The 57,671-nt window shown below is 50.5% G+C and carries 51 protein-coding genes, 16 tRNA genes, 1 rRNA gene and 1 pseudogene; 16 read left to right on the top strand and 53 right to left on the bottom strand.

Annotation, left to right across the window (positions count from 1 at the left end):
* Positions 1–465 precede the first annotated feature (465 nt).
* The 4 genes from ppnP to K0T92_RS17715 form a co-directional block, all read right to left on the bottom strand.
* On the bottom strand, positions 466–783 hold the full coding sequence (gene ppnP / locus K0T92_RS17730) for a pyrimidine/purine nucleoside phosphorylase (protein ID WP_219873807.1): 318 nt from the start codon (positions 781–783) through the stop codon (positions 466–468).
* 84 nt (positions 784–867) lie between these two features.
* A complete protein-coding gene (gene tkt / locus K0T92_RS17725) occupies positions 868–2,886 on the bottom strand; it encodes a transketolase (protein WP_219873806.1) in 2,019 nt (672 codons plus the stop codon).
* Between the two features lie 236 nt (positions 2,887–3,122).
* Positions 3,123–4,022, bottom strand: coding sequence for a formyltetrahydrofolate deformylase (purU, locus tag K0T92_RS17720; protein WP_219873805.1), 900 nt, complete (start codon positions 4,020–4,022; stop codon positions 3,123–3,125).
* A gap of 45 nt (positions 4,023–4,067) precedes the next feature.
* The gene (locus tag K0T92_RS17715; RefSeq protein WP_219873804.1) at positions 4,068–5,195 is read right to left on the bottom strand and encodes a deoxyribonuclease IV; all 1,128 of its coding nucleotides are present in this window, start codon (positions 5,193–5,195) and stop codon (positions 4,068–4,070) included.
* A 266-nt stretch (positions 5,196–5,461) separates the two neighbouring features.
* Here K0T92_RS17715 and K0T92_RS17710 point away from each other — a divergent pair, with 266 nt between their 5' ends.
* The 3 genes from K0T92_RS17710 (at position 5,462) to K0T92_RS17700 (ending at position 7,371) form a co-directional block, all read left to right on the top strand.
* Complete coding sequence (locus tag K0T92_RS17710; protein ID WP_219873803.1) at positions 5,462–5,899, top strand: DUF2621 family protein; 438 nt, start codon at positions 5,462–5,464, stop codon at positions 5,897–5,899.
* 111 nt (positions 5,900–6,010) lie between these two features.
* A complete protein-coding gene (locus K0T92_RS17705) occupies positions 6,011–6,442 on the top strand; it encodes a hypothetical protein (RefSeq protein ID WP_219873802.1) in 432 nt (143 codons plus the stop codon).
* 23 nt (positions 6,443–6,465) lie between these two features.
* Positions 6,466–7,371, top strand: a complete 906-nt coding sequence (locus tag K0T92_RS17700) for a TIGR01777 family oxidoreductase (RefSeq protein WP_219873801.1) — start codon at positions 6,466–6,468, stop codon at positions 7,369–7,371.
* A 32-nt stretch (positions 7,372–7,403) separates the two neighbouring features.
* On the opposite strand, the gene K0T92_RS17695 is transcribed toward K0T92_RS17700, so the two are convergent.
* The 10 genes from K0T92_RS17695 to K0T92_RS17650 form a co-directional block, all read right to left on the bottom strand.
* Complete coding sequence (locus K0T92_RS17695; RefSeq protein WP_219873800.1) at positions 7,404–8,951, bottom strand: DUF6382 domain-containing protein; 1,548 nt, start codon at positions 8,949–8,951, stop codon at positions 7,404–7,406.
* 17 nt (positions 8,952–8,968) lie between these two features.
* Positions 8,969–9,451, bottom strand: coding sequence for an A24 family peptidase (locus K0T92_RS17690; protein WP_219873799.1), 483 nt, complete (start codon positions 9,449–9,451; stop codon positions 8,969–8,971).
* Positions 9,452–9,543: 92 nt separating this feature from the next.
* Entirely contained in the window at positions 9,544–10,518 is a 975-nt protein-coding gene (locus tag K0T92_RS17685) for a TadE/TadG family type IV pilus assembly protein (protein WP_219873798.1), read from the bottom strand.
* Complete coding sequence (locus K0T92_RS17680) at positions 10,481–12,670, bottom strand: hypothetical protein (RefSeq protein ID WP_219873797.1); 2,190 nt, start codon at positions 12,668–12,670, stop codon at positions 10,481–10,483. The genes K0T92_RS17685 and K0T92_RS17680 overlap by 38 nt, the downstream gene beginning before the upstream one ends.
* A gap of 94 nt (positions 12,671–12,764) precedes the next feature.
* Positions 12,765–13,472, bottom strand: a complete 708-nt coding sequence (locus tag K0T92_RS17675; protein ID WP_219873796.1) for a pilus assembly protein — start codon at positions 13,470–13,472, stop codon at positions 12,765–12,767.
* Positions 13,465–13,674, bottom strand: a complete 210-nt coding sequence (locus K0T92_RS17670) for a Flp1 family type IVb pilin (RefSeq protein WP_246628245.1) — start codon at positions 13,672–13,674, stop codon at positions 13,465–13,467. Before K0T92_RS17670 ends, K0T92_RS17675 begins: the two co-directional genes overlap by 8 nt.
* Positions 13,675–13,731: 57 nt before the next feature.
* Positions 13,732–14,607, bottom strand: a complete 876-nt coding sequence (locus tag K0T92_RS17665; RefSeq protein WP_219873795.1) for a type II secretion system F family protein — start codon at positions 14,605–14,607, stop codon at positions 13,732–13,734.
* A 14-nt stretch (positions 14,608–14,621) separates the two neighbouring features.
* Positions 14,622–15,461 (bottom strand): type II secretion system F family protein, encoded by an 840-nt coding sequence (locus tag K0T92_RS17660; protein WP_219873794.1) that lies wholly within the window; start codon positions 15,459–15,461, stop codon positions 14,622–14,624.
* Positions 15,458–16,693 carry a TadA family conjugal transfer-associated ATPase gene (locus tag K0T92_RS17655; RefSeq protein ID WP_219873872.1) on the bottom strand — a complete coding sequence of 412 codons (1,236 nt, stop codon included), beginning with the start codon at positions 16,691–16,693 and terminating at the stop codon, positions 15,458–15,460. Before K0T92_RS17655 ends, K0T92_RS17660 begins: the two co-directional genes overlap by 4 nt.
* Positions 16,650–17,801: a P-loop NTPase family protein gene (locus tag K0T92_RS17650; RefSeq protein WP_219873793.1), complete on the bottom strand. Its 1,152-nt coding sequence runs from the start codon at positions 17,799–17,801 to the stop codon at positions 16,650–16,652. The genes K0T92_RS17655 and K0T92_RS17650 overlap by 44 nt, the downstream gene beginning before the upstream one ends.
* A 309-nt stretch (positions 17,802–18,110) precedes the next feature.
* Between K0T92_RS17650 and K0T92_RS17645 the strand changes: the two genes are divergently transcribed.
* The gene (locus tag K0T92_RS17645; RefSeq protein WP_219873792.1) at positions 18,111–18,743 is read left to right on the top strand and encodes a nitroreductase family protein; all 633 of its coding nucleotides are present in this window, start codon (positions 18,111–18,113) and stop codon (positions 18,741–18,743) included.
* 93 nt (positions 18,744–18,836) lie between these two features.
* On the opposite strand, the gene ndk is transcribed toward K0T92_RS17645, so the two are convergent.
* Entirely contained in the window at positions 18,837–19,301 is a 465-nt protein-coding gene (gene ndk / locus K0T92_RS17640) for a nucleoside-diphosphate kinase (protein WP_219873791.1), read from the bottom strand.
* 146 nt (positions 19,302–19,447) lie between these two features.
* Positions 19,448–21,247 (bottom strand): M3 family oligoendopeptidase, encoded by a 1,800-nt coding sequence (locus K0T92_RS17635; protein WP_219873790.1) that lies wholly within the window; start codon positions 21,245–21,247, stop codon positions 19,448–19,450.
* Between the two features lie 183 nt (positions 21,248–21,430).
* Here K0T92_RS17635 and K0T92_RS17630 point away from each other — a divergent pair, with 183 nt between their 5' ends.
* Complete coding sequence (locus K0T92_RS17630) at positions 21,431–21,631, top strand: YycC family protein (protein WP_219873871.1); 201 nt, start codon at positions 21,431–21,433, stop codon at positions 21,629–21,631.
* Positions 21,628–21,864: a hypothetical protein gene (locus K0T92_RS17625; protein WP_219873789.1), complete on the top strand. Its 237-nt coding sequence runs from the start codon at positions 21,628–21,630 to the stop codon at positions 21,862–21,864. Before K0T92_RS17630 ends, K0T92_RS17625 begins: the two co-directional genes overlap by 4 nt.
* A 63-nt stretch (positions 21,865–21,927) precedes the next feature.
* Here K0T92_RS17625 and K0T92_RS17620 read toward each other — a convergent pair whose 3' ends face one another.
* The gene (locus K0T92_RS17620; RefSeq protein ID WP_219873788.1) at positions 21,928–22,635 is read right to left on the bottom strand and encodes a DUF2225 domain-containing protein; all 708 of its coding nucleotides are present in this window, start codon (positions 22,633–22,635) and stop codon (positions 21,928–21,930) included.
* 3 nt (positions 22,636–22,638) lie between these two features.
* Positions 22,639–23,028 carry a globin domain-containing protein gene (locus K0T92_RS17615; RefSeq protein ID WP_219873787.1) on the bottom strand — a complete coding sequence of 130 codons (390 nt, stop codon included), beginning with the start codon at positions 23,026–23,028 and terminating at the stop codon, positions 22,639–22,641.
* 428 nt (positions 23,029–23,456) lie between these two features.
* On the opposite strand from K0T92_RS17615, the gene ylbJ reads away from it, so the two are divergent.
* The gene (ylbJ, locus tag K0T92_RS17610; RefSeq protein WP_425517663.1) at positions 23,457–24,548 is read left to right on the top strand and encodes a sporulation integral membrane protein YlbJ; all 1,092 of its coding nucleotides are present in this window, start codon (positions 23,457–23,459) and stop codon (positions 24,546–24,548) included.
* A 65-nt stretch (positions 24,549–24,613) separates the two neighbouring features.
* Complete coding sequence (locus K0T92_RS17605; RefSeq protein ID WP_219873786.1) at positions 24,614–25,411, top strand: NAD kinase; 798 nt, start codon at positions 24,614–24,616, stop codon at positions 25,409–25,411.
* 83 nt (positions 25,412–25,494) lie between these two features.
* On the opposite strand, the gene K0T92_RS17600 is transcribed toward K0T92_RS17605, so the two are convergent.
* On the bottom strand, positions 25,495–26,235 hold the full coding sequence (locus tag K0T92_RS17600) for a YutD family protein (RefSeq protein WP_219873785.1): 741 nt from the start codon (positions 26,233–26,235) through the stop codon (positions 25,495–25,497).
* Between the two features lie 19 nt (positions 26,236–26,254).
* Positions 26,255–27,160, bottom strand: a pseudogene (gene lipA / locus K0T92_RS17595) (lipoyl synthase); the annotation flags it as partial.
* 151 nt (positions 27,161–27,311) lie between these two features.
* Here lipA and K0T92_RS17590 point away from each other — a divergent pair.
* On the top strand, positions 27,312–28,331 hold the full coding sequence (locus tag K0T92_RS17590; protein WP_219873869.1) for a M23 family metallopeptidase: 1,020 nt from the start codon (positions 27,312–27,314) through the stop codon (positions 28,329–28,331).
* A gap of 105 nt (positions 28,332–28,436) precedes the next feature.
* Here K0T92_RS17590 and yunB read toward each other — a convergent pair whose 3' ends face one another.
* The 3 genes from yunB to K0T92_RS17575 all read right to left on the bottom strand — a co-directional run bounded on the left by yunB (position 28,437) and on the right by K0T92_RS17575 (position 30,932).
* Positions 28,437–29,294 carry a sporulation protein YunB gene (gene yunB, locus K0T92_RS17585; protein WP_219873783.1) on the bottom strand — a complete coding sequence of 286 codons (858 nt, stop codon included), beginning with the start codon at positions 29,292–29,294 and terminating at the stop codon, positions 28,437–28,439.
* A gap of 155 nt (positions 29,295–29,449) precedes the next feature.
* Positions 29,450–30,250 (bottom strand): TrmH family RNA methyltransferase, encoded by an 801-nt coding sequence (locus K0T92_RS17580; RefSeq protein ID WP_425517662.1) that lies wholly within the window; start codon positions 30,248–30,250, stop codon positions 29,450–29,452.
* A gap of 7 nt (positions 30,251–30,257) precedes the next feature.
* Positions 30,258–30,932 carry a potassium channel family protein gene (locus tag K0T92_RS17575; RefSeq protein WP_343223734.1) on the bottom strand — a complete coding sequence of 225 codons (675 nt, stop codon included), beginning with the start codon at positions 30,930–30,932 and terminating at the stop codon, positions 30,258–30,260.
* Positions 30,933–31,065: 133 nt separating this feature from the next.
* On the opposite strand from K0T92_RS17575, the gene sspI reads away from it, so the two are divergent.
* Positions 31,066–31,302 (top strand): small acid-soluble spore protein SspI, encoded by a 237-nt coding sequence (sspI, locus tag K0T92_RS17570; protein WP_219873781.1) that lies wholly within the window; start codon positions 31,066–31,068, stop codon positions 31,300–31,302.
* Positions 31,303–31,407: 105 nt separating this feature from the next.
* On the opposite strand, the gene K0T92_RS17565 is transcribed toward sspI, so the two are convergent.
* Positions 31,408–32,571: a Gfo/Idh/MocA family protein gene (locus tag K0T92_RS17565; RefSeq protein ID WP_219873780.1), complete on the bottom strand. Its 1,164-nt coding sequence runs from the start codon at positions 32,569–32,571 to the stop codon at positions 31,408–31,410.
* 253 nt (positions 32,572–32,824) lie between these two features.
* Here K0T92_RS17565 and K0T92_RS17560 point away from each other — a divergent pair, with 253 nt between their 5' ends.
* Together K0T92_RS17560 and K0T92_RS17555 are read left to right on the top strand one after the other, a co-directional pair.
* Entirely contained in the window at positions 32,825–33,172 is a 348-nt protein-coding gene (locus tag K0T92_RS17560) for a TM2 domain-containing protein (RefSeq protein ID WP_219873779.1), read from the top strand.
* A gap of 16 nt (positions 33,173–33,188) precedes the next feature.
* A complete protein-coding gene (locus K0T92_RS17555) occupies positions 33,189–33,635 on the top strand; it encodes an NINE protein (protein ID WP_219873778.1) in 447 nt (148 codons plus the stop codon).
* A 62-nt stretch (positions 33,636–33,697) separates the two neighbouring features.
* Here the strand turns inward: K0T92_RS17555 and K0T92_RS17550 are convergent, their stop codons facing one another.
* The 4 genes from K0T92_RS17550 to K0T92_RS17535 all read right to left on the bottom strand — a co-directional run bounded on the left by K0T92_RS17550 (position 33,698) and on the right by K0T92_RS17535 (position 38,593).
* A complete protein-coding gene (locus tag K0T92_RS17550) occupies positions 33,698–35,284 on the bottom strand; it encodes a peptide chain release factor 3 (protein WP_219873777.1) in 1,587 nt (528 codons plus the stop codon).
* A 19-nt stretch (positions 35,285–35,303) separates the two neighbouring features.
* Positions 35,304–35,933 carry a cyclase family protein gene (locus K0T92_RS17545; protein WP_219873776.1) on the bottom strand — a complete coding sequence of 210 codons (630 nt, stop codon included), beginning with the start codon at positions 35,931–35,933 and terminating at the stop codon, positions 35,304–35,306.
* Between the two features lie 178 nt (positions 35,934–36,111).
* Positions 36,112–37,659, bottom strand: coding sequence for a glucose-6-phosphate dehydrogenase (zwf, locus tag K0T92_RS17540; protein ID WP_219873775.1), 1,548 nt, complete (start codon positions 37,657–37,659; stop codon positions 36,112–36,114).
* Between the two features lie 136 nt (positions 37,660–37,795).
* Entirely contained in the window at positions 37,796–38,593 is a 798-nt protein-coding gene (locus tag K0T92_RS17535) for a YwmB family TATA-box binding protein (RefSeq protein WP_219873774.1), read from the bottom strand.
* A 106-nt stretch (positions 38,594–38,699) separates the two neighbouring features.
* Here K0T92_RS17535 and K0T92_RS17530 point away from each other — a divergent pair, with 106 nt between their 5' ends.
* A complete protein-coding gene (locus K0T92_RS17530) occupies positions 38,700–39,095 on the top strand; it encodes a hypothetical protein (protein WP_219873773.1) in 396 nt (131 codons plus the stop codon).
* Between the two features lie 535 nt (positions 39,096–39,630).
* Here the strand turns inward: K0T92_RS17530 and K0T92_RS25105 are convergent.
* Positions 39,631–41,151 (bottom strand): molybdopterin molybdotransferase MoeA, encoded by a 1,521-nt coding sequence (locus K0T92_RS25105; protein WP_343223733.1) that lies wholly within the window; start codon positions 41,149–41,151, stop codon positions 39,631–39,633.
* 418 nt (positions 41,152–41,569) lie between these two features.
* Between K0T92_RS25105 and mobB the strand changes: the two genes are divergently transcribed.
* Complete coding sequence (gene mobB / locus K0T92_RS17515; RefSeq protein WP_219873772.1) at positions 41,570–42,115, top strand: molybdopterin-guanine dinucleotide biosynthesis protein B; 546 nt, start codon at positions 41,570–41,572, stop codon at positions 42,113–42,115.
* Positions 42,116–42,231: 116 nt separating this feature from the next.
* On the opposite strand, the gene K0T92_RS17510 is transcribed toward mobB, so the two are convergent.
* From K0T92_RS17510 to K0T92_RS17485, 6 genes are all read right to left on the bottom strand, one after another.
* Entirely contained in the window at positions 42,232–42,891 is a 660-nt protein-coding gene (locus K0T92_RS17510) for a response regulator transcription factor (RefSeq protein ID WP_246628243.1), read from the bottom strand.
* Positions 42,866–44,002, bottom strand: coding sequence for a sensor histidine kinase (locus K0T92_RS17505; protein ID WP_219873770.1), 1,137 nt, complete (start codon positions 44,000–44,002; stop codon positions 42,866–42,868). Before K0T92_RS17505 ends, K0T92_RS17510 begins: the two co-directional genes overlap by 26 nt.
* 147 nt (positions 44,003–44,149) lie before the next feature.
* Entirely contained in the window at positions 44,150–44,863 is a 714-nt protein-coding gene (locus K0T92_RS17500; RefSeq protein ID WP_219873769.1) for a PspA/IM30 family protein, read from the bottom strand.
* A gap of 1 nt (position 44,864) precedes the next feature.
* The gene (locus K0T92_RS17495; protein WP_219873768.1) at positions 44,865–45,335 is read right to left on the bottom strand and encodes a PspC domain-containing protein; all 471 of its coding nucleotides are present in this window, start codon (positions 45,333–45,335) and stop codon (positions 44,865–44,867) included.
* Positions 45,332–46,030, bottom strand: coding sequence for a PspA/IM30 family protein (locus K0T92_RS17490; RefSeq protein ID WP_219873767.1), 699 nt, complete (start codon positions 46,028–46,030; stop codon positions 45,332–45,334). The genes K0T92_RS17495 and K0T92_RS17490 overlap by 4 nt, the downstream gene beginning before the upstream one ends.
* A gap of 56 nt (positions 46,031–46,086) precedes the next feature.
* Positions 46,087–46,377, bottom strand: coding sequence for a LiaF transmembrane domain-containing protein (locus tag K0T92_RS17485; protein ID WP_219873766.1), 291 nt, complete (start codon positions 46,375–46,377; stop codon positions 46,087–46,089).
* 246 nt (positions 46,378–46,623) lie between these two features.
* On the opposite strand from K0T92_RS17485, the gene K0T92_RS17480 reads away from it, so the two are divergent.
* Together K0T92_RS17480 and K0T92_RS17475 are read left to right on the top strand one after the other, a co-directional pair.
* Entirely contained in the window at positions 46,624–47,187 is a 564-nt protein-coding gene (locus K0T92_RS17480; protein WP_246628242.1) for a C40 family peptidase, read from the top strand.
* Positions 47,188–47,378: 191 nt separating this feature from the next.
* Complete coding sequence (locus tag K0T92_RS17475; RefSeq protein WP_219873765.1) at positions 47,379–48,290, top strand: SDR family oxidoreductase; 912 nt, start codon at positions 47,379–47,381, stop codon at positions 48,288–48,290.
* 59 nt (positions 48,291–48,349) lie between these two features.
* Here K0T92_RS17475 and K0T92_RS17470 read toward each other — a convergent pair whose 3' ends face one another.
* From K0T92_RS17470 to K0T92_RS17385, 18 genes are all read right to left on the bottom strand, one after another.
* A complete protein-coding gene (locus K0T92_RS17470) occupies positions 48,350–55,453 on the bottom strand; it encodes an S-layer homology domain-containing protein (RefSeq protein ID WP_219873764.1) in 7,104 nt (2,367 codons plus the stop codon).
* Positions 55,454–55,884: 431 nt separating this feature from the next.
* Positions 55,885–55,966, bottom strand: a tRNA-Leu gene (locus tag K0T92_RS17465).
* Between the two features lie 8 nt (positions 55,967–55,974).
* Positions 55,975–56,051 (bottom strand) — tRNA-Arg (locus K0T92_RS17460).
* 14 nt (positions 56,052–56,065) lie between these two features.
* Positions 56,066–56,139, bottom strand: a tRNA-Cys gene (locus K0T92_RS17455).
* A 12-nt stretch (positions 56,140–56,151) separates the two neighbouring features.
* Positions 56,152–56,226: transfer RNA gene (locus K0T92_RS17450), tRNA-Gly, on the bottom strand.
* A gap of 6 nt (positions 56,227–56,232) precedes the next feature.
* Positions 56,233–56,308 (bottom strand) — tRNA-Gln (locus K0T92_RS17445).
* A 22-nt stretch (positions 56,309–56,330) separates the two neighbouring features.
* Positions 56,331–56,406 (bottom strand) — tRNA-His (locus K0T92_RS17440).
* A gap of 13 nt (positions 56,407–56,419) precedes the next feature.
* A tRNA-Trp gene (locus tag K0T92_RS17435) sits at positions 56,420–56,493 on the bottom strand.
* 21 nt (positions 56,494–56,514) lie between these two features.
* Positions 56,515–56,600, bottom strand: a tRNA-Tyr gene (locus K0T92_RS17430).
* A 5-nt stretch (positions 56,601–56,605) separates the two neighbouring features.
* Positions 56,606–56,681: transfer RNA gene (locus tag K0T92_RS17425), tRNA-Thr, on the bottom strand.
* 30 nt (positions 56,682–56,711) lie between these two features.
* Positions 56,712–56,787: transfer RNA gene (locus K0T92_RS17420), tRNA-Phe, on the bottom strand.
* A 12-nt stretch (positions 56,788–56,799) separates the two neighbouring features.
* Positions 56,800–56,876 (bottom strand) — tRNA-Asp (locus K0T92_RS17415).
* Between the two features lie 35 nt (positions 56,877–56,911).
* A tRNA-Met gene (locus K0T92_RS17410) sits at positions 56,912–56,988 on the bottom strand.
* Between the two features lie 27 nt (positions 56,989–57,015).
* Positions 57,016–57,091 (bottom strand) — tRNA-Val (locus tag K0T92_RS17405).
* Positions 57,092–57,159: 68 nt separating this feature from the next.
* A tRNA-Glu gene (locus K0T92_RS17400) sits at positions 57,160–57,234 on the bottom strand.
* A gap of 67 nt (positions 57,235–57,301) precedes the next feature.
* Positions 57,302–57,392 (bottom strand) — tRNA-Ser (locus K0T92_RS17395).
* A gap of 3 nt (positions 57,393–57,395) precedes the next feature.
* Positions 57,396–57,471: transfer RNA gene (locus tag K0T92_RS17390), tRNA-Asn, on the bottom strand.
* Positions 57,472–57,544: 73 nt separating this feature from the next.
* A 23S ribosomal RNA gene (locus K0T92_RS17385) occupies positions 57,545–57,671 on the bottom strand; the annotation flags it as partial.

The following is a 57,671-nucleotide window of genomic DNA, read 5'->3' as shown; positions in this document are numbered from 1 at the left end:
GAGGCGAGAGGCTAGCAAAGCTAGGCGAAACATGCGAAACGGCATTTGTTTGCTCGTTTCCGGCCCCATGAAGGTGAAATGCCTGCCAGCGTGCAGGTATTTCACCTTCGTTTCCCCTTATCAGCCGATTTTTGCTCAAATGCATGCTTGATCGCAGGAATTTAGCCATTATGGCGTCTTGCAACCGAAATTCATGCACATTCGCAGGCTTCTTGCTCCGTCACGCTGCCTTCAAAACAGTTGGAGAAGGAGTAGTCCATAAAGTTGTTGGATGATTTCAGACAGAGTCCCCCTGTCCCCCTATACAATAAAAAAGATGCTTCCATTCCCACTTTTCAGTGGGTTGGAGGCATCTTTTCACATCATTGGGGATTGACTCATTGCATATTGGACTTTTCGGTCAGCCTTATTTGTATCCCCTGCGGCAATTGCAGCGCGCCACGGAGCACATGGGCTGTGTAATCTTTACTCAGCAATATAGGAGCAGCAGTAGTCCGTTACTGTTGCCACTTGAAGCTTGAACTTCGCATTAGCAGGAACGATAAATTCCCCTTGACCGGAGATCGTAATCCACTCGGAATCGCCTGGAAGAAGCACTTTCAACTCTCCCGCGAGAATTTCCATAACTTCCTTTACATCGGTACCGAATTCATATTCGCCTGGCATCATAATACCGAGCGTTTTTTTCGTACCATCGCTGAATACGACTGTGCGGCTCGTTACTTTGCCGTCGAAGTAGACATTAGCTTGCTTAACCACTGTTACATTCTCAAATTGGGACATTGTTATTATAGCTCCTCGTTCGTGTAATGATGCGGGGCCGGCTGCAAGTATGCGGCCAGCCCCGCGTATTCATGTAGCGGTATTCTACAGCAGCGCCTTCACTTTGCTTACAACGTTCTCCACCGTGAAGCCATACTCTTCAATAACTTTATTACCAGGCGCCGATGCGCCGAATGTGTTGATGCCAAGAACAGCTCCCTTGTCGCCTACATAGCGCTCCCAACCGAATGGCGATGCCATCTCGATTGCAAGGCGTGCTTTGACTTCAGGCAGCAGAACGGAATCCTTGTAGGATTGCGGCTGCTGTTCGAACAGATCCCAGCTTGGCATACTGATGACACGCACTTCAATTCCTTCAGCTGCGAGTGCTTGCTGGGCCGCAACAGCCAATTGCACTTCAGAACCGGTCGCAATAATTTGCGCTTGCGGCTTGCCGTTTGCAGCATCAGAAACGACATATGCGCCCTTCGTAATGCCTTCACGCGCATTGACATTCGTATCTTTCAGAATCGGCAGATTCTGACGAGTCAGGACAAGCGCTACCGGCTTGCTGCCATCTTCCAGAGCATACGCCCATGCCGCAGACGTTTCATTCGCATCTGCAGGACGGATAACAGTCAGATCCGGTATGATGCGAAGCGAAGCAAGCTGCTCGATCGGCTCATGTGTTGGACCATCTTCACCAACCGCGATGCTGTCATGCGTCAATACGTATACGACAGGCAGCTTCATCAGCGCGGACAAACGAACTGCAGGACGCAGGTAGTCGGTGAATACGAAGAACGTTGCTCCGTACACTTTCAGACCGCCATGCAGGCCAATTCCGTTCATTGCCGCTGCCATTGCAAATTCACGTACGCCGAAGTAGATGTTGCGGCCATCGTAGTTGCCTGCTTTGTAGACCGGCAAGCCTTTAAGATGTGTCATTGTCGAGCTCTCAAGGTCAGCAGAGCCGCCTACGAGATTCGGTACATTCTTCGCCAGTCCATTCAGCGCGTTGCCGGAAGCGACACGCGTTGATACAGCTTTGTCTTCATTGCTGTAGAACGGCAAATCTTTATCCCAGCCCTGCGGCAGCTTGCCGCTGATTGCGGTCTCGAACTGAGCTGCAAGCTCAGGATGAGCAGCTTTGTAGGACGCGAACAGCTTGTCCCAAGCTGCGTTGGCTTTCTCGCCGTTTGCTTTCACTTCTGCAAAGTGGGAGCGAACCTCTGCCGGTACATGGAATGCCTCTTCCTCGCTCCATGCATAGAACTGCTTCGTCAGCTTCGTCTCTTCAGCGCCGAGCGGCGATCCGTGAGGACCTGCATGTCCGCCTTTTCCGCCTTTGTTCGGGCTGCCGTATCCGATTACCGTCTTCACTTCGATCAGTGTCGGTTTGCCTGCCTCTGCTTGTGCAGCTGCAACAGCTGCCGCAAGAGCGTTCAGATCATTGCCGTCCTCAACACGGATTACTTGCCATCCGTATGCTTCAAAGCGGCCTTGAACATTCTCAGAGAACGACAGGTTGAGCTCGCCGTCAAGCGATATATCATTGGAATCGTACAATACGACCAATTTGCCAAGCTTCAGATGAGCTGCGAGAGAAGCCGCTTCACTTGCTACGCCTTCCATCAGATCGCCGTCGCCGCAAATCGCATACGTAAAGTGATCGACAACATTGAAGCCTTCTTTATTATAAGTCGCGCCAAGCTGAGTTTCCGCAAGCGCCATACCTACTGCCATCGCTACACCTTGACCAAGCGGGCCAGTCGTAGCATCAACGCCAGCTGTATGTCCGAATTCCGGGTGGCCTGGAGTTTTGGAGCCCCATTGACGGAAGTTTTTGATCTCTTCCAGCGGCAGATCGTAGCCCGACAAGTGAAGCAGGCTATAGAGCAGCATGGAGCCGTGGCCAGCCGACAGTACGAAACGGTCGCGGTTAATCCAGCTCGGATTCGATGGATTATGGTTCATATTTTTAGCGAATAATTGGTAACCCATCGGTGCAGCACCCATAGGCATACCCGGATGACCGGAATTTGCCTTTTCGATCGCATCAATTGCGAGCGTGCGGATCGTGTCAATGGAAAGCTGGTCGATAGACTTCTGTGTAACTGTCATTGCTTAATTCCTCCCAGAACGTTTTGCGGAGCGAGTCACCTCACCGTTATGCGTAAGGTTTGCTGCCGTTCAAATCCATCTTGTTATTTTTATTGCGCGTTTTTCACGCACTAGCTGTGAAACATTGTACCATTAGACGTCAGCCTTTTCCATCCCAAAAAAGCTGTGCAAGAAAAAAGCTAAGCCGCCTCTCAGCGACCCAGCTCGTCCGTGCCTTAGCCGATCCATCTGCAGCTCTAGTTGAATACGACCGTCTTATTCTTATGAACCAGCACACGGTCCTCTATATGCCATTTTACCGCGCGCGCTAATACGACACGCTCAATCGTCCGGCCAATCCGCTTCAGATCCTCTACATTATCACGGTGGCTCACGCGCTGGACGTCCTGCTCAATAATGGGGCCGCCGTCGAGCTCCTCCGTCACATAATGCGCGGTTGCCCCGATGATTTTCACACCGCGCTCATAAGCCTGCGAGTAGGGCTTGCCGCCAACGAAGGCCGGCAGGAAGGAATGATGAATGTTAATAATCCGATTCGGAAACTGCTCGATAAATTTGGGAGATATAATCTGCATATATCGCGCCAGCACAATGAGATCCGCTTTGTCGGCGACTGCTTCCAGCTGCTGCTTCTCCGCTTCCGCCTTGGTATCAGCCGTCACCGGAATATGATGGTATGGAATACCGAACGACTCCACAAGCCCCCTCATATCAGGGTGATTGCTGATGACCATCGCAATATCAGCATCCAGATCGCCGGCCTGCCACTGCCAGAGCAGCTCCAGCAGACAATGATCCTCCTTGGATACAAAGACAGCGAGACGCTTCTTGCGGCTGTCGCGGAACGTATGCCATTTCATATCGAAGCGGTCAGCTACACGGGAAAAATCCTCCTGCAGAACCGGCAGCTCCTTGTCCAGATCATTGAGATCAAATTCAAAGCGGATAAAGAACATCCCGCCTCCAGGGTCCATCGAATATTGATCCGATTGAACAATGTTCGCTCCGTGCTCATATAAAAAATGTGAAACAGCTGCTACAATTCCCGGACGATCCGGGCAAGAAATCAGCATTCTCGCACGGTTCCGCTTGTCCGGCCGCTGTGCGTGCTGCTGATGTTGATACGTATTAGTCATTAGGCTACTGTCTTCCTTCCCTATACAATTCTTATGCTGCCCGCCCTACGCATTAACCAGCAGCGATTTGCCTGCAAACCAGGCCGTTATCCGTTGGTTGACCGCTTCTTCCGACAATTCAGGCAGGACGCGATGCTCGATTACAAGATCGTACAAACGGTCCATTGGCTCGCGCGGATCGGCTTTTTTCGCCTTAGCATCATTTTTGAGCACATCCCAAACAGCCAGCACATAAGCGCGATGGTCAATTTCCTGTTTATTGAAGAAATGATGCAGCCGCTCCACATGGTCGAAGAACTCTCCGCCGAACCTGGTCATCGCATCGCCGCGAAGCAGCGCAATTTCCGCCTCATACATCGGACGCTCCTTCTTGTCCACTTGTCCGATCCATGGCGTCTCCAGAATAAACGGACGGCCCTTCAAGCCCTCATGATGGACAATATTGCGAATCGCTTCATGTCCCAGCCAGCCAGCGCCAATAGGCGCATGGCGGTCTTTGCCCGCTCCGCGCGGATTTTTGCTGTCGTTCACATGTACGACGGCTACGCGATCAAGTCCAACGATCCGGTCGAACTCGGCCAGCACGCCATCGAGATCATGCACGAGATCATAACCGGCATCGTGCATATGGCAGGTGTCCATACATACGGTCAGCCGGTTGTTGTCACGCACCTTGTCGATAATTTGCGCGATTTCCTCGAAGCTGCGTCCGATCTCCGTCCCTTTGCCAGCCATCGTCTCCAATGCAATGTTGACATTCGTTTCTTTGGTGCCTTCCAGCACCTCATTCAGTCCTTCAGCAATACGGGCGATACCCAACTCGGCATCCTTATCCGTATACGCGCCGGGATGCAGAACGATATTGCGAACGCCGATCCGGTCCGTCCGGCGAATCTCTTCCTGCAGAAAACGAACTGCAAGCTCAAACGTATCCTCTTTATAAGAGCCGAGGTTAATGATATATGGCGCATGCACGACGATTTCGTCGATACCTGCTTCCTTCATAGCTGCCTTGCCTTCTTCAATGTATAAATCTTCAATCGGCTTGCGCCGGGTGTTCTGCGGAGCGCCGGTATAAATCATGAATGAGCTGGAGCCGTAAGATACAGCCTCCTTAGCAGCAGTTAGCAAACCTTTGTCGGAAAAAGAAACATGAGATCCGATCTTCAACATATGATCCTTTTCGCTCCCCTCGCAAATTGCCTTTCGCCCTCGCACGGAGGGCCTTCTTGCACTAGCATGTCCTCCCTATTTTACAGGGTATGCCGAAATAAATCTAGGTTCAACAGCTCCCGCTTGCCTTCCTCTTGTTGCGAGCCCTCGGGTTCGTAGCTTATAATGAAATCAAATTTTTGATGGCGGTTTGGTGAATATTTTCAAGTGACCTTACACAGGGGCAGGAATAAGGTATAATCCGTATTAAGAGGTGAACCATCGCAATGGACAATATACCGGATTGGTTTATGTATTTTATCATGTTCTGGGCATTCGTAATGCTTGGATTTATGGCGATAGGCGGATACTTCATGTTCCGCAAATTTCTTAAAGTGCTCCCCATGCGTGACGGCAAATCAAAGCTTGACTGGCAGAATTATTGGGTGGAACGAAGCCGTGGCATGTGGCCGGAGGACTCCAAAGATTTTCTTGATCAGCTCGTCGCTCCAGTACCAGGAGCATTTCGTGATATAGCCAGACATTCCATAGCTGCCAAGATCGCGCAGGTAGCTGTCGAGAGTGGCTCCAGTGAGGTGCTGCGGAATCATTGCATCGAAGGTTATATTCGCGCTACCCCCAAGCGGGATTATCGCAGTCTGGTATCCTTTCTTGACAAACAAGGGATCGACTATACCCCTTACAAGCATTTGCTTAATAAATAATGAGCCGCCTCCATGGGCGGCTCTTCTTATCTCTCACGCTGACGCTTGCTGCGATTGCCCTGTAACATCGCAGGGTAAGCATACGTTAAAGAGTGCAGGAGGGGAATACATATGGGCAATCAGAGAGCAAAAGCAACAAGTATGATCGACAACGCTAAGTGTAGCTGTGGTCGACCGACCGCCGTCATGCAGCGAAACACCGCGCGCGGGGAGCTGCGCGCGGTGCGCAGGCTATGGATCGCTATCTGTTTGTTCCTTCTCATTCTGGCAATAGCCGGGTGCAGCAAGCCTTCTGAACCAGTTCAGTTGAAGGGCCAGGGGATTTATCAGGGCATGGCGGATACCCATTCCGTTGAAATCACAACTGAGGAAGGACCCACTGTTTTTCAAGTGGATGAGGACGTTGCGAAACAGCTGGAAGCGATCCCGGAAGGGAAAGACGGAGTAGCTGTAGCTTATGAATTTAGAGAGCAGGAAATAGATGCCGATGGGAAGATCATCAAGCAATTATGGCTGACCAGAATCAAAGCCTTAGACCATTAATTGCTTCGCAGGGGGAGTAAGAAATGAAAATTGCAGTTACTGGCGGGACAGGATTAGTTGGCAATGCCCTTGTAAAGGCGCTTCTGGAACGCGGGGATGAGGTGTGGAACATCTCCCGCTCTTCTTCATCTGCGATCAATGAGAATCCGAGGCTGCACCGCCTGACTTGGAGTGAGCTCGATGCTTCTCCAAGGATACTGGAAGGTATCGATGCTATCGTCAATCTAGCAGGCGAGTCTGTTAACCAGCGCTGGAATGAAGCCGCCAAGGGACGAATACTCCAATCAAGGCTCCAGGCGGCAGGCAGAATCGAGAAGGCGGTTGCCGCACTGATCCGCAAGCCCGAAGTCATCGTGAACGCATCCGGCATTTCTATCTATGGGGCATCGGAGAATACCGTTTTCGAGGAAGACAGCCCTGCGACCATCAACGATTTCCTCTCTTCTGTTGTTGAACAGTGGGAAGCGGCGGCAGACCGCATTGCAGTTGAACGAATTGTGAAGCTGCGGGTTAGCCTCGTGCTTGCGAATGAAGGAGGCGCGTTTCCGAAGATGGCGATGCCATACCGGTTATTCGCGGGCGGCAAGGTCGGCAGCGGAGATCAGTGGATCTCTTGGATTCATATTGATGATATAACCGGGCTCATCATATTCTGCATCGATAATCCACAGCTATCAGGTCCGGTTAATGCATCGTCACCTCATCCTGTCACAAATGATGCCTTTGGCAAAGCATTGGCAGCAGCTATGGGCAGGCCGCACTGGTTCCCTGTTCCGGCATTTCTGATGAAAGCCATATTTGGAGAGATGTCTACTCTGCTGCTGGATGGTCAACGTGTCATCCCACGCCAAGCCATGAAGAAGGGTTTCCATTTTCGTTATCCGACCATCAGAGAAGCGATGGAGCAGCTCCTTAAGCGACACATGTAGCTTGCTTACAGAAGGGGTTCGCTGTTATCGTCCTATCCGGCCCGAAATTCATATTGGGGCCCCTTGTCACCTGCCAGTTGCATAACATCTCCATTGGTTAAGCTGTAGGATTTATATGGAATCATCGTCTCGCCATTTAGCGTGCTGCCGTTTCTGGAGCCCATATCCTTAACTATCCATGATCCATTATCATCAGACAGCTCCAGATGCGCCCTCGACACACCCGGGGAGCGATCTACATAAGTCGCTCCCTCTTCAGCACGCCCGATAATATTGCGCTTCAGGAGTGCCACCCGCTCAATCGTACCGCCAACATTTCGAGCTAGCCAAGGAATCACATTACCATATCCTTGCATGTCCTTTGATTCACTTCCGAGCAGAGCGGTAGCATCACTCCCCCCATTGCGAAAGGGTACATTTTGAGAGGGGCTCATTGAAACGGGCGACTCACTAACAACCTCCTCTGTCCTGCCAAGATGCTTGTTGCTCCCATATCCTGCTCCCTCTTCTCTCCAACTATCCTCGTACTGGCTGAAATTTGCATCAAATGAAGGCGCATCCTCAACCCCCTGATCACCTGTCATTCTCCGCCAATAGAACAGAAGTCCGGCTGCAGCCATTAACGTAAGTCCAGCGCTAACATACAAGCCCGGCTGCGTCGGCGAATCCATGTACAAAAATTTCCAAATTAGCCCAACAGCAATAACCACTATCGCGCAAACTGCCTTTTTGGATCGAGAGAGAACAACACTCGATGGCCCGCTGAGAGTCTGCAACTCCGGCAGAGCATCATCCTCAGATTCAGAATTCTGAACCTTCATCAAGCGGTCATTGCTGGTGTCGGACTCCCAATCCAGACCGGTGTGACAACCATCCTCCACTCTAAGCCTGGCAACTGTTTGATCATTATCGCTGCACTGCGAAATACTTGGCACCCGATCACGCTTCTGCGAAAACGGTGTTTGCTGGTGAATACCCGGTTCTTGAGACAGAAATGAAGCATCGGCAGAGCCCAGTAAAGTTAGCAATGATTGTCTAAGCCCTCCCCACGATACACGATCCTCTCTCAAATGCTGGAATACGCTCTGCAAGCCCATTCCATCCGGCCGCGCTACATAACTGATCCAGCGCACTGCCATTGCCATAACTGCTTCACTCGGTGCAGGCACCGCTCCGCCCCCCTTCAGAGGAATATACACCAGACCGATGTCATCCCACTGCTCCCCTACAAACATGTACTGCTCATGCAGCATGAATCCCTCCTCACGCAGCAAATACTGCTCGCAATCATCTATGACTTCAATTACAGCAAGAAGAAGCGCATAGAAATCAATCATCGTTAGCTGAACCATTTGCAGTCGGTGCGACAGCATCCTCTTGCCGGAGAGCGAGTATCGGAACGTTACGGCTCCATCAATGCCGACCCACTCCATATCAAGCACTCTAGGAATGTGCTGGCTTTGCAGCATTGCGATCTCAACCTCTTCCAGCTCTTCACGCAATATGCCCGATGGTCGATCTACAACCATCTCATGCCCGCGCTTCATCGAAAAATCGATTCGAAATCCTGCTGAAATCATCAGCATCTCTCCTTTCGTTACGTGCCCGTCAGCAACCATGCAGTAACGGCCCCAGGAGCCACTGCAATCATGAATGGGAAACGCAATCCATTCTTCCCCAAGGATTGTATAATGGCACTCTTGTTCAAATAGCCTGGATTGACGAGCATAACTACCCCCGTTATAATCCGCCTGCCGAACGGCCGATAGAAGAATAACAACATCATTCCGACCGCGCCACCATACAAAATAGCATAGATAAGCACCTGCAGGACGGCAGTCGTGCCGATCCACACGCCAAGTGCAGCGAACAGCTTCACATCACCAGCGCCAATTCCTTTAAAGGCATACAGAACTAACAACGGTGCGAACCCTGATAAGGCGCCCAGCAATGAAACCCATCCGCCCTCCCAGCCACCTGCCGCTACCTGATAACAGCAGCCAGCAACAAAGAAAGATACTGTCAGCCAATTCGGAATTCGCATCGACTTTATGTCACTGATGAGAGCGATTACTAACATAACAGCGGAAACTCCTTGAGGTATCGTCAATGCCATACATCTTTACTCCCTTCAACGATTACAAGCAAGCTCAGCCGCTTTTTTTCGCTTATCTAATTTGTAATTCCTGAACTTTCGACTACAAAATGCCGTGCAACCTTCGTTCCGTCTTCCGCTGTTACAATAAGTTCCCATACACCGGGTGTCGTGTTTCCGGAAACCAGCCATGACCACTCCACGATCCCTTCACCATCCGTAGTTGCTTCGCCAAGATTCTTCGCTCGACTCTGACCGCTTTTATATTGAACCGTAAGATTAAGCTTCTGGCCTGGCTCACTCTGGACGGTTACGGCTGCTCTCCTTCCTGGCCGCAATGGATCCGGTTCGATGGAAACAATCTGTATGGATGTCCTCTCATCGGCTCCAGCGTCTCCGATACCGCCTCTTGGAGCCGGAGTTGCATCACTTACCCATACCCGCTCTACTGCTTGCTCTCTCAGTTTGACTGAATGTTTGGTAAAAGGAAGTGCGAGCCTGAACGTGTATTCAGCTTCAATGCGAATATATGGCTCCGCCCCTCCTTTTAAGTCTGGCAGTGAAAGCACGCTTAGCTTCAACTGCGTAACATCCAACACCTTGTCATCTCCTTGATGCTGAAGCAGAGGCTCGACAATGGAACGGCCGATTGCCGTAGCAGCGACGTCTTCAAGCGGCTTCCAATCACCTTTTATTGCAGCTGACATAAGAGGTCCAGCCGGTGGGGGCAGCCAGTCTGCCAGCTCTGCCGCGATTGATCTAATTTCCTGCGGGACTTCCACGGTCGGCAGCCCGCCAATATGCGAGGGCATATAACCAGCTGCTTGCTGAACGGCAAGCTCAATAGGCCTAATATTAGCTGCAGCTTGTTTAGCCGTCTGCGACACAGCGCCATGAAGCGCCATTTGCGCTGCGCATAACTGGATTAAGCAGATAAAAAATAGGATGACCATCAGTACAATCGGCATAATAAGCGAAGCTTCCAAAGCGATGCTCCCCGCATCAGATCGTTCCTTAACCGTACGACCATCCCATTGTCTTCGTCGTCTCATAACGGCTGCCCTTGACCCTTCCATTCAATAGGCCGGAATTCGTGAGGCTCTTCATTAGTCCCGGCAAAAACCAGAGATTCACTGATGCTGTCAGCTCACCCGTAAGTCCGGTTGAGGTATGTGTCAATGCCATTCCCGTATTCTGTTCTATAACAGCCATCATACGCGAGATTCGCTTCTCGCTGCTCCCGTGCAGCAGCAGAAAAATGCGCAAATAATCGAGGTAGGTCAGATCAATAGCTGCATATCGGGAGAGCGGTATGCTGCCTTTCTGGGTTAATGCGACCATATCTGCAATCGACTGCTCCAGACCATAGAGAATGGCTCCTGCCAGCACAAGCAACGGATGCCCCATAGTACGGCATTCAATCAAACCCTCCATCGTCCGTATTGCGAGTCTGAATGCGAATAACTCGCCGTAAGCAGCACCAACATTAGCGGCGGGTGTATGGAATCCATACAAAATATACTCCACCTCCTGATTGTTCAAGCTCAATGCATTAGCGAACTCCCCGCCATCCTCATTGCGCATTATTGCTCCGAATTTCTGCGGTTGGAATGAAGCGTAGCGATGAACAATATATTCATTCAAATAAAGCGCATCACGAGTTCCCTCCAATAAATCAGCCATGCCTGCAAATATGGATTCCATTGCCGTCATGGAGCTGACAGCCTCATCATGAGGATCATCCTCCATCTGACTTGATGCAGCCTCAGCTTCTTCAATGAGCCCATTGAATTGCAGGATAGACTGCAGCCGCCCCTTCACTTGATCAAACATCTTCTGATGCTCTTCCATTTGCGGAACGGAGGTAATGGCATGCAGCCATTTGCGAACCTCGCTTAATTTGGATTTGGCTGCCGTTTCCTGTTTCTTGCGTTCCTGGTCAGAGGCTTGCCGATGCTGCATCTCCCCCATTCGGGCATCGATAACAGAACCCTGCTGAATGAACTTATCCGCATACTGCATGAATGCAATTCGCATTTGTGCCGCTCCTTCGCTCAGCAAGAGAAGTGAGCCGTGATCGGATAAAGCAATCGTTACACTTGATTGAAATTGCGCCGCCTCAGAATCAAAGGACGCAAAAATAACGGTCTGCGAGGACAGCTCCTCCTTATAGTTGAGAAACCAGTCTGGTGCTAGCAGAAGCTGTTCCGCCGATTGCCCCGCCTCACGAAACTTCGAAACATCTGTGGACGGAATAGTTGAGGTTGTCCCTGCTCCCGCTTGACGTCGATTGACACGATCGAATCCGTTATCGGGATTCTCCTGCCTCATACTGTCAATGATCGCTTTCATCTCGGCATTATATCGCTCGGCTTCTGCCAGTTCCTTCAACGCTTGCATCTCCAGCTCTTGGTGACGCCGCAGTGCAGCCATGCTCTTGCTGCGCAGATTACCCGATAGCGATCTTGCTGTATCCTCATAAGAAGCAATATCCTCTCTATATTGCGGCTTCTCGTCTTTCTCCAGCCCAGCATCCTGTTCGCACCAGCTCACATAAGCCGCATAACCCGCCGCAACACTCGCTGCGGTACTTCCACTGACCGCGTCATGCAGTTGAACGGGAATTTGCGAAGCAATGCCATCGACTGCCCTCTCTGTCGATTGCCTTTGAAGGTCAAGTACTGTCTGTAGATGTCTTTCACGCTTATCGTATAAATTCCTCACCTTTGCAAGCATCTTCACAGACGCCGCCGCTTCCTTCATTGCAATAGATACCGGTGCAAGCCTGGAGGACAATTCCATCGCAAAATCAATTGGAGCCTTGTACTTCATCTCTTCCAGCACTTGCCGTATAAATACTGGCTGCGCACCCAGCACCTCATAGCTGTTCACATGGGAGGAGCCGTACTTTATCCGGAGCAGCGGGAAGGAAGGATCATTCTCCGGTCGCCAATTGTTCTTCACTATATGGGCGAACAGTTCACTGCGATTCGTACCGCCTGTACCGAATAGACCATATCGCTCAAGCAGCATCCCGTCATAAGCGGAGAGCGCTGAGCGTATTCCCGATTGGGCGGCTAATTCAATCTGCTTGTTGAATGCCGCTATTCTGGCATAATCGACAAGCAGCGTCGTGAATAACAGAATTGCCGAGGTAGCTATAATGAGAAAGACTGAGACTGCTCCACTATGATCCACTATCAAATATCGCAAACCTCTCTTACGCGGCCTACTATGATCCTTTTTCAATTTGTAAGCTACCTCCTTCCCTCTAGAACTCATTCTTTTATTTCGGAGATTATTGATTGCTTCGTTCCATTAACAGTTGCGCAGCCTGTGCGCGTTTAGGCGATGCCCCTGCTCCTTGGCCAAATTTCGCTGTATAATAGCGCACTAGCTCAACATTGCGTATAAACTCGACAGGATCAACAACAGCCGCAGAGCTTACGGTTGAAGGCTGGGCGTGTCCGAGTATGAATTCCAGCAGGGGAACAGACATTGGCTTCTGCAGCCGCGCTTGAATTCTCTTTTCAGTCCATCCATACTTATATTTCATTTGGCCCTCGATAGATTCCGGCATTCGACCAGCAACCTTGCCCAGCTTCATGCCTGGCAATGACTCTCCATACGGCTCATCATCATGATCAGCATTTCCGTTGCCTGTTCCGCCCACTGAAATGACCGTCCCACCGCCCTCGTTGCCATTGCCACTGCCAATTCCAAATAACGATTGCAGTGCCCCGTCGCTTGCCATCCGCCAGTAAAGACCATCATATTGTCCGGTCAAGCCCATACCACTTGTCATATCGCGCTTGCTGTTGTCCCATCGAAAAGCAGCCCTCTCCGCCGATATGGAAGCCATATAATAGAGGACAACATTCTGATATACATACATGCTGAACAGCAGCATGATGATCAGGGAGAGAAATACTGTCGGCAGTACCATGGAGGACTCTATAGAGAGACTGCCTTCTTCATCCTTCAGCTTGAAGCGTAATTTAGTCAAAGATGGTATTGGCTTCATCATCGGCCTTGCCCATCAGCTTTTCGATTAGTGCAATGATCCAATCCTTGAACAATAATGCCAAAATAATAATGACTGCGATGATAAGGACAATCTCCAATGTCCCTAGTCCACTCTCGGAACGCCAAAATGCTCGTGCCCGATTCCTCCAATTGTTGATCTTCATCTGCATTATCTTTTTCATTCCAATCTCTCCTTTGATATATAGGTCTGCTGGCAGGCAGCATAGTTGGCAACACAATTATGCGCCCAGCAATAGAACAGCCGGTGAAGCCACAAGCACCATCAGTATGAGGAACACGCCAACCAGCGGGAATACAAGCCTGGACGATGCCTCCTCGCCTCTGGAGCGGGCAACCGCCTTTCTCTTCTCCCATAAGGTGTAAGAAAGCTCTTTAAGCGATAGAGTGAGCTTATCTCCACCCCTGCGGTAATTCAGCAGCAGTGTTGTCGTGAAGAGAGACACCTCTTGCACAGCGCATCTCCTGCTGAACGCCTCCAGCGCAGCACTGAAGGATTCTCCATTGCGAATCGCTTCATTCGCTTTGCGCAGCTCGTCTAGCAACGGGTTCGACTCCGTGTCATATCGCCGGCCCGAGCATCGCATTAATGCTCGCTGGACAGTCTCGCCTGCTCCTAGAAGCAGCATCAGCTTGTTAAGCACTTCTGGAAGAGACATCAGAATATTCTGCCGTCGCTCTTCTACCTTTCTCCCTGTATCACGCCACTTTGCCGCAGGTACTATCAATCCGACCAGCGCGGCTAACCATAATAAATCGTCCTCTCCGCTCAGAACACTGAGCCATGCGCCTCCAGTAATAGCGGCATAGCCGCAAGCAGCAGTGAAAGCAATCGTTCCCTTGGTCGATTCAATCGTCCAGCTTGCTCCGTTCAGAACAAGAAGCTTGCCGTGCATACTTGAGACGAACGGCTGCAGCCGATCCAGCAGGCCGCTTCTTTCCACAAGCAAACGAAAAGGCTCTTCCATAAACAGCCGCTTCATTGATTCTCCCGAAGCAGCACTTCTGGATGGACTGCCGCGCGCCTCAGCCCGGCCATTCATCAGAACCAATGCGATCCATACTGCCGTTAAGATCGCCCCGATAATAACAGCCATTCCCGGTTCACTCCTTACATGCGAATATTCATTATTCTCATCATGAACCAATAGCAGACACTAAGAAGTGCCAGCGACACAGTGAGTATGATATAACCAATCCCGCTATAAAGGGGGGCCATGTAATCAGGTGCTGCAAAGCTGAGAAAAGCAAGAAAAACGAATGGAACAACCATCATAATTCGTGATTCATACCGCTTCTGGGCAATCATCACGGCAATTTCCTGCTGTACATCCAGTTTCTCTCCTATTGTCTGGGATGTCCGGCGGATCACCTCGACCAGATCGCCCCCTGTCCGTTTGCAGGTGACGAACACATCTACAAATTGTGTGATATCATCAATCTCCGCCCGACTGCTAAAGTCCGTCAGCGCCTGCTCTAGCGGTTCGCCATACGCCAATCGCGATCGAATAATCTCAAATTCGGCAATCACCTCCGTCTTGGGATCAGGATATAGCAGTCTCAAATCATCTAATGCTGTCATAAACGCATTCTCAACCGAGCGGCCCGCAGCCAGAGAAGATGTAATGGAATACAGCCCCTCCTTGAACTGCAGCGTCAATCTCATTCGCCGTCTTGCAAGCAATGAATTGCGATGGAGACGGGGGGCAAAAATTCCTGCTGTCGCAAGTATCAGTGCCGCAGCAATGGAACGATAGAACAGATAGGTCGTTATGAATACGATTCCGAAACCAATCAAGGCAGCGATGACAAATTGCTTCTTGCCTAGCTCGCAGCTCGTATAACTAGGAAGCGAGCCGCCCCTATGCCCTTCCCTTCTCTCCCTCCTAACCGTCCAGGCAAGCCAATTCAACCATCCTTCCCGTTGTTTATTCGTTCCCTTCTCTCTCATATCGCCTCCTCCCCCGTACTATGGACTCCCGCCATCTGCAGCTTCCATATCCGCTGCAGCCTCTGCCCTGTCGGCTTCAAGCTGCCAATGACCCGCCCAGCGCTCTCCCCCTCTTCTTCGAATCGGTACAACGTTTGAAGGCTGACCTCCCCGTCCTCCACGCCTGTAATCTCGCAAATTTCAGTAATACGCCTGGAGCGGTCACGCAAGCGGGATAGATGCACGATAAGATCGATTGCCGATCCGATTTGATGCCTGATAACGGAAATTGGCAGCTCCGCTCCGCTAAGAACCATCATCTCGAGCCTTGCCATCATGTCGCGTGCACTGTTGCTGTGACCGCTGGATAAACTTCCATCATGCCCTGTATTCATCGCTTGCAGCATGTCTATCGCCTCTCCGCCGCGCACCTCACCAACAATAATTCGGCTGGGGCGCATCCTGAGCGAGGCGCGAATAAGCTCCCGTATCGTGATTTCTCCCTTGCCTTCGGTGTTAGCATTTCGTGTCTCCAATGAAACCAGATTGGGTACATTCCGAATCTGCAGCTCGGCAGAATCCTCAATCGTCACAATTCGTTCATCCGCCGGAATAAATTGTGCCAAAGCATTCAGCAGAGTCGTCTTCCCCGATCCTGTACCGCCGCTAATAAAAATATTGAATTTAGCTGCGACTAGCTGTCTCAGCCATTGAGCCGCTTCTTCTGTGATCGCTCCAAGCTCTACCAGATCCTTCATATGCATCGGCTCCTCAGGAAACTTGCGGATAGTCATTGTCGGGCCTTTGAGCGCAATTGGCGGCAGTACGACATGTACCCTTGAGCCATCCCTCAATCTGGCATCTACAATCGGAGAGGACTCATTGACGACACGATTCACTCCTGCAACCACTGTCTGGATTAAATCCTCCAATCGCGCACGGCTTTCGAATGAAAGGGGAGATCGGCTCATCTGACCAGCCCTCTCAATGAAGAGCTCCTCATGGCTGTTGATCATTATTTCTGTCACTGTCGGATCATCCATCAAAGGCTGCAATAAATCCAGGCCGCGAAAAGAATGAAAGAGCCTCCTTACAAGCTGCAGCTTCTCTCCAGCCGTCAAGGGATGATCTTGGCACCAGATAAAAACAGTTCTCTCAATCCGTTCTATAAATTGCTCATCCGACATTGCACTGTCCAGATCAAGCTCTTCACGAATTCTGGCTTTGAGCCGCAGTACGATTTCCTCCGCCATCCTCCCTGCCCCTCTCCATAATTGCCAATCGATCCAGCAAAGCTGCGACTGCACCGCGATACGCGGGTGGTACCGCTCGTTCATAAGACATACTGTCCTCCTGCCATTCCTGCACGCTGGGAATAACGGCATCCAATCTGACAGGCAATGCTTCCGCGCCCAAGGCAGAACGTGTCCCAGACCTTTCTACAAATCGGATTCGGCGCTTTATTTCCTTGAATGCTGTCCCCCACTTTTGCTCACAATAACCTAGAGCCAGTTCTGTTTTCCGCTGTATAACGGCATCCCTGGCCACCATCCAAACCAAGTGGGTGCAGTGCTGGAATACAGCTTGATGAAGCGGATCCATCCTGCTGTCCAGATCAACAATGACAACATCATACTTCCCTGAATCAGCGATGGTGGAGAGCAGCAGCCTTCCTTGCTCCCCGCTGAGAGACAACCGTTCATCAGCATTGGAGCATGGTGCAAAATAATCAAACTTCATCGCAGCATGGCGCTTGCGAAGCTCCGTTAATCGATGGGCAGCTTTATCCGGTTGAGCTTGAAGTGTATAGAGCATTTGCGCCAAATCCTCCCTCCCTTCGTCGCCAAGCCAGAGGGTAGTCGCATTCCACTGCTCCAGATTCAAATAAAAAACACGGGCGCCTCGAACACCTGCCTGATGCGAAATTTGCCGAGCAAGCATTGTCTTGCCTATACCTCCGGTGGCGGAGTAGACTGCAATGACAATCGCACTCAAGGAGGAACCAGAACCTCCACCCTTCTGCTCGCCGTAAAAGTCATGCACAGCAGTAAGCTCATTCATCAATTGTGGAATGGATTGATATTGAAGCACTTCTCTATATCTCGGACACTGTCCATGGCGAGCGACCAACGCAGCTACAGAAGTTCCTGCAATATCGCCCTCCAGTTCAACGAGCAAAGACGGCTGTGCTGCAATAAGATCAATGCTGTAACCAGCCCGCACATAATGGCGAAGTGCTGCCGGATTTGTAAAAGCGGTAAGCTGCCAGCTTTCTCCGTAAGAGGAATGCTGAATATAAGATACGATCCGTTCAACATACTCCGTCTCCCTTGCGGCCAATACTAAATGCTGTTTGCTCATGGCACCTGCTCCTTCCAGTTCGCAAATAAAAAACACAAAAAAAGCACCATAAATGTGCAGTCAAGACTGCCTCATTCACGGTGCTTCCGTAATTGCTCGATTTGATTTGACCATAATTTACCACAATCAACCGGAAATAGTCAACCCATAAAATTTTAAAATCAAATCAATCTACCCAAAAATTATGATCCGTACGCTTTGAAATAATTGATTGCAATCTAATCCGTTATAAACTATACTTTAGTAAGTAATGCTACTTAAACAAGTAACTGAGCATAAAAATATCCGTTTTGAAAGGGAGAGAATGTAATGAGCCAAACAAATACCGTGTTATCCACAGAAGAGGTTATTCGTGCCCGCCACTCCGTTCGTCAATACAAACGCAACGTTACAATTCCGGATCAAACGCTTAACGAGATTCTGGAATTGGCAGCAGCAGCGCCATCCTCATGGAATCTGCAGCAATGGCGTTTTCTCGTCATTCGTGAACAAGAGCAGAAGGATCGCGTTAAAGCGATTGCCTATGGTCAACAGCAAGTATCGGATGCTTCCGTCGTTGTCGTTATCCTTGGTGATCTAGAAGCGCAAATAACAGCTAAAGAAATTTATGGCGAGAAGCTTGCTGCCGGACAAATTACGCAAGAAATCCATGACAACATGGTTAATCAGGTAAGCGGAGCTTATCAGATTGCTCAAGTAGCGCGTGATGAAGCGAATAAGAATGCTGGTCTGGCTGCCATGCAGTTGATGCTTGCTGCCAAAGCAAAAGGCTATGACACTGTGGCTATGGGCGGCTTTGATGCTGCGCAGCTAATTCAAGCGTTGAACATTCCGTCACGATTCATTCCTGTTATGCTAATACCGATAGGCGAGGCTGCTGTACCTGCGCGCGCCACTGACCGTCTGTCGCTTGACAAGCTTGTCATTAACGAATCGTTCTAAGCAACATTAGCAGAAACTAGACAACCCTCTCTCCAACCTCCTTTTTCAGGAGCCTTGGAGAGAGGGCTTTTTCAATTTTCGCGTCCATTTTAATCAATGTGCCGTAGTAATCGAAGCCCCGTCACTCGCTGCGCGGAATAATAATCCCGGCGGCTGCGCACCGTCAAAGAACAATCCGATTTCCCTCTGCGCACTCTCAAGAGAATCAGAGCCATGCACGATATTGCTGGAGATATCCAGCGCAAAGTCAGCTCTAATCGTGCCGGGCGATGCCTCAGCCGGATTGGTCGAGCCTATGAGACCGCGCGCGTTAGCTATTGCATTCGGCCCCTCCCATACCATCGCGCATACCTGCCCTGATGTCAGAAAATCGACCAGTTCACCGAAGAATGGCTTCTCCCGATGTTCCCCATAGTGACGCTCTGCAAGAGTGCGGTCAATTGACATCAGCTTCATCGCTATGAGGAGGAACCCTTTTTGCTCGAACCTGGTAACAATGGAGCCGATAAGGCCACGCTTCACCCCATCCGGCTTCACCATAACAAATGTCCGTTCCATGCTGTATTCTCCCTTCGGATGACTGGCGTTTAGAGACAAACAGCGCAGTCACAAGGCTGCGCCATTCATTTCTTATTAACTTTCCATAATTCGCCACAATTATTCATCCTACTGAGATCATCCGCACAAAGCAAAATCAAACGGTTCTATTCGGTAAGTTCAAGAAACGTATCCACATCCGCTTTCGTTAGTGCTACCGCCCCGCGCCAGAAATCCGGCTCATCCAGACGAACTCCCAAATGCTTGCTCGCCAGCTCCTCGACAGTCATTCGTCCGGTATCCCGCAGCAGCGCCACATAACGCTCCGCGAACGATGCGCCTTCCTGCTGGGCCACCGCATAGATCCCGCTGCTGAACAAATAACCAAAGGTATAAGGGAAATTGTAGAAAGGCACATCCGTTAAATAAAAATGCAGCTTGGATGCCCAGAAATGCGGATGCAGCTCATCAACCATGCCACAGAACGCTTCCTGCTGCGCCTCTTCCATCAGCTTGGACAATTCTTCATGGCTCACTACACCTTGGCGCCGCTGATCATAGAACCGGGTTTCAAACAAGAACCGGGCATGAATGTTCATAAAGAACGCCGTTGACCGCTGGATTTTATCTTCCAGCAGCGCCAGCCTTTCATTGTCATCCACAGCAGCTTGAAGCGCAGAATCGGCGACAATGAGCTCCGCGAAGGTTGAAGCCGTCTCCGCAACATTCATTGCATACTCCTGGGCAAGCGGAGGCAAATCATTCATCACATGCTGGTGGTAGGCATGCCCCAACTCATGCGCAAGCGTGGAGATGTTGGAAGCCGTGCCCGAATAAGTCATGAAAATGCGTGTTTGACCGCTCTTGGGAAACGCCGTGCAGAACCCTCCCGGACGTTTGCCCCCCCGATCTTCCGCTTCGATCCAGCCTTCACGGAATGCGACCTCCGAGAAGTCTGACAGATCCGGACTGAAGACACGGAACCGGTCAAGTATGAAGGCTGCGGCTTCATCATAAGGCACTGTCCGGCTCGCAGAACCGATTGGCGCCTCAACGTCATGCCAGTCCAGCTTGGGGACACCCAGCAGCTTTGCTTTCCGCTCCATGTACCGAACGAGATCCGATTTCCCTTCGTTCACCGCTGACCACATCGCGTGCAGCGTCGCTTCGCTCATCCGGTTCATGGCAAGCGGCTCCTTCAGCACAAAGGACCATCCCCGCCGATCATAGAGCTTCAGACGAAAGCCGGCCAGCCTGTTCAACGCTTCTCCGCAAAGCTCGGCCTGCTCGCCCCATTCGCGCTCCCACTCCTGGAAGGATGCCTCCCGTATGCTTCGATCACTACTCGAGAGACGATTGTGCATTTGTCCCGCAGAGAGCACCTTCCTGGAACCATCCGGCTCCACGGCTTCGAATCGCGCCCGCGAAACAATGGTATTGTACAAATCGCCCCAGCCGTGATAACCGTCCACAGCCAGCTCGCTGGCGAGCGCTTCTTGAGCAGGCGCCAGCTTTTCCTTTGCCCCGTCCCGTCGTTCGTTCAGTGTGAATGCTACAGGAGCAATCTCATCCCGCTTAAGCCAATCCCGCCAGACTTCATCCTCTGTCAGCAGCAGCTGCTCATCGTAGCTTGTGAGCACACCATTAAACTTTGCTGACAGTGTCTTTACCTTATCGTTTAATCCAAGCGCGGCGGTATCCTTGACCTGCTGCGCAAGCAGACAGGAAACGAACGATTCCGACTGCCGCAGACGCAGCAGGACCGATTGAACAATATTCGTCCACTCCGACAGCTTGCCGCCCCTATCTGTTCCACCCGCTTCGCTCGCTGCCGCTTCTCCCAGATCAGCAGACAGACTCTCGATGTCAGCCTCCATCGTCTGAAGCTCATTCCTGAATGCTGGCGAGCCTGAGCCCCCTTCATAGAAAACATCCAAATCCCATTTCATCGGATACGATTGACCCATCCTGATCCTCCTGACTTTCGAATGCCGGAATAATAACCCGCTCATGCTATTATCGTTGCTCGTTGCGATTTTCCCATCGACGGTGTATAACTTAATTATATCGAAAGGATCGTCCTAATTGCCAATTTTGCCTTCACTATAATCAGGCGCATGATGCGCTCCCCTATAAGGAGATGATTTATGATGTCCAAACCGTTGCAAATTTCAGCGGAAACGGCGCTCAAGCTATCCAAAGAAATGAATGTGCCGCTGGAGCACTTGATGCATATGCCCAAACATATTTTACTGCAAAAGCTGGCCGAGCTCGCAAAAACAGCCACAGCAGCGCCAGATTCTGAAACAAATCAAGGCGCCTCCCCGGACAAAGGAGCGTCTCCATCGTGATCCCATTTGAACGCGCCTGGCCTTACGATATTATTATGAAGGATATCTATGTCCAGTCCTGCCCTTTCTGCGGACAGGACAACGTCCTGCTGCCGCTTCGCCCGAAGGAGCTGCCAGATATTAAAAGCGGCAAGAAGCGTCTCCTCGTATTTCCCTGCTGCCATAATCGGGTAACGGTTCTCGATGCCGATCAGGACTACCTTCTTACAGATACCAAGCTCCGTCAAGCCTAACGGTTAACATGCAAAAAAGCCGACCGGCGATCTCCTCGGGCCCGGTCGGCTTCTTCACTTCCACTATGCATTAATCGTTGCCTGCTCATCGCCAGCAATTGTCCCGTTGCTCTCCTGCTGCTCTAGGCGAAGCAGCTGCCATTGCTCACGGCAAGCGCGTATCATCGACGCATCTACAATCTTCTTGTCATTGACGACCCGCGAGAACCATCTCACTGCCTCATGCGGCTCGCCTAGACGGCGATGCAGCTCTCCAATAAGAAACATCAGCTTCGCATTGTTAAGCGATACGCCTTCCGTCTCATAAACCCGGATATACGATTCCAGCGCAAATCGGAGAAAACGATTCTCCTGCTCCTGCTGCCCCTTATACCGATACAACCAAGCGATATGATGCAGAATGCCGGATATGATCCGATCCTTGCCGCCCACCACCTGCATACAGAGCAGTACAAGCTTATAGCATTCCAGCGCCTGCTCCAGCGTCCGCTTGCCGCCATAATCCCGCATCGTCCAGTGCACGCCCACACGATCATAATACTGCTGCTTCTGGCGCTCGTTCAGCTCATCATTGCCATTCTCTGTCGTGGCAAAGCCGCATTTCGGACATACTCGCACAACATAATAATCCGGATTAATCTCGTTCTTGTAATAAGAGCAGAAATCGCTATCCCGAGACGAAGCTTTCTTGAAGCTAGGTCTTACCCGTGAAGTCTGGAACGGACTCTCGCAGCAAATGCATGTAATGGATGTCGAGTACAGCGGCTCCATAGTTCACATCTCCCGTTCATTGGTATTTACAAAATGATGCGCAGGCCCGGATAATCGCTCCAGCACAATAGCCTTGAGATCCTCAGGCATGCCGATCTCCGTCAACGCTTCCCGCATACAACCGAGCCACGCCTCTGCCCGCTCTGGCGTAATCGGAAACGGCATATGCCGCGCCCGCATCATAGGATGCCCGTACGCATCCGAGTAGAGCGAAGGTCCTCCGAAGAACTGCGTCAGAAACATGTGCTGTTTGTCCATAACGGGCATAATATCTTCAGGAAACAGCGGTCCAATTAGAGGGTTGCGCTGCACCTCAGGATAGAATGCCTCCACAATACGCCTTATCCCCGCATCTTCTCCAACAGCTTCATAAATGGTTCTATACTTATTCATCGTCAATTCCAACTCCAATATGTAGGTCTTTTGAATTATAACACAAAACAATATCATTAATAATAAAGTCTCATGCAGAGACAAAAAAAATGCCCTTGATAGGGCATTAGGTCATGGAATAGTACGAATAAACAACTCATTATCAGCTTTCATAATCCTCTTCACCCGGAGCCATCAATGACTCCCGGATAACGTAGACAAAGGCGCAAACGAGGATGCCGGCAATTATACTCATAAGTCATCACCCCAAGCGTTCGATGTATTGCTATTGTACCACAGTTATGTCGAAAAAAATACAATGTTTTGCAAGCGTTTTCGAAATTATTTTTCTAGTCAATTTCCAACTCTCTGTGATGTTTGTCCCGCCCTTCACATATACAATATTAACCGATTATTTTATCTGGCAGGGGGATTTTCCGATCGTGCATATCATTCGTTTTCTATTCCGCCCAGCGGTCATACCCGCATGGACCGCTATGCTAATTGTCCTATTGCTCACGATATTCCCCACTGCTGCACTTGAAGCATCCATACGCGGTCTATCCATATGGTGGCAGGTGCTGTTCCCCGCATTATTCCCGTTCTTCGTCATATCGGAGCTGCTGCTTGGCTTCGGCATCGTCCACTTCATCGGGCAAATGCTTGATCCACTAATGCGGCCGCTGTTCCGTCTTCCGGGAATCGGCGGCTTCGTCGTAACGATGGGCTTCGTCTCAGGCTATCCTGTAGGGGCCCGGTTAACCTCCCAAATATGGGAACAAAGACTCATTACAAGAGCAGAGGGTGAACGTCTGGTCGCCTTCACTACTTCTTCCGATCCAATCTTTCTAATCGGTGCTGTTGCAGTCGGTTTCTTCCACAACGCCGCCCTGGCTCCCGTACTTGCTGCCGCTCATTACGGCGGCGCTTTAATCATCGGGCTTATGATGAGATTCCATGATCGCCACTCGCCCGGCTCCACGGCTTCCTCGTCAGCTCGCTGCGCCCATCAGGCTCCCCTTGATGGTCGGAGCGGCTCTCGCTTCATCGAGGCTGTCAAAGCGATGCACCGTGCGCGGATGCTCGACGGCAGGCCACTCGGCACCTTGCTGCAGGATGCCATTCAAGCCTCCCTTCGCCTCATGATCGTAGTTGGCGGACTCGTAGTCTTCTTCTCAGTCCTGATGGAAATGCTTACCCAAGCCGGAACAATTGCCGCTTTATCGAACGGAATTCAATACTTGATGGCAATGGGCGGTCTTCCTCCATCATTATCCGATGCTGTCGTAAACGGACTGTTCGAGGTAACGCTCGGCGCGAGGGAGTCAGGAACAGCCCTCCACAGCGGTCTTATACATCAGAGTGCGATTGCAGCAGCCATTCTCTCCTGGGGAGGGTTATCTGTGCATGCCCAGATCGCAAGCCTGCTCAGCCGAACCGATTTAAGATACCGGCCATTTCTAATTGCCCGTTTCGTCCACAGCTGCATCGCCTTTGCTCTTGTCTACCTGCTTTGGGGATTGCTTGGGCCTGTAGGATAACATTGTATTCGGGGACGTTTTCCGATAGAATCGAAGTATCATCGGTTCGGAAGGAGCTTGTTTCATTGAACTACGTCATAGTGGACAGAGGCGATCAACTGTCTAAGGAGCTGGCCGACCGGTTCCATATTCTGGCGGCGGCTAACGGGCTGAAGCGCAATGATGATACACCGGAGATGGTGATATCGATCGGCGGGGATGGAACGCTGCTGCAAGCCTTCCATTCGCATATCGACCGGATCGCAGATGTTGCGTTTATTGGTGTACATACCGGTCATCTTGGCTTTTTTGCCGACTGGAAGGCTGATGAGCTGGAACAGCTGGTTAACATGATGGCCAATGACGAGCCTCGCATTGTTCGTTATCCGCTTGCGCAGATCGAATTGGTTACAGATGAAGGAACTTCCTCTCACGTTGCTTTGAATGAATTTACGATCAAGGGCGTTGATGGCACACTCGTCGCGCAGATTGATATTAATGATGAGCTGTTCGAGATGTTTCGCGGCGACGGGATCGTCGTCTCGACTCCATCCGGAAGTACGGCATACAATAAGAGCTTAGGCGGGGCTGTTATACATCCGTCCATCGAGTCCCTCCAATTAGCGGAGATCGCTTCGATTAATAATCGCGTGTACCGGACACTCGGTTCATCTGTGCTGCTTCCGCAGCATCATCATTGCGACATTATTTCACGCAAAGATCAGCGCATGCAGCTTGCCTTTGACCATCTCAATATGACCAGGGACGACATTCATTCCATCCGGTGCAGTGTAGCAGACCGCAAAGTAAGCTTTGCCCGCTACAGGCCGTTTCCATTCTGGACTCGGGTACGGGAAGCCTTTCTTGGATATGATGTGAAGTAACAAGCAGCTCATGGCAAAAGGAACCTCCAGACCCACTGACGGTGGATTTGGAGGTTCCTTTTGTACATCGTATATGGGTCCAGTTACTCTTTATTCTCCTTAGGGCTCGGCGTCTCAGCAGCGGCGGCAACAGGCGCTTTGGGCGCAGTGTATGGACGCCTATTAGCACGTTCCCGGTCGCCATTCCCACGGCGCGGCCGCTCCCCATTGCTGCCTCCGCCAGAGCTCTGCTGATTATTCCGATTCGCATCTCTGTCCCGTTCCTTATCCTTATTGAAAGGCTTGCGGCTTTCTTTGGGCTGATGCTCCTTGTCGTTATCCTTGTCCTTGTCCTTGTCCTTGTCTTTGTCCCTGTCCTTATTGCGATGATGACGCTCACGGCGCGGATCGCGTTGATGGCGGGGGAGAACCCTTGCCGGCCGATCCTGCTGCTCATCCTCGGAGAGGCCCGTTAGCGAAGCAGCAGCCGCTTCTCCCTGTTCGGTACCTCCAGTCATGCTGGAATCGTCATCATCACGGCCCGCATCGCCTTCATCGCCCTGCCGTTTCATATCCGGATGCTTCTGAAGCACAAAGTAAGCACAGCCGAAGTTGCAATACTCATTAATATAATCAACGATTGAAGAAAAGGTGCTGTCGCGCGTGGCCTTGGGATGGTTATCACGAAAAAATCCCTTTAGCCGCAGCTGGCTGTAGCCCCAGTCCCCGATAACAAAATCATAACGTTCCAGCACATCACTGTATCGTTCGCGGAACGACTCCGGATTCCACGCATTCTTATGCTCGTATATTAATTCATAGGTTCTGCCGCTAATATGGATCAAAGCTGCTCCCCACTCCTTCTCACAAGGTTGCCGTCTTCGCCTCCGAAGCGGACTTCACTTGCTCGTGCGCATGGTAAGAGCTGCGAACAAGCGGTGCGGATTCCACATGGCTGAACCCGCGCTTTAGGCCCTCTTCTTTCAGCTTCGCGAACTCATCCGGATGAACATAGCGCTCAACAGCGAGATGGCTCGGCGACGGTTGCAAATATTGGCCTAACGTCAGAATATTGCAGTCTACTGCCCGCAGATCATCCATTGCCTGCAATATTTCATCCCATTCTTCACCGACACCGAGCATAATGCTTGATTTGGTCGGTATGTTCGGCTGCATCTCCTTCGCGCGCTTCAACAATTCCAGCGAGCGCGGGTATTTCGCTTTGGCCCGGACGCGATCCGACAGCCTCTCCACCGTCTCAATATTATGGTTCAATATATCCGGCTTTACATTCATGACAGTCTGCAGCGCATCCCAATTGCCCAGGAAGTCCGGAATAAGCACTTCCACGCTGCAGAAGGGCAGCTTCTTGCGGATTGCCTTGACCGTCTCTGCAAAAATCATTGCCCCGCCATCGGCCAGATCATCGCGAGCAACAGATGTAACTACGCAATGCTTCAGACCCATCTGCTCCGCCGCCTCCGCTACCCGCTCCGGTTCCTGCAGGTCAAGCTCTGTCGGCATTCCTGTATTCACGGCACAGAATCTGCAAGCCCTTGTACAAATATCGCCTAATATCATAAAGGTCGCTGTGCGATTGGCCCAGCATTCATAGATGTTCGGACATCGCGCCTCTTCACACACCGTATGCAGCGTCTTTGAACGCATCATATCTTTCAGTTCGGCATAATTGCCGCCTGTCGCTAACTTTATTCTAAGCCAGTCCGGCTTACGTTCCGGAAGTTTCTTCGTCTTCATGAGCCATACCTGCTTTCTGTAGTCTCCTGCGTCTTATTATAGCACGTTTCACATAAAAACCAATGATTTGCTAATGATAACAGGTATCCGAATAACCGTGGAGGTGGATGAGCTGAAACGCATTTGTTCCCGTCGAACTGTAATCATTAGTTGTCTGCTCGGCATGGCATTTGGAGCGGCTGGAGACATTCACTTCGCTGCCGCCGCTGAAGAGCAAAGCGCCTTGCAGCAGAGCCTCGCTCCGAAAGCGAGGCAAGCTGTCCCCCCTGTCAATCCGTCAGCCAAGCGGATGGAGCTGTATGAACAAATGAGCGCCTTCACAGGCGTTCCCTGGTATCGGCTCGCGGCAGTTGATCAATATGAGCGCACCATCACGAAAGCGCGGCCCAAAACAAGAGAGCAGCTCGGCGAATGGATCAGCATTTTTGTTACAGAATCGAGTTGGGCCGGTGAGCTGAATCCAGACAGCCACGACGAGATCCCCGCATCCATCAGATGGTTTAGCGGAGTGGGCAAGGATGGGAACGGCGACGGTGTAGCAAGCCGCAAAAACGATATTGACCTTCTCTACGCCATTGCGGGACACTTGATGAGATATGGAACCGCTGAGGAGGATTACGCAATCGGCTTGTGGCACTATTACCATAATACCAGAGCCGTGCAGCGAATCCGGCAGTTCTCCAATATCTATGCCACCTTCGGCAAGCTTGATTTGTTCGGCCATGCTTTTCCCGTACCTGTCGGAACGAACTATTCCTACAGAGGAACCTGGGGGACGCGGCGCAGTTGGGGCGGTTATCGAATCCATGAGGGAACGGACATCTTCGCCAATCATGGTGTACCCGTTCGCAGCACCTGTTATGGGATCATCGAGATAAAAGGCTGGAACCCCTATGGCGGCTGGCGGCTCGGCATTCGTGATCTGAACAACATCTACCACTACTATGCCCATTTGTCCGGCTACGACAAATCATTGCAGGTCGGTTCGGTAGTGAAACCGGGTCAAGTTGTCGGATGGGTAGGCAGCTCCGGCTACGGGAAGCCGGGGACACAGGGGAAATTCCCTCCTCATCTCCATTACGGCGTCTATCGTGACCGCGGGCTTATTGAATGGTCCTTCGATCCCTACCCGCTCCTCAAGCAATGGGAAAGCTCCGAACGCCGGCAGCTGCGTAAAGGGTGATTACAGCCGACAGCTCAATCACCATGTTTACTATGGTAAAAACCTGCAAAAAGCGGCAGTCGGTTCGCGCATCAACACGAGCCTGCTGCCGCTTCCCACAGATTGTCATTCATCAGGATTGTTCTCTTCCTCTTTTGTTTGCTCTCTTTCAAGAAGCGATTCATTGGGATTTACAGATTCATTATCATCTTGCATCGGAGAGTCGATGCTTCTGCCGGTTCCCATGGGCAGCGAAATGCTCGGAGCTCCCGGAGCCGAATCCCCGACTGGCTTGCCGTTATTGTCGTAGTAATACATCGGCACATCCCCGACAACGAGCAAATAAGAGATCGGGATTTCCGTATCGACCAGCTCTGGCTTCGTGTCAAAGGGAATAATAATGGATACCTCTGCAACGATCCGCATATACACTTCCACCAAAATCATGTTAATACCGGCATCCCTCTGCCTCGTATTCAAATCCACCTTAACCGCACCAAGCGGCTCGAATTTCACAGGAATACGCGGCCCATACGAGGCGATAAAAGCGCTGCCCATTGCTTGACCAATTGGAATATGCTCAGGAATATCGCCAATCCGGTCCAGCATCGATTGAACCGTTTCAATCGTCTGGGAGGTGATGCGCATATGCTCGGCATAATTCAGCATGAAGCCGGACACCTTCCCGCTTGAGCTCGTCTTCCAGTCAACCAGCTTGTCAAAATTCGATTGATGCGCCACCTGCTCGGATATCGCTTTATTAATTGCTTGGGTCGCCACCTGCTTGATCCGTATTTGGGCGACATGCATAAGCGGCCCCCGGAGATTTCTCTCAATATAGATAAAGGACTGCATCATAAACAAGAACATAATAAGCACAATAATGAGCAGAAACTTACGGCGGCTCAGCTTGCCCGTTCGACTCCGGCGGCGGCCGCCACGGCCGCGGCTGCTTCTCCATCCTCTGCGTCCCCACTTCGCCATCGCAGCGCCCCCTCCCGCACAAACTTGTCAGCTCTCCACTTTCAAGCTTATGCAGTTGTCCTGCAAAAAAGAATTTTGCAGTGAGGGCCGGGATGCTGCTAACAATATAAAAAAGGGGAAGAGAGCTGCCATCCCGCTCTCTTCCCTAGAAACACCTATGTATAATGCCGCTGCCGCATCGCCTCATACAGCAGCACAGTGCCGGCCATCGCTACATTAAGCGATTCCGAGCCGCCGCGCATCGGGATGATCACATGATCATCCACCAGTCGGAGCGATTCCGCCGACAATCCATTAGACTCATTGCCCAGCAGCATCCAGACCGGTCCACGCCAATCATAGCTATAGCAGGTTGACGTTGCCTGAAGACTTGTGCCAACGAGCCTTATGCCGTGGCTCTTCGCCTCTGGCAGGAGCGTGGACAGATCGCTCTCAATGATCGGCAGATGAAACAACGAGCCCATCGTTGACCGTACTGTTTTCGGATTATACAGATCCACGCAGCCTCTGCCCAAAATAACTGCATCCGCTCCCGCTGCATCCGCGCTGCGGATAATTGTTCCGACATTGCCGGGATCCCGCACACCGTCAAGGACGACAACAAACGAATTGCTCGCAAACAATGCGGACGCGTCCAAAGCAAACTTGGAGACGACGCCAAATACGGGCGGGGGCGTATCCGTCCCCGTACATTTGGCGATTACGGCATGGGTCGTCTCCACCAGCTCACAGCTGGCTTCCTGAAGCAAATCCTGCAGCTCATCAGGAATGCCGCGCTCCGAATCAAAGACAACCGTATCTACATGAGCGCCAGCTTGCAGAGCCTCCTGCAGGAGATGGACACCTTCAACGATAAACTTGCCGTTCCTGTCGCGATGCTTTTTGTCCAGCAGGCTTGCCATCATTTTGATCTTTTCATTCTGAAGTGAAGTAATGAAGCTTATATCCTTGCGCACCGTTCCATCAGCCTTCCGCGTAAGCTATTTCAAGATTGGTCAAATCATTGTTTTTCCCTACAATTACGAGCACATCTCCCTCGTGAATAATATCTTCCGCATAGGGGGAGATATTCATTTTGACACCTGTTTTGATAGCCATGACATTACATTTGAATTTCGCCCTTACATCAAGCTGCTTCAAGTTTTTACCTATGAATTGTGTCGGCGCCTTCATCTCAACAATGCTATAGTCATCAGACAGCTCAATATAATCAAGAATGTTGGGCGAGATCAGATGATGCGCTACCCGCAGCCCCATATCGCGTTCCGGGAATACGACCTTGTCAGCGCCAATTTTGCTCAGCACCTTGCCGTGAAGCTCATTTTGCGCTTTAACAATCAATCTTGGCACACCCAAATCCTTCAAGATCAAGGTCGTCAGAATGCTTGCCTGAATGTCTGCACCTATAGCTACAACAACCACATCAAAGTTGCGAATGCCGAGTGCACGAAGCGTTTCTTCATCCGTTGTATCAGCAGATACGGCATGGGTCACCGAACCGGCAATCTCTTGGATTTTCTGCTCGCTCGCATCGATGGCCAGCACCTCAAAGCCGAGTTTGGACAAAGCATCCGCTACACTCGAACCGAAACGACCCATTCCAATGACTGCAAACTGCTTCTTCGCCAAATTTCGCACTCTCCTCTTCAATATTCGCAGTCCTTATTATAACACAGTTGCAGGTTCCATCAGAAACACAGCCGCATCCAAGGATGAAACGGAGCCGGACAGGATATATTAAACGCGAAAACGAGTATGGAGGGATATCCGGTTGAACAATCTTGATTTGCGGCAGGCGATCATCCAGCGGGTACAGGATAAATCAGGTGAAGAATTGAAGGACGTCATCGAAGGCTCCATCGGCAATGACGAGCGGGCATTGCCTGGCCTCGGTGTATTATTCGAAATTATTTGGAAGCAGAGCAATGCTGCCAGCCAGAATCTGATGGTTGATACCTTGTATAATAACTTCCACACTGAAGAGACGGCAGCGCCAAGCCCAAGCTAGCAGTAAGAACTCGTTCTTGGATTAGCTTTCCCGTCCGATCGATAGTCATAACAAGTCCTTGAACTCATCCCCATTATGGATGGCTTCAAGGACTCTATTTTCCACTTATTGCAGCTCAGAAATGGCCACCCAGCGCCGTTCCTCAATCGAGCGATCGACTGCCTCCAGAACAGCCTGGCAAGCGACACCATCAACAAAGCTTGGCGATGGCTGCCTATCCTCCGCAATAGCCAGCATTAATTCATACACCTCATGCGTAAACGTATGCTCATAGCCAATCGAATGGCCAGGCGGCCACCACGCGCCGCTGTAGGCATGGGCAGAATCTGTAGCCAGCACCCGCCGGAAGCCCTGCACATCATGCGCATCATCAGTGAAATATACCTGCAGCTCATTAACCCGTTCAAAATCAAATTTCAAGCTCCCTCTGCTGCCATTAATCTCAAAGGAATTGGTACAGCGATGTCCCGCCGCGAACCGGGTCGCTTCAATGCTTCCCAGCGCGCCGCCCGCGAATCTTGCCAGAAATAAAGTCGCATCATCTACTGTGACCTGCCCCCTCGGAGCATTCTTGTCTCCCACAGTTTCTCCCCCCACCATCGAGCCCGGAAGCGGACGCTCCTTCACGAAGGTCTCGCTCATCCCGATCACCTCTTGGAACTCCCCAACCAGGAAGCGGGCCATATCAATGACATGTGCGCCAAGATCCCCGTGCGAGCCTGATCCCGCAATCTCCTTCTGCAGCCGCCATACGAGCGGAAATTCAGGGTCAACGATCCAATCCTGCAGAAATAATCCGCGATAATGGTAGATCTCTCCTATGCGTCCTTCCGCGATAAGCTTCTTCGCCAGCTGCACAGCAGGAGCGAACCGGTAGTTAAACCCGACCATATGCTTGACACCGGCTTTCTCGGCGGCACTTAGCATTTCAACCGAATCCGCCAGGTTCAGCGCGAGCGGCTTCTCACAGAAGATATGCTTGCCCGCAGCCGCAGCAGCTATCGCAATTTCTTTGTGTACATCACTAGGCGCACTAATGTCAATTAAATCTATATCATCACGGTCAACCAGCTTGCGCCAGTCCGTCTCCGCATACTCCCAGCCGAACTGCAGCCTCGCTTTCTCGACCGCCCGCTCATCGCGCCCGCATATCGCCTTCATCTCCGGCCGGATCACATTCGGAAAAAACATGGGCAGCGCACGGTAAGCATTGCTATGAGCCTTTCCCATAAACTTGTAGCCAATCATCCCTACTCGCACATCGTTCATGAATGAGTCCACCCTTCAGCATAACAGTTTTCGCAACATTCTTACTATCATTGTACACGCATACATCCTGTCACATGCTTCTTACACCGCCAATGTGGCATATTGTACATGACGTGCATATTCCCCAAGATGTATCTACCCTTAATTTCCACTCATCTATCGCTGCTACAAAATATTTCTTGTCGATTACAATGGCTTCATTTATACTTAGTTCGTTGAAAATGATCACTAAAATAAAGGGGAATACACAAACATGAGTTACAACAACATCGCTTTAAAAAGCCAGCTTGATGCTCGTGAGCTTCTAATCCTCGATCAGGAAGTCAGAAACCAAGGCAAAAATATGATGGTCGCTTATGTGCTTTGGTTTTTCCTGGGGATATTCGGCGGACACCGTTTCTACATGAAGAAGACCGGATCTGCTGTAGCCCAGCTCGTACTGACCTTGACCGTTGTCGGATACCTCGTAACTTGTATTTGGGTGATCGTCGACGCCTTCCTTCTCCATACAATGGTTAAAGAAGAGAATAAAGAAGTCGAAGATCGCATTCTGCACGCACTCTTGTCACAAAAGCATTTTGAAAATGCGATGAATCGATAGGAGCGGAGTACGCTTTATGCTGAACAGATATGATTTGACACTGAATGAGCTCATGATCTTTAATTCAGAAATGAAATCTGCCGAGAAGTCGGCAGGGATTGCCTATCTTATGCTCCTGGGCGGACATCTGGGGCTGCACCGGTTCTATTTGAAGCGTAAGGGAAGTGCATTCGGCCAGCTTGCTGTATTCGCAGTTGCAATACTGACCTATATATTTTTTGCTGTCGCAGCAGAGCTTGAATCCGATGCCTTTCTCGCTGTATCTATGGTGCTCTTCTTTTTATCCGCACTAGCCTTGTTCATTTGGGTCATTGTCGATCTATTCCTGCTGCCGGGGATGATTCAGGAGTACAATAAAGTTGTAGAACGCAATATATTAGACCAGATCGAGCATCACCGCAGAATGGAGCAGCTCTCAGGCAGAGGCGCTGTCAACCTGAACAAGCCGACTAGCTCTGAATAGAACAAAAAGACCTCCATTCGCATTCGCGTTGAGGTCTTTTTGTTATGCTGTATTTATTTGTATTAAGGCGCCATTTCCAGAAACTTGGAGGTCGGGTTTTTGTCTATCGCCGTCCGCATGGCGTATTCATTCTCGAACAAGGCGACATAATTGCCCTTCTTGTCCTTCACCAGCGTAGAGTTAATCCGGTACTTGGATGGGTCGATATGATCATCCACAATCCAACGTGCGAACTGGAAGGTCATCCGATGCAGCTGAATTTCCACACCATATTCAGCGCGCATCCGGTACTGCATGACTTCGAATTGCAGCTGGCCGACTACACCAAGTATCATCTCATCAAAGCCGCCTGTCGTGTGGAACACCTGGATCGTTCCTTCCTCCGTCAGCTGGTCGATGCCCTTCTGATATTGCTTATGCTTCAAGGCATTCTTGACTGTCACCTTGGCGAACAGCTCCGGCGAGAAGGTCGGGAGCTCGTCAAATACAATGTCGCTGCCCTGCGATAGCGAATCGCCAATCCGGAAGATTCCCGGATCGAACAAACCGATAATATCTCCAGGGAAGGCAGATTCTACAATATCCCGATCCTGAGCAAGAAACTGCTGGGGCTGCGAGAGCTTGATCTCCTTGCCTGCCCGCACATGCCGCACACTCATGCCTCTGTCGAAGCGGCCAGAGCAGATACGAAGGAATGCAATCCGGTCACGGTGAGCCGGATTCATATTCGCTTGTATTTTGAACACATAGCCTGAGAATTTCTCGTCCGTCGGCTCTATCATTCCCGTCGTACTAATGCGGGAAGTCGGTGTAGGAGCCAGCTGAAGGAAGTTCTCCAGGAAGGTCTGTACACCGAAATTGTTGACCGCACTTCCGAAGAAGACCGGAGTCAGCTCGCCGGCACGGACTTTCTCGAAGTCGAATGGATCGCCTGCAACATCGAGCAGCTCCAAATCTTGAATAAGCTGATCGTGCAAGTAATCGCCCGCCATCTCGCGAATGACCGGATCATTATAATCCGACACCGGACGTACGGCAATGGTGGAATGATCGTCTCCCTTGAAGAGCTCGACCTGATTCTTCATCCGGTCATAGACACCGCACAGCTCCCGCCCCATGCCGATTGGCCAATTCATTGGAACAGAACGGATACCGAGCACCCGCTCAATCTCCTCCATCAGATCAAAGGGACTCTGGCCTTCACGATCCAGCTTGTTAATGAACGTAAAGATCGGAATACCGCGCTTGCGGCATACCTGGAACAGCTTTACTGTCTGAGCCTCCACGCCCTTCGCTACGTCGATAAGCATAACGGCGCTATCTGCGGCAGTTAAAGTACGGAATGTATCCTCACTGAAATCCTGGTGACCAGGGGTATCCAGTATATTGACGCGGTGACCTAAGTAGTCAAATTGCATAACCGAGGATGTAACCGAGATACCACGCTGCTTCTCGATTTCCATCCAGTCGCTTGTGGCATGACGGCTTGCTTTCCTTGCCTTGACTGAACCGGCAAGCCGTATGGCCCCTCCGAACAGCAGCAGCTTCTCGGTTAAGGTCGTTTTACCGGCATCCGGGTGCGAGATGATGGCGAACGTGCGCCGTTTCTCGACTTCTTTTTTTATTTCATCGCTTAATGATTGGCTCATGATTGTATCCCTTCGTTATTTACATGCCGCCGATCAGGAGTGCGCGGGCAGGAGCAGCATCAAGGCCTGTCAGCTTCAGCGGTGCAATGACCATGAAGTAGGTTCCGGCTGCCACGTCCTTGAGACGCAAACCTTCGACGATAATAATGTTGTTGCGGAACAGAGTGCGGTGAGTCGGATACTCCGGCTGTGCCCGTTCAATTCCAAGCGCATCGGTTCCTACGCCGCGAATGCCAAGCTCGGTCAAGTAGCGCGCGCCATCTTCTCTGAGGAATACGAATTCAAAATCGAATTCTTCACTGAACGAGCTGCGTGTCTTGAACAATACCCAATCGTTGCGCTGCAGGCCAAGCGGCTCCAGATCCTCGCGGGTTATGTACTCTTTGCAGTGGGTCAGATCCACAACACGCGCATGGCCGACAAGCTGCTCCAGCCCGATTGTCTCGATCGTATCGCCGTCCTTCAGCATATGCAGCGGAGCGTCTACATGCGTGCCGCCATGGACATCAATATCAATCCGCGATTCATAGACGGCTTGCCCATTGTCGTGATTGGACATATTGCGAAAGACAGGCTTCTTCTCTTCTTTATTCTTATAGACCTGCATACCGGACTCAATCGTTGTAGAAATATCATAAATCTTGAACATGAAATTATACCTCCTGAAAAGTTATACGAAGCACGCTTCCGGGCCTGACCAAAATATAGCCGTTTCTACTGCAAAAGTACAGATAGCTCGCCAAAATGCATCCATGGAATATGGATTTGGCGATACTAACTGTACTAGTGCTGTAAGTAAGAGTTGCTGCTATTCAACTTTTTTCGCGCTATTTGGGACTTCCCGAAATCCAGATTACATTATCTTCGTCCTGGCCGTTGACCGGCCACCAGTGGAAGCCGTCGCTCGCCAACAGCTCATCAGTCTTCTCTGGTCCCCAAGATCCCGCCGGGTAGAACTGCAGGCTCTCGCTGCCCTCACGCCATGTCTCGGCAATTCGATCCACGAACGACCATGCCTGCGCTACTTCATCCCAGCGCGTAAAGTAGGTCGATTCGCCGCGTGCGGCATCATAGATAAGACGCTCATACGCTTCAGGTGTATTCAATCCGATCATGCAGCTTTGGCAGAATTCCATCGAGACAGGCTGGACAACATTGTTCTCCCCTGGCTTCTTCGCATTGATCTTGATATAGATGCCTTCCATCGGATTAACCCGAATGACCAGCAGGTTAGGCGACAGGTCGTGACGGCGGGCAAACAGCACATTATCCGGCACATTTTTGAACTCGATGACAACCTCTGTTGTTTTCACTGGAAGCCGCTTGCCTGTCCGAATGTAGAACGGCACGCCTGCCCAACGGAAATTGTCGACAAACACACGCGCTGCAAAATAAGTCTCCGTTGACGATTCGGAATTAACGGATTCTTCCTGTCTATAGCCGGTCAAGGACTTACTCTTCAACGCGCCTTCCGTATATTGCCCACGAATGACATTGCGGTTGATTTCCTCGCTGGTCGTGTAAGGACGCAGAGAGCGCAGCGCTTTTACCTTCTCATCGCGAATATCCTCCGGATGAAGACGGCTTGGCGGCTCCATCGCGATCATCGCCAGCATTTGCAGCATATGGTTCTGAACCATGTCGCGAAGTGCGCCGGACTTGTCATAATAACCGCCGCGTTCCTCAACGCCAACCGTTTCGGATAGTGTAATCTGTACATTCGCGATATGCTTGTTATTCCACAATGGCTCAAAGAACGCATTCGCAAAGCGGATAACTTCAATATTCTGAACCATTTCCTTGCCCAGGTAATGGTCGATACGGAATATCTCTTCTTCCTTGAATACTTGGCTAAGCTGTTCATTCAGCTTCTGAGCCGATTGAAGGTCGTAGCCGAACGGCTTCTCGATAACGAGACGATGCCAGCCTTTGGACCCCAGCAAGCCGCCGTCACGCAGATTGAACGATACTGGACCGAACAGATCAGGCGCCAGTGCCAGATAGAACAACCGATTGCCTGGAATGTTGAACTTGGCATCCAGCTTTTCCGTCAGATTGTTAAGCTCACGGAAGCCGTCTACATTATTAATGTCCAGCGACATATATTCGAAGTGCTCCGCAAATTTGTCCCACAACTGCTTGTCATCCGCTTTATTGCGGCTGAATTCTACGATTGATTCATACAGATCTTCACGGAATTGCTCATTGGTCCGTGGTCTTCTTGCCAGCCCGATAACGGCGAAATCTTCAGCAAGCTTGCCTTCTTTATATAAGCTGAACAGCGCAGGAAAAAGCTTCCGTCGCGCTAGGTCGCCTGTGGCGCCAAATAGATAGTACACAGCACCCGCTGCAGCGATAGAGTCATGTTTGCTCACGTCAGTATTTCCCTCATTCTCTCTTATGTATTTTTATATTTTAATTCGTATGGTCATGTTATGTAGTTTAGCATATTGAGCCAACAGATGCTATTGAGCTTCTTATAAAAAAAACTAATCAAACCGTCAATAATATCTAATCCCCCATACTATAATCCCCTGTAATAAGCGGAACACCTACGATCAGTTCCCTCTTGTCATCTGCTGCTGACGAGCGTTCGGCAATTTGCAGGTTTACTATATGCTCGCCGCTATTGACCCCCGAAAACAGCTCATCGCTATAGTAGGCAATGCTTGTCGTCTGCCCATCCTCATATTCTTCACGCCTTTCCGCCCCGGCCAAGCCGGCAAGCCGTTCCAGAGCCCCCGCTCTAACCGGCTGTCCCCGCAACGAAAAACTTCCTTTAAATTCCAGATCATTCAAAGAAACTGCCGCTTCAACCTCGCTCACTCTCCCGATCAACTGCTCAATCACGGTACCTTTTCTAACATCAAGCAACAAAACAACGTCGGCCACAGCATCTTTTATGGAAGATTTGTTTACATCATTTGCTTGAAGATTCGCCCAAATTGAGAAAACATACCCATCTGGGGCCTCACCGCTTCTTTTTCCTCTGTAAAGATGCTCCTGGCCTTCCTGCTCCAAAGGAATGTCCAATTCAGCAGCAACCTTCTTAACCTCCGAATAGGTCCAACGCCCATCCCATCGAAAGGACCACCTTCCCGCTTGCGCGCCGCCAACAAGCTCTCCATCGCTCCAAGTCCATATTTGCTGCAAATCATGGAGCAGCTCATCTGCTGGCGTCTTTGCCGGAGCCGAGCTCCATTGCCAGATCGTCCAGCTCACGGCAACCACAATGACGAGCAGCGCGGCAGCCATGCTTTTTTTCTCAGAACGTCCCGTCCCAGACCTTCCCGGTTTGACAGCAGTCATCCATTGCCTCCTTCATCGTAATAAGTTAATTTAGAGGTTAAATGGGTACATATCTATACGCATACGCCTCTAGGTGAATACGCTGTACTTAGGAAGTTCAGTGGAGGTGTTGATCAACGTAATGGAACAGATATACCCGCTTCATGAGGAGAATATCAATCAATTTTGCGGAATGCCCGTTTGTATTGTTACCACCGATGGTCAAAGGCATGTCGGCATCCTGAGCAGCTGCAACGGCGGACGTGTCTCGCTCAATGCAGGGGCAGAACAGTCACATGGTCATCATTATGGCAGTCAAGGCGCTCTCACCCATTTACAGGCCAAAGCCAAAAACAAGAAACAGCGCGGAAAAACCAAGAAAGCTGTACCGAACCCTGTCCCTGACAACAATACCGTCCAGACACAAGCATGGGGATACCCATATGGTTATGGCTTCTCTCCCTTCGGGGCTGCCTTTGCTATTGATCTGGCGCTCATCGCTTTCCTGTTCCTGCTGATTTAAGCAGCATTGCCTTTGTTTGCGCAGCATCATAATCATTTAAGCAGCCCGAACTATTGCGTAGATGCATCTCGCGAAGTGAGGGCTTTAACCTAGTCTCACCGTGTCCAAGCCCAGCTTGGCCACTATCAACCGCATACAGGATCCAAACGTGCCAGTAGGCTGCTGGCTACCACACACGCTTACTACAGCACATTTGCTACAACACACTTGCTACAACACATCCGACTGGTAGAGAGAGGGAAGCCTGCGTAAGTGCAGGAATTTCGGCTAAAAGAAGCCGTTGAAGGCAGAAAGCCTGCGGTTGTGCAGGAATATAAGCTAAAATTAGTCCACGTAAAGGAAATCCAGCAAAATTCCTGCACTTTAGCAGGCATTCGAATTTCAACACGCCGGAACGAGAAAAAGCATGCATTTTCGCAGCAATGTTGAATGTTTGCGGCTTGTTCTCTCTCAGCGGGTGTAGCTTCTAAAATAAAACAAACCCGCTCTTATGCATTGGCATGGGCGGGTTTGCTCTTGATGTCATATATTGGGATCAGTCTAGTAAAATAACGTTAACTACAGAGCCGCTTGCTGCACCGGATGGTCCGGCTGGCAAGCGGATCAAACCTTCCGCATCCGGGATGGAGGCCATCATGCTGGATTTGTTAAAGGCAAGCGGGTCGGCATACAGCTCCCCTTCGCGGGAAAACAGGCGAGTCCGTACAAAACGTTCATGAGGACTCCCCTTCTCAAAGTTGGAGGCAAGCTTGGCCGTCATCATTCTCGGCGCGCAAGCTTCCGCGGATACGCCCTGCAAACGCAATAGTGCAGGGCGAACGAACAGCTCAAAGCCGACGAAGCAGGCTCCCGGATTTCCTGACAAAGCGAAGAGCAGCTTGCCGTTAATAACAGCCGCTGAAGTCGGACTGCCTGGCCGCATGGCCACTTTATCAAATAACAAATACGGCAATGGATCGGGCTGCTGCGTATTATCTGCGGAGTACGGTGCATGTTCCATAGAATTGGGCTGCTGCGTATTATCTGCAGATTCGGAATACGGTGCATGTTCCATGGAATTGGACTGCTGCGTATTATCTGCAGATTCGGAATACGGTGCATGTTCCATGGAATTGGAATGCTGTGTATTATCTGCATAATCTAGCTGCGATGAATACCCCATAGAATCGGGCTGCCGCAACTTATCAGCAGATTCATTCTGACGAATCCCGCGTATAATAGCGGCCATCACATCAAAATCACCTACCGATACACCGCCTGTCGTGATGATAATATCTGCTTGCTGGAGCGCTGAAGCAAGAGCAGCTTCAACCGCTGCCGGATCATCCGCAAGCCTGCCGAGCAGCAGTGGTTCACCGCCGCTCTGCTCCACCATAGCGGCAATCATACTGCTGTTGCTGTCACGAATACAGCCCGCCTCAAGCGGCGCTCCCACGGGCAGCAGCTCATTGCCCGTCGCCATAATCGCGACGCGCGGGCGTGCAAACACAGGCACATCGGCATAGCCGAATGTGCCAAGCAGAGCTACGTGGCCCGGCCGAATGCGCGTGCCGGGCTCCGCCAATACGCTGCCGCGGCGAAACTCCTCGCCGGCCTGCGCAATGTTCTGGCCGGGCGCGGCGGCGCTTTTCACCCGCACCGCCGGCTCGTCGCCGGCCCCAAGGGCGTCCGCGGTCTGCTCCAGCATCACGACCGCGTCCGCCCCCTCAGGCACCGCCCCGCCTGTCATGATGCGGACGGCTGTGCCCTGCTCCAAGGGCGCGAGGGCGAGCCCGCCCGCCGCGACCGTCCCCACAACGCGCAGCAGCGCCGGGGATTCCGGCGCAGCCAGCGCTGTATCCGCGCTCCGGACGGCATATCCGTCCAGTCCCGAGCGCGGGAAGGGCGGCCAGTCGGTTGTCGCTGTCAGCGACTCCGCAAGCCATCGGCCTCCGGCCTCCCGCAGCGGCACCGTCACACGCCGCCCCGGAACGGCCGCTTCAAGCACGAGATTCAGTGCCTCACCCACTTTAATCGCACGCCGGTTGAATCTTGAAGCTCCTTGCAATTGCTGCACAATAGACCTCCTACTGGCTATTATCGTTATCGCAACGTATCATTTGCGCCTCAGAATGCTATCTTCCGTGAACACCTTCCCTCTCATTGTACCAAAAGTCATCCTCCCGCTCCACACCAGCACTTCGGCCTTCTGTTTCCTCCGTCATTTCACTTACTCCATCATTCTGATCATTCACTCACACTTACTCCATCATTCATGCCTCATTCCATTGATCATTCACTCACACTTACTCCATCATTCATACCTCATTCCATTGATCATTCACTCACACTTACTCCATCATTCATACGTCATTCCATTGATCATTCACTCACACTTGCTCCATCATTCAACCGGTGAACTTGTTCCTATTGTCACCCCTATCGTTTGTGCTACAATCAACGAGTAAGTCCGCAGTGGAGGGAGTGACTCGAACTTGTACAGCAGGAATCAGCAAGCCAGGCCAATTGTAGTCCAGATCGTTGGCTACAAGAACAGCGGTAAAACAACACTCGTCACAGAGCTGATACGCCGCTTCAAGCGGGATGGTTATACCATCGGTACGGCCAAACATGACGCGCACGACTTTGCAATAGACACACCCGGCACAGATACGTGGAAGCATCAGCAATCCGGCGCTGATATTACAGCCATTAGCTCGTCAACCCGAAGTGCAGTGCTGATGAGCAGACCAGAGACGCTGGACAGCTTGCTGATGCATATGAAGGATGTCGATCTTGTCCTGGTTGAGGGATTCAAGCAGGAGCCTTATCCTAAGCTTGTCCTGATCCGCACAATAGAGGATATCTCGCTTTTGCAAGATCTTGCCCGAGTTGTTGCCGCTGTCGTCTGGTCCCCACAGATTGCTCAAGCTATACATAGCCACCCAGCTTCCAGCAGCTTCAAGACGCTCGATCTCCACAATCCCGACAGCATCTATCAGTTTCTGCTTGCTAATATAGAAACTAGCCTTCAGCCCTAACATCACTTGCAGCATTAATTCCACCTGGTTCATCGCTGCAAAAACACCTCTATACATACACGAAAGCCGTCTTCGCATCATTGCGAAGACGGCTTTAACTTTAAGCTCATGCCCGTTTATTCAGCCAGCCCATGCTTATGCGCATATATAGCAGCCTGCGTCCGATCATCAACACCCAGCTTGGCAAAAATATTCGTCACATGGAATTTCACTGTCTTAATGCCGATGAACAGCTCATCTGCAATCTCCTGATTGGACATCCCCCGTGACACTCCAAGCAAAACATCCATCTCCCGCTCCGTCAGCTGCTCATGCGGGGGCGCAGCCACCTCGGCCTTCGGCTGTCTGAAACGGTTCATCATCTTGGCTGCGACTTGCGACTCCAGTACAGATTGACCGCGTGATGCTGCCCGAATGGCATCGGCAATCTCGTTTGCGCGTGAAGTCTTCAGCAAGTAGCTGAAAGCTCCTGCTTCAATAACAGGATACATCTTGCTATCGTCCAAATAACTGGTCAGCACAATTACTTTACAATCGGGATACAGCTCAAGCAGTTTGCCGGTCGTCTCAACACCGTCCATGCCCTCCATAACCAAATCCATCAGAACGACATCCGGCCTGTAGGCCTGAGCCAGACGAATGCCCTCCATGCCATTGCTTGCTTCACCGACAACTTCAATGCCGTCCTCCGTGTTCAATACAGCGGCCAATCCGATCCGTACCATCTCATGATCATCTACAAGCAGAACCTTAATAGGCTGATCGACTGATTCCATGCGTTGTATCGCCTCCATCCTGTCCGATATCCCTCCCCTCGTGACTGCCCAGTGGAACCCATATATCAATAATTACACCTTGACCCACTGAAGTAGTAAGCTGCAAAGAGCCGCCCAGAACGTTCACTCGTTCCTCCATAGTCAGCAGGCCGTAAGATGTCTGCTTCTTCGCTTCCAGATCGAAGCCAACACCGTTATCCTGGAACAGCAGACGCGCATGTTGGCCCACCCGCTTCAAATGAATGTCCATCTGCCCGGCCTTGGAATGCCGGAGTGTGTTGGACAGCGCCTCTTGAGCAATACGGAACAAATGATCCTCCGCCTCTGGATCCAGCTTAATATGAGCATCAACATCCAGCATAATGCTCATTGGAACCTTCTGTTTAAGCTCTTCAACCAAGCTTTGCAGCGCCTGTCCCAAATTCTTCCCGTCCAGATGGACAGGGCGCAGATGCAGCAGCAGAGCGCGCATTTCCGATTGGGCTACAGACGCCATTTCCTCAATCAACTGCACCTGCCGCTTCGCTCGTTCCCAATCCTTCTCAAGCGTACGGCTAACGGCCGTGGCCGTCATTGAGATTGCGAACAACTGCTGGCTGACCGCATCGTGGAGCTCTCTTGCAAGCCTTTGACGCTCTTCAATGACGGCGGAGAATCTCACCTTCTCCGTCCATACATCGTTCTCTTCACCGTCAGCCGAGGCCTGCCGCCCGCTCTCACCGGATGGAAGCGTGACACGCTGCTTATTCCGCCGCTGCTGCTCAGTCAGACGCTTGATGGCTGCTTTCAGCTTCATTCCCTGCAAATAACTGTATGCAGTAGCCGCTGCAAGCGAAACCGCTATTACCGTCAAGCCAATTGCCGCTGCTTTGCTCTGCAGCGCGAACAGCTTCACATAGCCAGTTCCCTGCAGTACAAGCACCAGCAGACCAAGTATGACGAGCAGCCACAGAACCGTCTCTGCCGCATTTCGCCGCTTTACCCCAGCGTTTGGGGCTGCTGGACCTCCTTGTCCGCTCGGATAGCTCTGCAGCGGTGCACGCGAGGAGGCTTCTTTTTGCGGATCCGGCCGATTCCCAGCAGATTGATCCGTAGGCAAGCCGTCAGCCATCGTTGTACGCCCCTCTCTATGTAGCCATAAGTAAATTTCATGGAGAAAAAGCCTGAGGCGGTCGCTTTTGCAAGCACTACCGCCTTTGGCTTATCCGACTCCATACCCTTTGTCTATATTGATCTCTAGATTAGCATTGTTAACCGATTACTCAGCTGATTTGGCAAGCGGTGCGCTTACCGGTGGATTCAGCTTGTTCTTCAATGCTTGCAGCTGCTCCTCGACCTTCAATTGTTTCGAAGGATCAACCAAGTTAGCTGAGATTGCGCCATTGCCGTTGTAGGAGGAGAAAGGAACGCGCATGACTTCGGCTTCCGCTTCCATCTGCATAATTTTCTCTTCCATACGATTGAAGCCGCGCGATGCATTGCCGCTTTCAATGGAATGAACCGTCGTAACTTGAGCCATTTGCTTTTTCGCTTTGGCCATTTGGGCGCGTGCTGCCAGTTCATTGCGCTTGTTGCGCAATTGGTAGAACTCATCCTTCATACCGTGAAGCTGCTGCATCAGCTCTTCAACCTGGACAGCTGCTCCGGCATGCATATCCGTGTATTCCGCCGTTTTTTGGTCGAAGAAAATTTTCTCTTCCAGCAGCTTGCGTGCAAGATCCTCTTGACCTGCGCGGATTGCTGTTTCTGCCTTTGCTTCGCGATCTGCACCACTGCGAACGGCTTCTTCAAGACGCTGCTTCATACGGCGCTCGCTTGCCATTTGCTTGGCTACCGTTAATTCCGCTTGATGGATTTCAGCCTCCATATCGCGCAGATATTGGTTCAACATGACTACCGGATCTTCCATTTTATCTAGCATCTCATGCAAAGATGCCTTCGTCATATCTTTCAGTCGTTTAAAAATACTCATTTTAAAACTCTCCCTTCTCATGTTTGGCTAATTTTGTGCGGAGCTCTTCTATTTCTTTACGCAATGCTTTCTTCTCCAGATCTTCCATCATCGTATCCAGATTAGAGGCAGGTTGATTCTGCTGCCAGTTGTTCGGAGCTAATGGCTGATGAGGACTAGGCGGGGTTGGATATGAACCCCCGAAGCCTTGTCTTGGATTAGGAGGTGTTCCGTAGCCTCCATTATTGTTCCAGCCCCCGTTGAAGCTGCCAGGTCCGTATCCGTAAGGTCCATAGCCGTTATCAAGAGTAGGCTCCTTAGGTACGACAAGTGCAGCAAGAATATAGACCAGAATCATGGCACCACTTGTGAACACCGTCAGGACGATCAGAAGAATCCGCAGTAAAGTCGCATCAACATTCAGCATTTCTGCGACTCCGCCGCATAATCCTGTTAGCTTTTTATCACGACGCGACCGGTACAGTTTCTTCATGACGATTTCCATCCTTCCTGCTGCAATTTACGCTTCAGCTGCTCCAATTCGTTCTCAATGACGGATTGGATCGCTGTGCCTGCATCGATAAGAAACTCTTGTCCTTGCTTGCGCAAGTCGCGCAAGCTCCGTGCTTCCAGCTCCATATCGCTAATGCGATCCTCCAGCCTGCGGAAAATCCCTTCCGGCTGCTGTCCCAGCTGCGAGCCGTTAACACCATTTCCTGCATAACGGGAATTCATTCTTTGCTGCAGACGAAGCGATTCCATACGTGCCGCATAATATTCCCGTTTATCGTACACTGCTTGATATTCGCTCCGCAGCTCACGAAGCTGTTGCTCCAGATCTTGAATATTGCTTTGAGTTTGTTCATACAGTTCACGATAATTATGAGCACGCTCTTCGCTGGAGGCCTTATCATGAAGCGCGATTCTCGCCACATGCTCCTCACCGGCTTTAAGCGCCGTCATAGCCTGCTGCTCCCGTTTATCCTTGAGCTGCTCCGCTTGAAGCCATTGTGCCTTCAGGTGGTTGCCGTGACCGGAATATTGTTGATACAACCGTTCTGCTTGTATGATTTCCTCTCGCGTTGACCAGAGGAACTGATCAATGAGTTTAACGGGATCTTCTGCCTTTTCCAACCGTTCGTTGAGTGTAGCGACTGTAATGTCACGCACTCGCCTTATAATACTCATTGGGAAACCTCCTTTTCCAAATGCTTAATGTCCAACTTCTATGTTTATAAGTATGATTAGGCGCGTCTTGCGCCTTTGAATACCGATACGCCCCAGACGATCAAACCAATTGCCAACAGCAGAGTGATGATTCCGCCCAATTTACCAAGCAGCATTAACGCTCCTACTACAATCAGGATGCTACCGATAATCTTCTTATCGTTCTTCAGACCAAGAACCCCAAGACCGATTAGAATGAATGGCATCAACATGCCGATGATCCAACCCAAGTTAATTCCGATGAAATTGAGTACCACCAAGCCACCCAAAATTACGAGCAAAGCACCTAGCGCTGATTTATTATTCATTGTGTATGTCACCGCCTTTCATATTTGATTTCCATGCTCCACATTACTTCGCTGCGCTTGAAGTATTCATCGCTTGCTTCTGTTATCATTGTAGGTCATTCCCCGGTTATTCAAAACGGACCCGCGGCGGTTTTTGTTCCTAGACCTCGGTCGGGGAAGCAACCCACCCGCAGACTGAACGTGGCAACATTTACAGGTAAACAGCCGTTAGCCGGGTGTGGTACAGTATTCCTGTACAGGAGGTGTATGCGTATTCAATACTTGCGCAGCAGCAGAAAAGCTATCGGGATAACCGTTATCGTGTCAGCAATAATGTTCTCGCTCCTACCGCAGCCTGCATCAGCACAAAATGTAGCGGCATTATCCTCATCCAACGTGAATGAAATCATTGCGATCGGTACAGGCTATATGGGAACACCTTACGAATTCGGTTCAAACCGGAATACGACCAGAACATTTGACTGCTCAGATTTCATTCATTACATCTTCAAGAAGGGTGTCGGAATCACCCTGCCTTCAACATCAGCAACACAAGCAAGATACATTAAAGAGCATTCAGAGGAAAGAAGCTCCTGGCGCAACCTGAAGCGCGGTGATCTGATGTTCTTCATGGATTATCATGGTCTTGATAAAGCTGATTATACTAAATATCCGAAATCACGCCAATCGGTTACGCACGTCGCCATCTACCTTGGCAACGGACGCATGCTTCATACCTTCTCCAAGGAAAGCGGCGGCGTACGAATAGACACAATCGCAAATAAGCACTGGGAATACCGTTTCCTTTTCGGAGGCACTGTACAACTATAAATGTACTCCCCATTCAGTAGACACAACCTGCTGCTGTAAGGGGAGTTTTTTCATGTCAAAATAACAGTATCCGCACCGGAGTTGTGAAGCCGCAAGTGCGCGTACTTTGTAATTCTACATATATGACAGTATTTGTCGTAATTAGATTCTATAATAACGATGAAGGAAACGGAGAGAGGAGTATGGCAGAAATGAAACAATTATCAGGAAAAGTTGCTTTGATCGCTGGAGGAACACGCGGCGCAGGACGAGGCATTGCAATTGAACTGGGCGCTGCCGGAGCAACCGTCTATGTGACCGGACGCACAACACGCGCGGGACGCTCCGAGTACAACCGGCCTGAAACCATTGAGGAAACCGCCGAACTGATCAATCAGGCAGGCGGTACCGGAATCGCAGTGCAGGTCGATCATCTAGATCCGCTTCAGGTTCAGGACTTGATCGCGCGTATCGAGCGCGAGCAAGGACGGCTTGATATTTTGGTCAACGATATTTGGGGCGGCGAATATATGGTGGAATGGAACATACCTGTATGGAAGCATTCATTGGAAGGCGGCATGCGCATGCTGCAGCTGGCTATTGATACTCATATTATTACAAGCCATTATGCGCTCCCCCTGCTGATCCGAGAGCTGAACGGACTGGTTGTGGAGATTACGGATGGAACGGCCGCCTATAATGATGCCAATTATCGTTTGTCGCTGTTCTACGATCTGGCCAAAACATCCGTTATCCGAATGGCAAAATCATTGGCGCATGAACTGGCTCCTTATCAGTGTACGGCGCTGGCGGTTACGCCGGGCTGGCTTCGTTCCGAAATTATGCTGGAGATGTTCGGCGTGACCGAAGAGAATTGGCGGGATGCTCTGACAAGAGAACCGCATTTCGTCATCTCGGAGACACCGCGTTTTATCGGCCGCGGCATTGCCGCTCTGGCGGAGGATCCGCAAGCCGCACGCTGGAACGGACAATCCACTTCAAGCGGCGAGCTTGCGAAAGTATATGGGGTTACTGATCTCGACGGATCAAGTCCCGATGCCTGGCGTTACATCGTCGAGGTGCAGGATGCAGGCAAGCCAGCGGATGCTTCCGGATACCGGTAAGCTGCCGAAAGCGGCAGTCCCTCCCCATAAGAGGAAGAACTGCCGCTTTCAATTACATATCAGTATTTATTATAGACCCTGTACAAGAATACAGCGACTTCGGCCCGTGTTGTCCGGGAAAGAGGATGCAGCTTATCTTTATCTCCTACTATAAGCCCTTCCTTAACCAAGGTTGAGAGGCTGTCCGCCGCATAGCCTGCAATCTCGGATTTGTCGTTGAATGGGGCAAGAATGGAAGCATCGTTAGCCGTCTGCAAGTTTTTGAAGCTCTCCAAGGCGCGTACAGCCAGCACCATCATATCCTGTCTGGAGATCGGATCCCGAGGCTTGAACAGGTTGTCCCCGCTGCCCAAAGCAATATTCAGCTTCTTCGCAATTCCTGCAGCTTCATAATAATAATCGTCCGGCCTTACATCTTTAAAGTTGTCATCCGGTTTCGCTGTCAGCCCCAAGGTCTTCACCAGAAGAAGCAGAAAGTCTGCACGGGTAATGTTTTTCTCCGGCGCGTACAGTCCTTTCCCTATGCCGTCTATAATGCCTTTGGAGGCCATCGCTTCAATGGCTTGCCGCGCCCATTCCGTATTGGCGAGATCCTGGAATGTTTTAAGAACAAATACTACAGCATAATCACTGAAGTGGGTAGTAGCAAATGTCACTGTGCCGTTAGCCGGATCATAACGTCCGCTAGGAATGGCAATCGGATTGCCGCTGCCGTCAATGTACCATATTGCTAGGTGATCCGGTTTTTTGAGTTCTTCTGCTGTCGGTGTATATGGAATGGATACAGTCACAGGTACATCAGGATTGCTCCATTCCATCTTTTCGCCGCCCAGCGTCATATGAAGTTGTACGACCGGCCGGTTTCCGAGCGCAGCCTTGACGTGATCAGACATGCCGGATTTGTCGCCCTGGCTGATGGTGATGCCGATCTCCTTATCCGCCGCTGCAGGAATTCCGGTCAGCATATTGCCCCGAATAGTGATGCTGCCCAAGGCGGTAGTAAATGTCAGCGTACCGACTTCCTGAATGTTGGACAGGGCTGCCGGCGGAATTTGCAGCGTATAAGCATTTACTCCGGAAATATCAGGCATGGCCAGCACGACAGTTCCTTTTTTGCCAAAGATCTTATCCGACAAAGCGCCCAATTCTACGATTGCATGGCTGTTCTCCACGCTGAGCGTCAAGTCGCTGCTCGTTATCCCTTCGCCCGTTATCGAGGCAACAGGTTTAGTCGGCGGGGTGCCAGGAAGGATAACCGGGACATAGACACTCTCAGAGCCAGTTGGAATTACAGCATTAGAAGCTGCCGATTCCAATCCAGCTCCAACGGCATTGACCGCTTTTACTGTAAAGGTGTATGAAGTGCCCGCCGTCAAGCCGTTAATCACCATAGGACTGCCTGAGCCCCTGGCTGTTATCCCTCCAGGCGTCGAGGTCACAATGTACTCAACAATCGGACTGCCTCCGTTATCTGGCGCGTTAAAGCTGACCGTAGCTTTTCCCTCTCCACCAACAGCAGTGACACTTCCGGGAATGCCCGGTACAGTCGCACTCGCTAAAGGTGCTGCACTGACCTCTTGGGACAAAGCGCTGGTTCCGGCAGGCGTTGTCGCCGATACGGCAAAATAATAGGTCTTCCCGTTGGTGAGTCCGTTTGCCTCATAACTGTATACATTCCCGGTCACAGTATGCACGGGAGTCTCATAGATCCCTGAAGTCGTACTGGCGTAGACATTGTAAGCCACTGTTTCGGGAACTGCACTCCAGGTCAAGGTTACTTTGCCGTCACCAGGCACAGCCGACTGTACAACAGGCGAAGGAACAAGACTTGGCGTTGCACTAATCTCTTGCGATAAGTCGCTGGTTCCGCGGGACGTTACCGCCGATACGGCAAAATAATATTTTGTGCCATTGGCGAGCCCGTTTATTTCGTAGCTGTTAACATCTCCGGATACCGTCTGCACAGGAGCTCCATAAGATCCGGGAACCGTACTTGCATAGACATTGTAGCCCACCGCTTCGGGTACTGCGTCCCAGTTCAGGGTCACTTTGCCGTTGCCGGAGACAGCCGATTGAACAACCGGCGGATACACGATAGTCGAGCTGTCCTCCACATAAGCACCAAAGAACTCCAACTCCGAAAGATTTCCAAACCATGAGCTTTTGTTGATGATTTTGATATAGCGGTAATAGGTGTGGTCTGTAACTGTAAGCCCCTGCCAATCGAACATGTTTTTGGTCGGGGAGGAGAGCGTCTTGAAGTTCACGCCATCGTTGGACCCTGCCACATAAGCGCCGATCATCCGGCTGGCCAGTGTGGTCGTCATGCGTGGAACAACCTCAACACTGCTCAATTTCACAGCACCAATGCCAAAGTCAAACAAATAATATACGCCATTGCCATCGCTCGACTCATTTTTGATATCGGCAAACGTATTCGTATTATTGTCAAACAAATACTGTCCAAAGGTGGCCCCCGTATTCTCAGGCCTGTTCGAGGTTAGGGTCGCCTTGTTTAAAATATCATCAATGCGCCTTGAACTGTCCGATACCAATACTGTTGAACCGTCAGTAGTATCATCTACCAATGATCCGTCCCTTTCGAGATAATTACTCTTGGCATCGATATATTTGTAGTTGATGGCAATGGATGCCTTTCTGCTTGCATTCTTTCCTGCGGCTTCAGCACTAAGTGTAACTGCAGCCGTGTAGTGCAGATCGTCAACCTTCGTTACCGCTGCTTCCATTCCGGCAATGCTCGCGCTCAGTTGCGTAAGCGGCTGCTTGGCTGTAATGCTCAGTGTAAGCGTATTGCCCGCAATGGCTTTTTTAACCGGCACCTGCGCGTTGCTGCTTGAACTTAGATGCTGGGTCAACGCCGGGGCATTGGTGCTGATTGATACGCTGGCGATTCTCGTTGGAGTTTCAGTACGGACACCATAGATTCTAAACTCGCCCACACTCAGAATCGTGTTTATTCTCGCATAATAATCGGCAGACTCCAAAGTGGAAACTTTAAAATACCGATAAGCCTTGCCAAGCTGCTGTTCTCTCACTTCTAAAGTCTGCATCAGATTGCTATATGCGGCTTCACCTGTTAACTGAACCCATGTTTCTCCGTCATTAGAGCCAAAAACGATCGCGCCCGAAGTTCGGTCCGGCCAAATATTGCGCGGCTGCATGTCAAATCGGGAAGGCGTTACCTTGAAGTTGGGCCCGAAATCAATTGTAAAACATTTGGCCGACAAATCGCCGCTAAAGGAAACGGAATTATTATCTACCAAGTAGGCTTCAAATCCGGTTTGCAAGGACGATTTAATCGAGCTTCGGGTAAAGTCCAGACTTCCATCGCTTAGCTTCGGATTCAGCAGCTTCAATGCGGCTACAGCTCGCGTCAGTTCATCCAGCGCGGAATAGAACTCATTGTCCGATGCCGTATTGACTATGCTTATAACCTCATTATATATGTCTTCATATTGCTCCAGTGACATCGATTCATACTCGGTATCCTTGTCATAAGCAGACACTACATTCGCAATAGCTGCCTGACGGTCCGCAGCTACATGGATCGCCACGCGGATCGTTGAAACCGCCTGACCATCGGAAGCAACAACCAGGCACTGATAGGAGCCTGCTTGCTCACTAGTTGGCGTCCAGGCCAATACTCCGGTAGCAGGATCAAGCGTCGCGCCAGGCAATGCATCCCCTTGCAGCGTGTAGGATACAACATGCGAGCTGTTACTGTCGGTAGCAGAGAAATCGTAATTAAGCGTACTGTTGGCAAACAAGGATAGATTCATGCTTTTGCCCGTGATGTTCTTGAACACAGGCGGTGTCAGGGAATTGTCGGCTTTGATGTCCATATAATCGATATCAACCTTCGTGCCATTCCCAACTACATTAAAGTAAGCCATAAACGTCAGCGACGAGAATTGACCGTACGAAACCGAGCTTTGACCCATATTAAAGGAAACAAATTTCCATTCATTCCTAGTGTCTGGCAATTCAAGCGTTTGGAATGGAACAGAATCCTTTTCTCTCTTCAGTTCAAGCTTGGCCCGGCCGTTGGTACGGATTTTGAAAGCCACATTCGCAGTATTGTTGCGGTTAATAAACATCAGCTGATACGCTGCAAACAAGGTCTGGTTGTTGCTCGCTGTCGTGCTGATGTAGCTTACATCGCCTTCAGTCTTCGTGCTAATATTGGCTGAGCTGTCCACAATCTGGTTCGAACCGTCAATGATGCTGTAAGCATCCTCCAGTTGTGTAAGGTACCTGCTCTCAGGCAAGATGTTTGGCTTTACCGCTCTGGATATGGAGTCAGCCGGTTCATCGGCCACTTCTTTCGGAATGAAGAACCACCAATCATATGCCCATTGCTCCAACTTGTATACATCCGTATTGGCACCATCACCTGCAAAATAACTGATCGGCGCCGGGCGGCTCTTGAATGCTTTTACGAAATAAGGAGCTTTCGCTTCCAATTCCGCTTCTGAATAGCCCAGTTTGTAGCGGTATACATAATACAGATCCCAGCCTCCCAATATTTGCATCCGGCCTTTATATTCATCCGAAACAATGGGATAAATTCTTTCTTTTGCGAGTTCCGTTGCTGCTCCGGTTTTAACCGGCGTCCACTCCACGTCGTATCCTTGCGAGAACTTCATGAAATAGTCGGAACCCGCCAAAATTCTGTCATTCAAAAAGCTGTAAATGGAAACTCCTGTTTCGCTGAAAGTTCCTTTCACAGGATCTACTTTGGTTCCTTGAGCATCCAACATTCTGGCAAGCACAGCCAGGTTCGTCACATCTCCATCGCCGTGGGCAAGGTCTCTGCCCATTTCGACATGCTGGACGCGAGGGGTTACGGGTTCACCGGTTTCATCATTGTGCGTCATTTCCCGGAACAGCCAATAGATTGAACCCGTGTATAATTTATCTGGAGCAGAATCGTTTACAGTTAACCATTCAACCACCTTATCGTAATTTCCCTTATCATTCTTAAAAATATTGGCGGCAATAGAACCATACAACGGGTAATTATGCTGATTCATGAACTTGTCGTTATAATCCAAAAATGTTTTTACAGTTGGATCAATGACATTTCGGGTGAATTTCTCCGTATCCTCATCCGTCCATCTCAACTCTTCCGATGAGCTGGTATATCGGAGAATTTCCGCAGCCATTACCATATAATAGAGAGGAATCCCTCCTTTAATATGCGAATCCGTATAATACTTATATTTAGCGGGGTCCATCTGCTGCCATATTCGAATGATTCTCAATGCGTTGGAACGATAGACTTCCTCTCCGGTAATGTAAAATAACATTGCCTGCGTATATGCCCGCTTGCCGTCTTGCTCCATCATGGCAGCTACGTTAGAGGCATTATAAGCGTCATTACGAATTGTCACTCCATCAAGCGAATTGTTGGCCGCAAAAGCTTTATTCGCATAAGTTGATGCAAGCATGGCTACATAATTGCTGTACCAAGGCTCCTGTTTATTATTGATTTGCGTCCGCAGATTCTCCATTACCTCTTTGGTCACGCCAATGCCTGGATGGATAAAACCTTCCTCGCTGATTTCCGCTAGAACTTTAACCTCTTGTTTCAGACCGCTCACGGCAGCTTTTAATGCTGCTGTCAGCGTATCCAATTCATCCTGGGCAACATTGCCGCTGTCCAGCCTAGCAAGGGCTTCTTGCCCGTCTGCCAATGCGCGCTCAAGCGCTTGCCACGTTTCATCGGAATAGTTGGCTTGTCCTTTATTGACAATGCTCTCGGCGACCGCAACCTGATCCTGCAGATCATTCGGATACAAAATGCCTGCCTGCCGCAGTTTTCCATAAAGCTTGATCTCCGCCATATTCAAAAACCATGCAGAGTTATTTGTTATTTTCAAATAGCGATACGATGTTTTGTCTGTAAAGGTAAGTGTTTGCCAATCGGCGCTGTTCAGGGCGTTGCCGCTGATTGTGCTCCAGGTCGAACCGTCAATGGAGCCTTGAAGATAGGTGCCAGCGAGACGGGCTCCCCAGCTCTCCCTGGCCAATATGTAAGCCCGATCGAGAGCAATTGCACTGCCTTCGCCCATATCAATGACCAGATAAGTGCCAGAGCCGTTTGAATTTGGTCCTGCCCAGTCCGAGTAGGTGCTGACGCTCTTATCCATTATTTTGTTGGCAAAGCTTAGTCCGTTCACCGAGTTGGTTGTACCATATTCAACATAAATGTTGCCGCCAGCGTCTTTGGCCGGAATGCCAAACGCTTTGGCTTGTGATAATACATCAATGTGATCGGAAGTTTCCGTAATGGTGACTGCACTACCATCCGTTGTAGCGGTTACCGGTTTTCCATAGTTCCCGCCGGGATCCGTATAAGTAATGGCAAAGGAAGCAACTCCCGGGAATTCATACGGACCAATGGTATAGCTTGCAGTCCAGTTTGTATGATCTATGCTTGTCGCATCATAAGATTTGCCCCTTACATGCACCTTTACATTCGAAAGCGGGGCAGTAGAAGTGAAATTCAAAGTTACGGTATCACCTGAAACCGCTTTTGTGGAAACTTCGTTTCCCGAAGCTATGGAAACGCTATCAATCAAACTCGTGAGCTGCTCTCTTATCCCATTAATTCTTAACTCACCGATATTGAAAATATTGCTGTTTCCGTCTGCCATGATTTTCAGGTAACGGTATGGAACAGATTGATAGGCCGTCGCAACAGACAGGGTTTGCATGTCCGGACTGTTCACAGCCTTGGAGGTTGTTATTTCCGTCCAGACAGTCCCCTCCATAGATGCCATTACTCGTCCGTTATAAATGCGGCTGCCCCAGCTTGTCCGTGCCTGCATTCTAACTTCGCTCACCTTCACGCCATTACCTTCGCCAAAATCCAGTATAAAATACTTTCCAGTCGTTGATTCTCTAAAGTCACCGGGATGTGTACCAGGATCACCGTCAGTCAAAGTTGCCAAATTGGCAGCCGTGACAGTTGTGCCGGGATAAACGGCCAGAGCGGGAAAATCCAACGTACCATCCGAAGGGGCAGTTGCCGCCATTGCCGCCATGGGCAGACATGATAACAGCATTGCCACGGTCAGAATAATAGCTACCCATCGGCGAAGCCAATGGCTGTTCGTTGTTCTTTTGTAATGTTTCATTCATGTTAGCTCCTTTTATCAAAAGATACAAAGAAAAGAGATGTGCTTGGAATCCTACCTCCTGTACAGGTTTTTGTTACCGCTTTCATGAATGATTATAGCTTACATCTATATCCGTTTTTTTAAGCTCTATCCGCACTTTTTTAAGACAAAGTGAAGTTCGGCTATTTGGGCTAACGCAAAAGGAAATCCTTGTGAATCATTGATTCCAGTTTTCTAACCAACCCGATCTTATCAAAAAAGGACGGAGCTTATCCGTCCTTTTTTGACACCATGCTGTGTCTTATAGCTGTTATCTCTCCACGACACCCAATACGTATGCACATCTGGAGTAGAACTCCAATATATCGTCCACGCAGCAATAAACAAGTGTGTAAAAACAAAATAAAAAGTTCATCAGGATTCACCCGATGAACTTTAGATGTTAATGTTGGTGCCGGTGAGAGGACTCGAACCTCCACGGTTTCCCTCACGATTTTGAGTCGCGCGCGTCTGCCATTCCGCCACACCGGCTAATATGATGGCGTGCCCTAAGAGATTCGAACTCCTGACCTTTTGATTCGTAGTCAAACGCTCTATCCAGCTGAGCTAAGGGCACAATTGTTTGAGTTGTGGAGGCGCCACCCAGATTCGAACTGGGGGTAAAGCTTTTGCAGAGCTCTGCCTTACCACTTGGCTATGGCGCCAAATAAAAAAAGTGGAGCGGAAGACGGGAATCGAACCCGCGACCCTCGCCTTGGCAAGGCGATGCTCTACCGCTGAGCCACTTCCGCATATAATGGCTGGGGATCTAGGATTCGAACCTAGGGAATGACGGAGTCAAAGTCCGTTGCCTTACCGCTTGGCTAATCCCCAATCTGTTTGCTTATAAAAATAATGGGGCGGACGAGGGGAATTGAACCCCCGAATGTCGGATCCACAAACCGATGCGTTAACCACTTCGCCACGACCGCCGTACAAACCTCTTGGCAGGGGCAGCAGGAATTGAACCCACACTAACGGTTTTGGAGACCGCTGTTCTACCTTTAAACTATGCCCCTAAAAATAAAAAAAAATAAAACTGGTGGAGGATGATGGATTCGAACCACCGAACTCGTCAGAGAACAGATTTACAGTCTGCTGCGTTTGGCCACTTCGCTAATCCTCCATGAATGGTGCCGTCGAGAGGACTTGAACCCCCAACCTACTGATTACAAGTCAGTTGCTCTACCAATTGAGCTACAACGGCATGGATACTACTGTTATTCAGTTTTAATAATGGTGGCTCGGGACGGAATCGAACCGCCGACACGAGGATTTTCAGTCCTCTGCTCTACCGACTGAGCTACCGAGCCATTTGTTGAAAATGGCGGAGCTGACGGGATTCGAACCCGCGGTCTCCTGCGTGACAGGCAGGCATGTTGGGCCACTACACCACAGCTCCAGATCATGGTTGTCGGATTACTCCGAAGGTAAAGTTGGTTGCGGGGGCAGGATTTGAACCTGCGGCCTTCGGGTTATGAGCCCGACGAGCTACCGGGCTGCTCCACCCCGCGTCATTAGAAGTACTGCTAATTGAATTATGGTGGAGGCTGACGGGATCGAACCGCCGACCCTCTGCTTGTAAGGCAGATGCTCTCCCAGCTGAGCTAAGCCTCCGTGCCAAGCGACTTTTATATCATACCATACATTCAGTAGTGATTGCAAGTCTTTTTTTTGATATTTTTTGGTGACCCGTAGGGGATTCGAACCCCTGTTACCTCCGTGAAAGGGAGGTGTCTTAACCCCTTGACCAACGGGCCTCATCTAAATTGTTGTTCCACTTTTTTGTCTAAGAAATAGATCACTCCCAGACATTCAGAGATGCTATGGCGGAGAGAGAGGGATTCGAACCCTCGAGACGCGGTTAACGCCTACACGATTTCCAATCGTGCTCCTTCGACCACTCGGACACCTCTCCAGATGGCTCCCCGAACAGGACTCGAACCTGTGACAACTCGATTAACAGTCGAGTGCTCTACCAACTGAGCTATCAGGGAACGATACGGGTAATTACACCCTGAAAACTGGATACGAAAGGTTTGCGTAAATAATAGCTGGTTTATATCCAAGTAGGATAAGCCCTCGACCGATTAGTATTCGTCAGCTGCATGCATTGCTGCACTTCCACCCCGAACCTATCAACCTGGTCGTCTACCAGGGGTCTTACGAATTGGGAAATCTCATCTTGAGGGGGGCT

This window comes from Paenibacillus oenotherae (genome assembly GCF_019443105.1).
GTDB lineage: Bacteria > Bacillota > Bacilli > Paenibacillales > Paenibacillaceae > Paenibacillus_Z > Paenibacillus_Z oenotherae.
Note: the sequence above shows the minus strand (reverse complement) of the source record. Positions and strands in the feature narration are given on the sequence as shown.

Excerpts from the sequence above, each read along its gene's own strand:
- K0T92_RS17535 (WP_219873774.1), bottom strand. The coding sequence starts at position 38,593 with ATGACTGCTGTCAAACCGGGAAGGTCTGGGACGGGACGTTCTGAGAAA.
- K0T92_RS17590 (WP_219873869.1), top strand. The coding sequence starts at position 27,312 with ATGGCATTTGGAGCGGCTGGAGACATTCACTTCGCTGCCGCCGCTGAA.
- K0T92_RS17560 (WP_219873779.1), top strand. The coding sequence starts at position 32,825 with ATGAGTTACAACAACATCGCTTTAAAAAGCCAGCTTGATGCTCGTGAG.
- K0T92_RS17710 (WP_219873803.1), top strand. The coding sequence starts at position 5,462 with ATGGACAATATACCGGATTGGTTTATGTATTTTATCATGTTCTGGGCA.
- K0T92_RS17565 (WP_219873780.1), bottom strand. The coding sequence starts at position 32,571 with ATGAACGATGTGCGAGTAGGGATGATTGGCTACAAGTTTATGGGAAAG.
- K0T92_RS17650 (WP_219873793.1), bottom strand. The coding sequence starts at position 17,801 with ATGAGCAAACAGCATTTAGTATTGGCCGCAAGGGAGACGGAGTATGTT.
- K0T92_RS17550 (WP_219873777.1), bottom strand. The coding sequence starts at position 35,284 with ATGAGCCAATCATTAAGCGATGAAATAAAAAAAGAAGTCGAGAAACGG.
- K0T92_RS17630 (WP_219873871.1), top strand. The coding sequence starts at position 21,431 with ATGTCCAAACCGTTGCAAATTTCAGCGGAAACGGCGCTCAAGCTATCC.
- K0T92_RS17490 (WP_219873767.1), bottom strand. The coding sequence starts at position 46,030 with ATGAGTATTATAAGGCGAGTGCGTGACATTACAGTCGCTACACTCAAC.
- ppnP (WP_219873807.1), bottom strand. The coding sequence starts at position 783 with ATGTCCCAATTTGAGAATGTAACAGTGGTTAAGCAAGCTAATGTCTAC.
- K0T92_RS17670 (WP_246628245.1), bottom strand. The coding sequence starts at position 13,674 with ATGAAAAAGATAATGCAGATGAAGATCAACAATTGGAGGAATCGGGCA.
- K0T92_RS17480 (WP_246628242.1), top strand. The coding sequence starts at position 46,624 with ATGCGTATTCAATACTTGCGCAGCAGCAGAAAAGCTATCGGGATAACC.
- K0T92_RS17660 (WP_219873794.1), bottom strand. The coding sequence starts at position 15,461 with ATGAGAGAGAAGGGAACGAATAAACAACGGGAAGGATGGTTGAATTGG.
- yunB (WP_219873783.1), bottom strand. The coding sequence starts at position 29,294 with ATGGCGAAGTGGGGACGCAGAGGATGGAGAAGCAGCCGCGGCCGTGGC.
- K0T92_RS17475 (WP_219873765.1), top strand. The coding sequence starts at position 47,379 with ATGAAACAATTATCAGGAAAAGTTGCTTTGATCGCTGGAGGAACACGC.
- K0T92_RS17470 (WP_219873764.1), bottom strand. The coding sequence starts at position 55,453 with ATGAAACATTACAAAAGAACAACGAACAGCCATTGGCTTCGCCGATGG.
- K0T92_RS17700 (WP_219873801.1), top strand. The coding sequence starts at position 6,466 with ATGAAAATTGCAGTTACTGGCGGGACAGGATTAGTTGGCAATGCCCTT.
- K0T92_RS17645 (WP_219873792.1), top strand. The coding sequence starts at position 18,111 with ATGAGCCAAACAAATACCGTGTTATCCACAGAAGAGGTTATTCGTGCC.
- K0T92_RS17615 (WP_219873787.1), bottom strand. The coding sequence starts at position 23,028 with ATGAATAAGTATAGAACCATTTATGAAGCTGTTGGAGAAGATGCGGGG.
- K0T92_RS17685 (WP_219873798.1), bottom strand. The coding sequence starts at position 10,518 with ATGAGACGACGAAGACAATGGGATGGTCGTACGGTTAAGGAACGATCT.
- ndk (WP_219873791.1), bottom strand. The coding sequence starts at position 19,301 with ATGGAACGGACATTTGTTATGGTGAAGCCGGATGGGGTGAAGCGTGGC.
- K0T92_RS17690 (WP_219873799.1), bottom strand. The coding sequence starts at position 9,451 with ATGTTAGTAATCGCTCTCATCAGTGACATAAAGTCGATGCGAATTCCG.
- K0T92_RS17695 (WP_219873800.1), bottom strand. The coding sequence starts at position 8,951 with ATGATTTCAGCAGGATTTCGAATCGATTTTTCGATGAAGCGCGGGCAT.
- K0T92_RS17665 (WP_219873795.1), bottom strand. The coding sequence starts at position 14,607 with ATGGCTGTTATTATCGGGGCGATCTTAACGGCAGTATGGATCGCATTG.
- K0T92_RS17505 (WP_219873770.1), bottom strand. The coding sequence starts at position 44,002 with ATGGCTGACGGCTTGCCTACGGATCAATCTGCTGGGAATCGGCCGGAT.
- K0T92_RS17485 (WP_219873766.1), bottom strand. The coding sequence starts at position 46,377 with ATGAATAATAAATCAGCGCTAGGTGCTTTGCTCGTAATTTTGGGTGGC.
- K0T92_RS17715 (WP_219873804.1), bottom strand. The coding sequence starts at position 5,195 with ATGTTGAAGATCGGATCTCATGTTTCTTTTTCCGACAAAGGTTTGCTA.
- purU (WP_219873805.1), bottom strand. The coding sequence starts at position 4,022 with ATGACTAATACGTATCAACATCAGCAGCACGCACAGCGGCCGGACAAG.
- K0T92_RS17510 (WP_246628243.1), bottom strand. The coding sequence starts at position 42,891 with ATGGAATCAGTCGATCAGCCTATTAAGGTTCTGCTTGTAGATGATCAT.
- K0T92_RS17635 (WP_219873790.1), bottom strand. The coding sequence starts at position 21,247 with ATGGGTCAATCGTATCCGATGAAATGGGATTTGGATGTTTTCTATGAA.
- K0T92_RS17620 (WP_219873788.1), bottom strand. The coding sequence starts at position 22,635 with ATGGAGCCGCTGTACTCGACATCCATTACATGCATTTGCTGCGAGAGT.
- K0T92_RS17555 (WP_219873778.1), top strand. The coding sequence starts at position 33,189 with ATGCTGAACAGATATGATTTGACACTGAATGAGCTCATGATCTTTAAT.
- K0T92_RS17500 (WP_219873769.1), bottom strand. The coding sequence starts at position 44,863 with ATGAGTATTTTTAAACGACTGAAAGATATGACGAAGGCATCTTTGCAT.
- K0T92_RS17495 (WP_219873768.1), bottom strand. The coding sequence starts at position 45,335 with ATGAAGAAACTGTACCGGTCGCGTCGTGATAAAAAGCTAACAGGATTA.
- tkt (WP_219873806.1), bottom strand. The coding sequence starts at position 2,886 with ATGACAGTTACACAGAAGTCTATCGACCAGCTTTCCATTGACACGATC.
- K0T92_RS17655 (WP_219873872.1), bottom strand. The coding sequence starts at position 16,693 with ATGGCGGAGGAAATCGTACTGCGGCTCAAAGCCAGAATTCGTGAAGAG.
- K0T92_RS17705 (WP_219873802.1), top strand. The coding sequence starts at position 6,011 with ATGGGCAATCAGAGAGCAAAAGCAACAAGTATGATCGACAACGCTAAG.
- K0T92_RS17545 (WP_219873776.1), bottom strand. The coding sequence starts at position 35,933 with ATGTTCAAGATTTATGATATTTCTACAACGATTGAGTCCGGTATGCAG.